Source organism: Burkholderia latens (assembly GCF_902499045.1).
GTDB classification, from domain to species: domain Bacteria; phylum Pseudomonadota; class Gammaproteobacteria; order Burkholderiales; family Burkholderiaceae; genus Burkholderia; species Burkholderia latens.
Genome location: NZ_CABVPL010000002.1, coordinates 57,672 through 113,409, shown reverse-complemented (window position 1 = coordinate 113,409; position 55,738 = coordinate 57,672). Strand labels below are relative to the sequence as shown.

Annotated in this window: 50 protein-coding genes (2 of these 50 only partly in view); 17 read left to right on the top strand and 33 right to left on the bottom strand. The window is 67.5% G+C overall.

What is annotated here, in order from left to right:
* Window positions 1-863 carry the 5' portion of an LLM class flavin-dependent oxidoreductase gene (locus BSE24067_RS01805; RefSeq protein WP_151065286.1) on the bottom strand. The gene continues 538 nt to the left of window position 1, outside the view, so 863 of the gene's 1,401 nt are visible here — the first part of the coding sequence; the start codon lies at window positions 861-863; its stop codon lies off the left edge, out of view.
* A complete protein-coding gene (locus BSE24067_RS01800; RefSeq protein ID WP_151065285.1) occupies window positions 860-2,119 on the bottom strand; it encodes an acyl-CoA dehydrogenase family protein in 1,260 nt (419 codons plus the stop codon). Before BSE24067_RS01800 ends, BSE24067_RS01805 begins: the two co-directional genes overlap by 4 nt.
* Window positions 2,120-2,413: 294 nt before the next feature.
* Here BSE24067_RS01800 and BSE24067_RS01795 point away from each other — a divergent pair, with 294 nt between their 5' ends.
* On the top strand, window positions 2,414-3,652 hold the full coding sequence (locus tag BSE24067_RS01795; protein ID WP_151065284.1) for an SfnB family sulfur acquisition oxidoreductase: 1,239 nt from the start codon (window positions 2,414-2,416) through the stop codon (window positions 3,650-3,652).
* Between the two features lie 118 nt (window positions 3,653-3,770).
* Here BSE24067_RS01795 and BSE24067_RS01790 read toward each other — a convergent pair whose 3' ends face one another.
* Window positions 3,771-4,715: an alpha/beta hydrolase gene (locus BSE24067_RS01790; protein ID WP_151065283.1), complete on the bottom strand. Its 945-nt coding sequence runs from the start codon at window positions 4,713-4,715 to the stop codon at window positions 3,771-3,773.
* Window positions 4,716-4,776: 61 nt separating this feature from the next.
* Window positions 4,777-5,880 (bottom strand): OpgC domain-containing protein, encoded by a 1,104-nt coding sequence (locus tag BSE24067_RS01785; protein ID WP_151065282.1) that lies wholly within the window; start codon window positions 5,878-5,880, stop codon window positions 4,777-4,779.
* A 378-nt stretch (window positions 5,881-6,258) separates the two neighbouring features.
* On the opposite strand from BSE24067_RS01785, the gene BSE24067_RS01780 reads away from it, so the two are divergent.
* A complete protein-coding gene (locus BSE24067_RS01780) occupies window positions 6,259-7,413 on the top strand; it encodes a porin (protein ID WP_151065281.1) in 1,155 nt (384 codons plus the stop codon).
* 50 nt (window positions 7,414-7,463) lie between these two features.
* Here BSE24067_RS01780 and BSE24067_RS01775 read toward each other — a convergent pair whose 3' ends face one another.
* Window positions 7,464-8,375, bottom strand: coding sequence for a LysR family transcriptional regulator (locus BSE24067_RS01775; RefSeq protein WP_151065280.1), 912 nt, complete (start codon window positions 8,373-8,375; stop codon window positions 7,464-7,466).
* Window positions 8,376-8,516: 141 nt separating this feature from the next.
* On the opposite strand from BSE24067_RS01775, the gene BSE24067_RS01770 reads away from it, so the two are divergent.
* Both BSE24067_RS01770 and BSE24067_RS01765 read left to right on the top strand, forming a co-directional pair.
* A complete protein-coding gene (locus BSE24067_RS01770; RefSeq protein ID WP_151065279.1) occupies window positions 8,517-9,533 on the top strand; it encodes an aldo/keto reductase in 1,017 nt (338 codons plus the stop codon).
* 308 nt (window positions 9,534-9,841) lie between these two features.
* Window positions 9,842-10,582: a sulfite exporter TauE/SafE family protein gene (locus tag BSE24067_RS01765; RefSeq protein ID WP_151065278.1), complete on the top strand. Its 741-nt coding sequence runs from the start codon at window positions 9,842-9,844 to the stop codon at window positions 10,580-10,582.
* A gap of 85 nt (window positions 10,583-10,667) precedes the next feature.
* On the opposite strand, the gene BSE24067_RS01760 is transcribed toward BSE24067_RS01765, so the two are convergent.
* From BSE24067_RS01760 to BSE24067_RS01750, 3 genes are all read right to left on the bottom strand, one after another.
* Window positions 10,668-12,830, bottom strand: coding sequence for a hypothetical protein (locus BSE24067_RS01760; RefSeq protein WP_151065277.1), 2,163 nt, complete (start codon window positions 12,828-12,830; stop codon window positions 10,668-10,670).
* A gap of 493 nt (window positions 12,831-13,323) precedes the next feature.
* Complete coding sequence (locus tag BSE24067_RS01755; RefSeq protein WP_151065276.1) at window positions 13,324-13,710, bottom strand: ester cyclase; 387 nt, start codon at window positions 13,708-13,710, stop codon at window positions 13,324-13,326.
* A 54-nt stretch (window positions 13,711-13,764) separates the two neighbouring features.
* Entirely contained in the window at window positions 13,765-14,661 is an 897-nt protein-coding gene (locus BSE24067_RS01750; RefSeq protein WP_151065275.1) for a LysR substrate-binding domain-containing protein, read from the bottom strand.
* 504 nt (window positions 14,662-15,165) lie between these two features.
* Here BSE24067_RS01750 and BSE24067_RS01745 point away from each other — a divergent pair.
* From BSE24067_RS01745 to BSE24067_RS01735, 3 genes are all read left to right on the top strand, one after another.
* Window positions 15,166-16,020 (top strand): peptidoglycan DD-metalloendopeptidase family protein, encoded by an 855-nt coding sequence (locus BSE24067_RS01745; RefSeq protein ID WP_174904679.1) that lies wholly within the window; start codon window positions 15,166-15,168, stop codon window positions 16,018-16,020.
* A 202-nt stretch (window positions 16,021-16,222) separates the two neighbouring features.
* Complete coding sequence (bla, locus tag BSE24067_RS01740) at window positions 16,223-17,122, top strand: class A beta-lactamase (protein WP_151065839.1); 900 nt, start codon at window positions 16,223-16,225, stop codon at window positions 17,120-17,122.
* Between the two features lie 107 nt (window positions 17,123-17,229).
* Complete coding sequence (locus BSE24067_RS01735) at window positions 17,230-18,102, top strand: LysR substrate-binding domain-containing protein (RefSeq protein ID WP_151065838.1); 873 nt, start codon at window positions 17,230-17,232, stop codon at window positions 18,100-18,102.
* A 26-nt stretch (window positions 18,103-18,128) separates the two neighbouring features.
* Here BSE24067_RS01735 and BSE24067_RS01730 read toward each other — a convergent pair whose 3' ends face one another.
* From BSE24067_RS01730 to sapR, 9 genes are all read right to left on the bottom strand, one after another.
* On the bottom strand, window positions 18,129-18,464 hold the full coding sequence (locus tag BSE24067_RS01730; protein ID WP_151065837.1) for a type 1 fimbrial protein: 336 nt from the start codon (window positions 18,462-18,464) through the stop codon (window positions 18,129-18,131).
* A 366-nt stretch (window positions 18,465-18,830) separates the two neighbouring features.
* Window positions 18,831-19,085 (bottom strand): GlsB/YeaQ/YmgE family stress response membrane protein, encoded by a 255-nt coding sequence (locus tag BSE24067_RS01725; RefSeq protein WP_151065836.1) that lies wholly within the window; start codon window positions 19,083-19,085, stop codon window positions 18,831-18,833.
* A 138-nt stretch (window positions 19,086-19,223) separates the two neighbouring features.
* On the bottom strand, window positions 19,224-19,985 hold the full coding sequence (locus BSE24067_RS01720; protein ID WP_151065835.1) for an ABC transporter ATP-binding protein: 762 nt from the start codon (window positions 19,983-19,985) through the stop codon (window positions 19,224-19,226).
* Window positions 19,982-20,896: an ABC transporter ATP-binding protein gene (locus BSE24067_RS01715; RefSeq protein WP_151065834.1), complete on the bottom strand. Its 915-nt coding sequence runs from the start codon at window positions 20,894-20,896 to the stop codon at window positions 19,982-19,984. The genes BSE24067_RS01720 and BSE24067_RS01715 overlap by 4 nt, the downstream gene beginning before the upstream one ends.
* 1 nt (window position 20,897) lies before the next feature.
* A complete protein-coding gene (nikC, locus tag BSE24067_RS01710) occupies window positions 20,898-21,812 on the bottom strand; it encodes a nickel transporter permease (protein ID WP_151065833.1) in 915 nt (304 codons plus the stop codon).
* Between the two features lie 66 nt (window positions 21,813-21,878).
* Entirely contained in the window at window positions 21,879-22,949 is a 1,071-nt protein-coding gene (locus BSE24067_RS01705) for an ABC transporter permease (protein WP_151065832.1), read from the bottom strand.
* A gap of 10 nt (window positions 22,950-22,959) precedes the next feature.
* Window positions 22,960-24,561, bottom strand: coding sequence for an ABC transporter substrate-binding protein (locus tag BSE24067_RS01700; RefSeq protein WP_151065831.1), 1,602 nt, complete (start codon window positions 24,559-24,561; stop codon window positions 22,960-22,962).
* Window positions 24,562-24,627: 66 nt separating this feature from the next.
* The gene (gene ddpX, locus BSE24067_RS01695) at window positions 24,628-25,191 is read right to left on the bottom strand and encodes a D-alanyl-D-alanine dipeptidase (RefSeq protein WP_151065830.1); all 564 of its coding nucleotides are present in this window, start codon (window positions 25,189-25,191) and stop codon (window positions 24,628-24,630) included.
* 16 nt (window positions 25,192-25,207) lie between these two features.
* A complete protein-coding gene (gene sapR, locus BSE24067_RS01690) occupies window positions 25,208-26,095 on the bottom strand; it encodes a sap1 transcriptional regulator SapR (RefSeq protein ID WP_151065829.1) in 888 nt (295 codons plus the stop codon).
* A gap of 385 nt (window positions 26,096-26,480) precedes the next feature.
* Here sapR and BSE24067_RS01685 point away from each other — a divergent pair, with 385 nt between their 5' ends.
* Both BSE24067_RS01685 and BSE24067_RS01680 read left to right on the top strand, forming a co-directional pair.
* A complete protein-coding gene (locus BSE24067_RS01685) occupies window positions 26,481-27,737 on the top strand; it encodes an oxalate decarboxylase family bicupin (protein ID WP_151065828.1) in 1,257 nt (418 codons plus the stop codon).
* 72 nt (window positions 27,738-27,809) lie between these two features.
* On the top strand, window positions 27,810-29,117 hold the full coding sequence (locus tag BSE24067_RS01680; RefSeq protein ID WP_151065827.1) for an Nramp family divalent metal transporter: 1,308 nt from the start codon (window positions 27,810-27,812) through the stop codon (window positions 29,115-29,117).
* A 78-nt stretch (window positions 29,118-29,195) separates the two neighbouring features.
* Here BSE24067_RS01680 and BSE24067_RS01675 read toward each other — a convergent pair whose 3' ends face one another.
* The 3 genes from BSE24067_RS01675 to BSE24067_RS01665 form a co-directional block, all read right to left on the bottom strand.
* The gene (locus BSE24067_RS01675) at window positions 29,196-30,785 is read right to left on the bottom strand and encodes an ABC transporter substrate-binding protein (RefSeq protein WP_151065826.1); all 1,590 of its coding nucleotides are present in this window, start codon (window positions 30,783-30,785) and stop codon (window positions 29,196-29,198) included.
* A 135-nt stretch (window positions 30,786-30,920) separates the two neighbouring features.
* The gene (locus tag BSE24067_RS01670) at window positions 30,921-31,253 is read right to left on the bottom strand and encodes a sugar ABC transporter ATPase (protein ID WP_151065825.1); all 333 of its coding nucleotides are present in this window, start codon (window positions 31,251-31,253) and stop codon (window positions 30,921-30,923) included.
* A 283-nt stretch (window positions 31,254-31,536) separates the two neighbouring features.
* Entirely contained in the window at window positions 31,537-33,849 is a 2,313-nt protein-coding gene (locus BSE24067_RS01665; RefSeq protein WP_151065824.1) for an FdhF/YdeP family oxidoreductase, read from the bottom strand.
* Window positions 33,850-34,008: 159 nt separating this feature from the next.
* Here BSE24067_RS01665 and BSE24067_RS01660 point away from each other — a divergent pair, with 159 nt between their 5' ends.
* Window positions 34,009-35,430, top strand: coding sequence for an aminotransferase-like domain-containing protein (locus BSE24067_RS01660; RefSeq protein ID WP_151065823.1), 1,422 nt, complete (start codon window positions 34,009-34,011; stop codon window positions 35,428-35,430).
* A 36-nt stretch (window positions 35,431-35,466) separates the two neighbouring features.
* Here BSE24067_RS01660 and BSE24067_RS01655 read toward each other — a convergent pair whose 3' ends face one another.
* The 6 genes from BSE24067_RS01655 to BSE24067_RS01630 all read right to left on the bottom strand — a co-directional run bounded on the left by BSE24067_RS01655 (window position 35,467) and on the right by BSE24067_RS01630 (window position 40,051).
* On the bottom strand, window positions 35,467-36,921 hold the full coding sequence (locus BSE24067_RS01655) for a DHA2 family efflux MFS transporter permease subunit (RefSeq protein WP_151065822.1): 1,455 nt from the start codon (window positions 36,919-36,921) through the stop codon (window positions 35,467-35,469).
* Entirely contained in the window at window positions 36,918-37,481 is a 564-nt protein-coding gene (locus tag BSE24067_RS01650; RefSeq protein WP_151065821.1) for a cysteine hydrolase family protein, read from the bottom strand. Before BSE24067_RS01650 ends, BSE24067_RS01655 begins: the two co-directional genes overlap by 4 nt.
* Before the next feature lie 56 nt (window positions 37,482-37,537).
* Window positions 37,538-37,993, bottom strand: a complete 456-nt coding sequence (locus BSE24067_RS01645) for a MarR family winged helix-turn-helix transcriptional regulator (protein ID WP_151065820.1) — start codon at window positions 37,991-37,993, stop codon at window positions 37,538-37,540.
* 144 nt (window positions 37,994-38,137) lie between these two features.
* Window positions 38,138-38,374 carry a DUF7661 family protein gene (locus tag BSE24067_RS01640; RefSeq protein WP_151065819.1) on the bottom strand — a complete coding sequence of 79 codons (237 nt, stop codon included), beginning with the start codon at window positions 38,372-38,374 and terminating at the stop codon, window positions 38,138-38,140.
* A gap of 166 nt (window positions 38,375-38,540) precedes the next feature.
* On the bottom strand, window positions 38,541-39,617 hold the full coding sequence (locus BSE24067_RS01635; RefSeq protein WP_151065818.1) for a serine hydrolase: 1,077 nt from the start codon (window positions 39,615-39,617) through the stop codon (window positions 38,541-38,543).
* A gap of 197 nt (window positions 39,618-39,814) precedes the next feature.
* Entirely contained in the window at window positions 39,815-40,051 is a 237-nt protein-coding gene (locus BSE24067_RS01630; protein WP_244130482.1) for a hypothetical protein, read from the bottom strand.
* A 93-nt stretch (window positions 40,052-40,144) separates the two neighbouring features.
* On the opposite strand from BSE24067_RS01630, the gene BSE24067_RS01625 reads away from it, so the two are divergent.
* Window positions 40,145-41,020, top strand: a complete 876-nt coding sequence (locus BSE24067_RS01625) for a LysR family transcriptional regulator (protein WP_151065816.1) — start codon at window positions 40,145-40,147, stop codon at window positions 41,018-41,020.
* Window positions 41,021-41,090: 70 nt separating this feature from the next.
* A complete protein-coding gene (locus tag BSE24067_RS01620) occupies window positions 41,091-41,375 on the top strand; it encodes a transcriptional regulator (RefSeq protein WP_151065815.1) in 285 nt (94 codons plus the stop codon).
* 85 nt (window positions 41,376-41,460) lie between these two features.
* On the opposite strand, the gene mgtA is transcribed toward BSE24067_RS01620, so the two are convergent.
* A complete protein-coding gene (gene mgtA / locus BSE24067_RS01615) occupies window positions 41,461-44,241 on the bottom strand; it encodes a magnesium-translocating P-type ATPase (RefSeq protein WP_151065814.1) in 2,781 nt (926 codons plus the stop codon).
* A 714-nt stretch (window positions 44,242-44,955) separates the two neighbouring features.
* Window positions 44,956-46,599: a S8 family peptidase gene (locus BSE24067_RS01610; protein WP_151065813.1), complete on the bottom strand. Its 1,644-nt coding sequence runs from the start codon at window positions 46,597-46,599 to the stop codon at window positions 44,956-44,958.
* Window positions 46,600-47,024: 425 nt separating this feature from the next.
* Here BSE24067_RS01610 and BSE24067_RS01605 point away from each other — a divergent pair, with 425 nt between their 5' ends.
* The gene (locus BSE24067_RS01605) at window positions 47,025-47,921 is read left to right on the top strand and encodes a glutamate/aspartate ABC transporter substrate-binding protein (protein ID WP_151065812.1); all 897 of its coding nucleotides are present in this window, start codon (window positions 47,025-47,027) and stop codon (window positions 47,919-47,921) included.
* A gap of 116 nt (window positions 47,922-48,037) precedes the next feature.
* Here the strand turns inward: BSE24067_RS01605 and BSE24067_RS01600 are convergent, their stop codons facing one another.
* The 3 genes from BSE24067_RS01600 to BSE24067_RS01590 all read right to left on the bottom strand — a co-directional run bounded on the left by BSE24067_RS01600 (window position 48,038) and on the right by BSE24067_RS01590 (window position 50,488).
* The gene (locus BSE24067_RS01600) at window positions 48,038-48,712 is read right to left on the bottom strand and encodes a GntR family transcriptional regulator (protein WP_151065811.1); all 675 of its coding nucleotides are present in this window, start codon (window positions 48,710-48,712) and stop codon (window positions 48,038-48,040) included.
* Between the two features lie 85 nt (window positions 48,713-48,797).
* Window positions 48,798-49,658 carry an urea carboxylase-associated family protein gene (locus BSE24067_RS01595; RefSeq protein ID WP_151065810.1) on the bottom strand — a complete coding sequence of 287 codons (861 nt, stop codon included), beginning with the start codon at window positions 49,656-49,658 and terminating at the stop codon, window positions 48,798-48,800.
* Window positions 49,659-49,948: 290 nt separating this feature from the next.
* On the bottom strand, window positions 49,949-50,488 hold the full coding sequence (locus tag BSE24067_RS01590) for a hypothetical protein (RefSeq protein WP_151065809.1): 540 nt from the start codon (window positions 50,486-50,488) through the stop codon (window positions 49,949-49,951).
* 349 nt (window positions 50,489-50,837) lie between these two features.
* Between BSE24067_RS01590 and BSE24067_RS01585 the strand changes: the two genes are divergently transcribed.
* Both BSE24067_RS01585 and BSE24067_RS01580 read left to right on the top strand, forming a co-directional pair.
* On the top strand, window positions 50,838-52,085 hold the full coding sequence (locus BSE24067_RS01585; RefSeq protein WP_151065808.1) for a multidrug effflux MFS transporter: 1,248 nt from the start codon (window positions 50,838-50,840) through the stop codon (window positions 52,083-52,085).
* Window positions 52,086-52,106: 21 nt separating this feature from the next.
* A complete protein-coding gene (locus BSE24067_RS01580; RefSeq protein ID WP_151065807.1) occupies window positions 52,107-52,628 on the top strand; it encodes a GNAT family N-acetyltransferase in 522 nt (173 codons plus the stop codon).
* Window positions 52,629-52,656: 28 nt separating this feature from the next.
* Here BSE24067_RS01580 and BSE24067_RS01575 read toward each other — a convergent pair whose 3' ends face one another.
* Entirely contained in the window at window positions 52,657-53,349 is a 693-nt protein-coding gene (locus BSE24067_RS01575; RefSeq protein WP_151065806.1) for a hypothetical protein, read from the bottom strand.
* Window positions 53,350-53,677: 328 nt separating this feature from the next.
* Between BSE24067_RS01575 and BSE24067_RS01570 the strand changes: the two genes are divergently transcribed.
* Together BSE24067_RS01570 and BSE24067_RS01565 are read left to right on the top strand one after the other, a co-directional pair.
* Entirely contained in the window at window positions 53,678-54,997 is a 1,320-nt protein-coding gene (locus BSE24067_RS01570; RefSeq protein WP_170297503.1) for a TPM domain-containing protein, read from the top strand.
* A gap of 69 nt (window positions 54,998-55,066) precedes the next feature.
* Window positions 55,067-55,687 (top strand): LemA family protein, encoded by a 621-nt coding sequence (locus tag BSE24067_RS01565; RefSeq protein ID WP_151065805.1) that lies wholly within the window; start codon window positions 55,067-55,069, stop codon window positions 55,685-55,687.
* A gap of 17 nt (window positions 55,688-55,704) precedes the next feature.
* Here the strand turns inward: BSE24067_RS01565 and pbpC are convergent, their stop codons facing one another.
* Window positions 55,705-55,738, bottom strand: partial view of a penicillin-binding protein 1C gene (pbpC, locus tag BSE24067_RS01560; protein ID WP_151065804.1) — the 3' end only. It continues 2,219 nt past the right edge of the window; the window shows 34 of its 2,253 coding nt (coding positions 2,220-2,253); its start codon lies beyond the right edge, outside the window; the stop codon is at window positions 55,705-55,707.

The window sequence follows — 55,738 nt, the reverse complement described above, 5'->3', positions numbered from 1 at the left end:
GTCTCGTCGACGATCACCGTGACGAGGTTGTAGATCAGCACGTCGTGCGGGTCGCGGCCCGCGGCGGCCGCCTGCGCGCGCACGTCGGCGACATAGCGTGCGAGTTGCGCTCGCGTCGGCGCGGCGACGAACACGCATTCGGCATGCTGCGCGGCGAACGCCTTGCCGGGCCCGGACGCGCCGGCCTGGAACAGCACCGGCGTGCGCTGCGGCGACGGCTCGCACAGGTGATAGCCGGGCACGTCGAAGAAGCGCCCCTTGTGGCCGATCTCGTGCACTTTCTCCGGATGCGTGAACACGCGGCCCTCGCGATCGCGGACGACCGCGCCGTCTTCCCAACTGCCCTCGAACAGCTTGTACAGCACCTCGACGTATTCGGCCGCGACCGCATAGCGGTCGTCGTGCGTGCGCAAGCCGTGGTCGCCGACGTTCTTCGCGCCGCTTTCCAGATACGACGTGACGATGTTCCATGCGAGCCGGCCCTTCGTATGATGGTCGGCGGTCGACAGCCGGCGCGCGAACGTGTACGGATGCTCGAACGTCGTCGATGCGGTGATGCCGATCCCGAGATGCTCGGTCGCCATCGCGATCGGCGCGGCGAGCTGCAGCGGATCGTTGACGGGGATCTGCGCGGCCTGATGCAGCGCGTGATAGTTGCTGCCTTTGTACACGTCGTAGTAGCCGATCACGTCCGCGATGAAGATCGCGTCGAAGATCCCGCGTTCGAGCACGCGCGCGAGATCGGTCCAGTAGTCGAGATCCTTGTACTGCCACGAACGGTCGCGTGGATGCGCCCACAGGCCGGGCGACTGGTGGCCGACGCAGTTCATCTCGAACGCGTTGAAGCGGATGGTCTTGCTCATTGCGCGGCCTCCGTTGCCGTGCCGGCGGCGGCGCCATTGCCGACGCGCCACACGAACGGCGGCGTGCGCCCGTTGATCACCCAGTCGCCGACGATCCGCGCCTTGTAGACGAGCGGATTGTGCGACGACACCGTGCGCGCGTTGCGCCAGTGACGATCGAGCGCGGTCGTGCTGCGCGTCGCTGACGCGCCGAGCGCATCGAACAGGCGCGTCGCCGCGCGCAGCACGAGTTCCGACACGACGAGCTGGCTCTGCGCGGATTCGATTTCGGCGGCGACGTTCGCCGCATGTTCGGCCGCGTCGTCGTTGCCGAAGCGCGCGAGATACGCCTGCTGCAGCGGCTGCGCGGCACGCAGCGCGAGCGCATCGGCCGCGTACGCCCACGACGCGATCTCGCCGATCACCTGCTGAAGCTGCGCGTCGTCGCCGGCGCGCGCGGCGTTGCCGTGGCTGTACACGCGCGTGCGGTTGCGTACCAGTTCGCCCGCATCACGCACGATCGCATGGCCGATGCCGGCCAGCGTCGCGACGTGGAACAGCTGGTAGAACGCGGTCTGATACTTGAAGCGGCGCGCGAAGTCGATCACGTGATCCGCGTCGACCGCCGCATCTTCGAAGCGCGTCGTGCCGCTGCCGGTCGTGCGCTGCCCGAAGCCGTCCCAGTCGTCTTCGAGTATCACGCCGGGCTGGGTCGTTGCGACCGCGACGATCACGTCGCTGCCGTCGTGCTGGCGCTGCGCGAACACGTCGATCCAGTCCGCGAACAGGCTGCCGGTGCTGTAGAACTTGCGGCCGTTCAGCACGAGCCGTCCGTTTTTCTCCGATACCTGGGTGATGGTCTGGCCGAGCGGGACGTCGCCGGCTTCCGACCACGCATTGCCGACGAGCTGGCCGCTCGCGAAGCGGTCGAGCCACGTGGTGCGCTGCGGTCCGGGCGGTGCGTTGAGCCAGTCCTCGACGAACGCGAAGTGGCCGCGCAATGCCTGCGGCAAATTGGAATCGGCGGTCGCGAGCTCGGTGAGCAACTGGAACAGCTGCGGCAGCGATGCGCCGGCGCCGCCGTCACGCACCGGCAGCCGGACCGCGCCGAAACCCGCGGCCTTCAGCCAGCCGATCGCTTCGTGCGGCAGTTCTCGGCGGCGTTCGCGCTCGGCAGTGCCGGCGGCGATCCGGTCGAATATCGGGCGAAACCGGCTCGCGAGCGCATCGTAGTCGGTGCCGATGGAAAGAGCGGGATCTGCGTGCGACGAAGTCATGCGGGATTCCTCGAAGGGCGGGGCCGTTTGCACCGGGAGGCCAGTATAGGAAGCGCGACGTGTGTGTTCCAATAACGGATTCGCAGATCGATATCGCCACTGCGCATTACGTACACCGGTGAGCGGACGCGGCGACGCTCGTGCATCGATTGCGCTGCGCAAGCGCGGTGCCGAGCGCCGCGCCGTGCAATATCGTTTGCGATCCGAAGGAATATCGTTACGAGAATCGCTCGGTTTGCCGGCCCGCGGCGCGCTGCTAGATTGAATGCTTTCGTCATTCGACAGGAGAGCCTGATGTCAGATACGAGCGCGACGATTCAGGCGCGGCCGGCCGAAGCCAGGCCGCGGGTGGCCCGCGTGATCGCCGACGACGCGCAGGCGATCGCGGCCGCGCATGCGCTCGCGCAGCGGCTCGCGGAAGGCGCGTCCGAGCGCGATCGCGAGCGCCGCCTGCCGCGCGACGAGATCGAGTGGTTCTCGCAGTCGGGACTGTGGGCGATCACGGTGCCGAAGGCGTACGGCGGCGCGGGCGTATCGAACGTGACGCTCACCGAGGTGATCAAGATCGTCGCGGCAGCCGATGCGTCGCTCGGGCAATTGCCGCAGAACCACTTCGGGCTCGTCGACGTGATCGCGCTGGCCGGCACCGACGCGCAAAAGCGCTATTTCTTCGCCGAAATCCTGAGCGGCAAGCGCTTCGGCAACGGTTTCTCGGAGAAGGGCACGAAGCACGTGCTCGACCTGAAGACGCGCGTACGGCGCGATGGCGACGATTACGTCGTCGACGGCACGAAGTTCTATTCGACCGGTGCGCTGTTCGCGCACTATGTGCCGGTGCTCGGCCTCGACGATCAGCAGCAGGCATGGCTCGCATATGTCCCGCAGCCGACGCCGGGGCTTACCGTGATCGACGACTGGTCGGGCTTCGGGCAGCGCACGACCGCCAGCGGCACCGTCGTGCTCGACGGCGTGCGCGTGCCGGCGTCGCACGTATTGCACGCGCAGCGCGTATCGGACGAGCCGACGCTCAACGGTCCGCTGTCGCAGATCATCCAGGCCGCGATCGATGCGGGCATCGCGAAGGCGGCCATCGCCGACACGGAGGCGTTCGTGCGCACCCGGACGCGGCCGTGGGTCGACAGCGGCGTCGCGCGGGCGACCGACGATCCGTTGATCGTCCGCGAAATCGGCCGGCTGCATATCCAGCTGCATGCGGCCGAAGCGCTGCTCGAACGCGCGGCGCGCACGCTCGACGAGATCGGCGCACGCGGTGCGGTGAGCGACGACGATGTCGCGCGCGCATCGGTCGCGGTCGGCGAGGCGAAGGTGCTGACGACCGAGATCGCGCTGCTCGCGGGCGAGAAGCTGTTCGAGCTCGCCGGCACGCAATCGACGCTCGCCGAACACAATCTCGATCGGCACTGGCGCAATGCGCGCACGCATACGCTGCACGATCCGGTGCGGTGGAAGTATCACCTCGTCGGCAACTACTATCTGAACGGCGTGCGCCCGGCGCGCCATGCGTGGAATTGAATCGCGCGCACGGTGCGAGCGCCGCGCGTGCTCGCCGTGCGTCGCGCGTCCCGCATCCCGCCGCGCGTGAAGCGTCAGGCTGCCGGCGCGCAACTGCCGCGCGCGTGACGCAGCGTCGTTACTTCACGCACTCCAGCGCGTACTTCAAGCCGTATCCGAGCAAGCCGCGCCACACGTCCCACGTATGGCCGCCGTCGACGATGCGCAGCTCGGCCGGATTCTGCGCGCGGCGCAGTTGCGTATACAGCAGGCTCGATTCGGCCTGGATCGTCAGGTCGTCGTCGCCGGCCGCGATGAACATCGGCACGCGCCACGTGCGCGCGAAATAGCCGCGCATCAGCGCCGGGTAATTGAGTTCGTGCCACACGCGCGGATCGAACTGCCGTTCGCCGAACACGCCGACATAGCGCGCGGCGGAATTGAGCGGCGGCTCGTTCGCATAGATCGCGGGGCTCAGCAGCATCGCGCCGCAGAACAGGCCCGGCTCGAGCAGCGAGAAGCGCAGCGCGCCGAAGCCGCCCATCGACACGCCGCCGATCGCGCGGCCCGCGCGCTGGTTCGACACCGCGAAGTGCGCTTCGACTTCCGGCAGCAGGTCGTTCAGGAACGCGCTCTGCATCTTCTCCTTGCGGTCGACATACCAGTCGGTACCGCCTTGCGGCATCACGATCACGACGGGCGGGATCTCGTGGCGCTCGATCAGCGTGTCGGCGGTCGCCTGCAGCCGGCCCTGCGTGATCCAGTCGTTCGCGTTGCCGGCGTTGCCGTGCAGCAGGTACAGCACCGGATAGCGCGCGCCTTCCGGGTTGTAGCCGGGCGGCAGGTAGACCGTATAAGACCAGTCGCGCTTCAGCGATGCCGACCGGAACGAACGCAGCACGATGCTGCTGCCCGGATTGACCGGCGGCTCCTGCGCGGCGGGCGCCGCCGTTGCGGGCGCCGCAATCGCAGCCGCGGGCGCGGCGCTCGCCGGCGCGAGCGCGGACCCGCCCGACGTGGCATGAGCGGTGGCGAGAGAGCCGGCGAGCAGGGCGGCGGCGAGCGGAAGGGCGAGTCGGCGCATGGCGAAGCGTTTCAGGGGAGGCGGCCGCTATCGTAGCAGCGGCATATGACCGTGCGGCGCTTCATCGTCGCGCACGGAACGGGAATGGCAGCCGCGACACCAGCGGCGTGTAGAGCTTCGCGACGAGATACAGCAGTCCCATCGCGGCGACGTCGGCGGCCAGGCCGAGCGGCACGTTCAGGTAGCCTTCGGTTGCCTGGTAAAGCAGCGAGTCGACCGCGAGCGAGATGCCGGTGCCGGCGACGAAGCACAGCAGCCCCTGGCGTCCGATCGTGCCGATCCACGGCATCGCATGCGCGACTTTCTTCATCCAGCCGAGGTGCACGAGCTTGGCCGCGAGCCACGCGATCGCGAGGAAGTTCGCGAGCCGCAGCGCGCCGAGGTTCTGCTTGATCGACGGATCGGTCGGAAATGGTTCGACGCGCAGCCGGTAATACGCGCCGGCCGCGACGATCGCGAGCGCCGCGGCCGTCAGCAGCCAGCCTTGCGGTTTCGGCGCGAGCGTCTGGTAGACGGGCTGGCAGCGCGCGATCACGCCGAGCACGAACAGGAACTGCCACGCGAACGGGTTGAAGTCCCACGGCGCGCCTTCGACGGTCGGCAGGAAGCGCGCGGCGTGCGGCGCCGCGTACCACAGCGACGCACTGAACGCGAGCATCAGCCATGGCTGCGTGCGCGCGAGCGGCAGCGCGAGCGGCACGAGGAGCGCGAAGAACGCATACATCGGCAGCACCGACGCGAGATACGGCTGGCGGCGGAACAGCAGGATGTCGCGCAGCGCGGCGAGCGGCTTGTGCAGCAGGCCGTCGAGATCGTTGGTCGGCATGTTCGGGCCGTCGATCGCGAACGCGTTCAGCACGGCGGTGATCAGCAGCATCAGGCCGGCCGTCACGAGGAACGCGCGGTAGATCTCGAACGCGCGCCGGATGAAGCGCTGGCGCGCGGCGGCCTCGTCGTGCCGCTCGGCGAGCGAGTTGTACGCGATGGCGGTCGCGAAGCCGCCGAGGAACACGAACACTTCGGCCGCGTCGCACAGCGCGTATGCGTGCAGCGTGACGCGCGACAGGATGCTGCCGCCGATATGATCGACGACGATCACGAGCAGCACGAGGCCGCGGAAGAAGTCGAGCTCGGCGTAGCGGCCGGCCCGGGCGGCGGCGGTCATCGGGCCGCCTCCCGGCGCGCGCCGCGTGCGCGGCGGGCACGTGCCGCGCGTGAATCGGGGTCAAGCATGACTTCGTGAAGAAATGACGAACGGATGCGCATTGTGCCACCGATGCGCCGCTGCTAGGGTTTACGCGGATGGCGGGCCGGGCCGCCGTATCCGGCAAGGGCGTCCGGACGGCGACGCCGACCGCGCAGTTGGAGCAGCGCAACGCTTTGCCGGCCGCGCCCACGCGCCGATGGACGAGCGATTTGCGACGTGACACCATTTTGTCCTCGCGGCCGCACACCGCGTTGTCCGCCCTGCGGGCCACCCTATAAACAGACCAAACAAGCGCCGGGCGAATGGCCTGCCCGGCCCCGGCTCCGGAGATTCGTCATGAAGCAGCACGTCATTTTTGCCGCCGCGCTGGCCGCCTTCGCCGCGCCGGTGCTCGCACAGGACAGCGTCACGCTGTACGGCTTGATCGACGAAGGCTTCAACTACACGAACAACGTGAACGTGAACGGGGTCGGAAAAACGGATTACCAACTCGCGAGCGGCTATGCCCAAGGCAGCCGCTGGGGGCTGAAAGGCAGCGAGGACCTCGGCGGCGGGCTGAAAGCGGTCTTCACGCTGGAAAACGGCTTCGACGTGAACAACGGCCGGCTCAACCAGGGCGGCCGCATGTTCGGCCGTCAGGCATTCGTCGGGTTGAGCGCGTCGCGCTTCGGCACGCTGACCTTCGGCCGCCAGTACGATTCCGTCGTCGACTATCTCGCGCCGCTGACCGCGAACGGCAACTGGGGCGGCACGCTGTTCTCGCATCCGTTCGACAACGACAACACGGACAACTCGTTCCGGGTCAACAACACGGTCAAGTACGCGAGCCCGGACTGGAACGGGCTGTCGGCCGGCGGCACCTACAGCTTCAGCAACAGCACCGGCTTCTCGGCCAACCGCCAGTACAGCATCGGCGCGCAGTATTCGCTGGCCGGACTGCAGGTCGCGGCCGCGTACCTGCAGGCGAACAGCCCGGGCGTCGGCAGCGCGGGCGCGATCGCGGCCGACGACGCGAACTTCGTCGCCGACCGCCTGCGCATCTTCGGCGGCGGCATCAACTACACGTTCGGCCCGGCGACGGTCGGCTTCGTCTATACGAAGACCGACGTGAAGAACCCGGTATCGACCGTGTACCTGCCGGCGTCGACGTTCTCGGGCCTCGGGCTGACCGCGACCAAGTTCCAGAACTTCGAGATCAACGGCAAGTACCAGCTCACGCCCGATTTCTATCTGGGCGCGCAGTACGTGTATACGGACGGCAAGTTCGACGCCGCGGCCGGTTCGTTCAAGCCGAAGTACCACACGGTCGGGCTGATGGCCGACTACAGCCTGTCCAAGCGCACCGACGTCTACCTGCAGGGCGCGTGGCAGAAGGTCGGTGGCGACAAGACCGGCACCGCGGCTGACGGCGGCTACGTGGTCGGCACGGACGGCCCGTCGTCGTCGGCGAACCAGTTCGCGGTGCGCGCCGCGATTCGGCACAAGTTCTGATGTCTTGACCGGCCGGCGCCGCGCGGCGGACGGCGCGGCTGCTGCTGCCGTCATCCCGCCTGGTGCGGGCCGCCGAGCGTTTCCGCGAGCCAGTCGACGAAAATTCGCACGCGCGGCGCCAGATGCCGGCTGTGCGGAAACACGACCGACACCGGCAGCGGCGGCGCCTGCCATTCCGGCAGCACCTCGACCAGCGAGCCGTCCTCGAGCAGCGGCGCGAGCCCTTCGCGCGGCGCCTGGATCAGCCCGAGGCCCGCGACACAGCACGCGAGATACGCCTGCGAGCTGTTCACCGCGACGACGCTGCGCATCTTCAGCGTTTGCAGCGCGCCAGAATCCATGTCCAGATATTCCCAGTCCAGTTCGCGGCCCGTGCGGCTCGAGAAATAGCCGACCGCGACGTGGTCCGGCAGATCGTCCGGCGAGCGCGGCGTGCCGTGCTGCGCGAGATACGCGGGCGACGCGCAGTTGATCTGCGCGAGCTCGCCGATGCGCCGCGCGACCAGCGACGTGTCGGACAGCACGCCGACCCGCACCGCGCAGTCGACGCCGTCGGCAACGAGATCGACGAAGCGGTCGGTCGTGCCGAGCACGACGTGCAGGTCGGGATAGCGTGCGTGGAAGTCCGGCAGCGCCGGAATCACCTGGTTCACCGCGAAGCGCTCGGGCAGGTCGACGCGAATCGCGCCGCGCGGCGATGCGCCGGCGTCGTCGAACAGCGTCTCGGCATCGTCGAGATCGGCCAGCAGCCGCGTGCAGCGTTCGTAGTAGGTCGCGCCCTCGGCGGTCAGCGCGACGCGCCGGGTGGTCCGCTGCAGCAGGCGCACCTTCAGGTGTTTTTCCAGATACTGGACGGCGTTGCTGACCGTCGGACGCGGCAATTGCAGTTGCTCGGCCGCTTTCGTGAAGCTGCCGAGATGGGCGACGCGCGCAAAGATGCGCATTGCTTGCAGGTGGTCCATGCGGGGGCGGGAGCGGGGCGAATTGGAACAGGCTCCATTGTTAATCAGCGTCGAATGAATTGGTTGGGCGTTTCGCGTTTATCGCGCGCGGCGATGCGTCCAGAATCCGGTTCATTCAGTCACCACCGCGAGGACACGGACATGGACAAGCGTCAACTGGGCCGCACGGGCCCGCAGGTTTCGGCGATCGGGCTCGGCTGCATGGGGATGTCGGATCTTTACGGACCGGCGGATCGCGACGAAAGCATCGCGACGCTGCACGCGGCGCTCGACAACGGGATCACGCTGCTCGATACGGGCGACTTCTACGGGATGGGCGACAACGAGATGCTGATCCGCGACGCGCTGCGCGGCCGCACGCGCGAGCAGGTGCTGATCAGCGTGAAGTTCGGCGCATTGCGCGACCCGGCGGGCGCGTTCGCCGGCTACGACGCGCGGCCGCAGGCGATCCGGAACTTCGTCGCGTATTCGCTGAAGCGGCTCGGCACCGACCATATCGACATCTACCGGCCGGCCCGCGTCGATCCCGCGGTGCCGATCGAGGACACGGTCGGCGCGATCGCCGATCTCGTGAAGGCCGGCTACGTGCGCCATATCGGGCTGTCGGAAGTGGGCGCGGACACGATCCGCCGCGCGGCGGCCGTCGCGCCGATCGCCGATCTGCAGATCGAATACTCGCTGCTGTCGCGCGGGATCGAAGCGGGCATCCTGCCCGCTTGCCGTGAACTCGGGATCGGCGTGACCGCGTATGGCGTGCTGTCGCGCGGGCTGCTCGGCGGCGGCTGGAGCGCGGCACGGCAGGGCGCGCGCGATTTCCGCGCGGCCAGCCCGCGTTTCCAGGGCGAGAACCTCACGCACAATCTCGCGCTGGTCGATGCGCTGCGCGCGATCGCGGACGAAAAGGGCAGCAATCCGGCGCAAATCGCGATCGCGTGGGCGTTGTCGCGCGGCCGCGACATCGTGCCGCTGGTCGGCGCGCGCAAGCGCACGCAACTCCAGGACGCGCTGCTGGCCCCTCGATTGCAACTAACGGTCGATGATCTGTCGCGCATCGAAGCGGCGGTTCCCGCCGGGGCGGCTGCCGGCGAGCGTTATCCGGCCGCGCAGATGGCGCACCTCGATAGCGAGCAAGGGCGTGGGCCGGCGCATCGCGCGTGAGCGATGAGCAGCGTGGGCGTGCGGTTCGCGCACGGAAGGTGGCGGGCGGCGTGCGTACCGGCTGAAGGGCGGCGGGTTTTTGCAGGCGGCAAGTCTGGCGGGTGAACGTGCCGATCGGCGGACGAACTCGCCGGTTTTGCGGACCGAAAGCCGGGCCGACTGACGCACCGATCTGCGGACGGCTCGCAGAACGGCGCACCGGCCGCCCGTCCCCGCGGGCCCGAGGCAGCGTCAGGCAAAACCAGATGGTCGGCGGTGTGATCGTGATTCATCATCGGCGCCGTATTCAACCGGACGGAACGCCTTTCATGGAAATGCACACGCCGACGATCATCGCGCTGGTTTTCCTGCTGGCCGGCGCGGTGAAGGGAATGATCGGGCTCGGCCTGCCGACGATCGCGATGGGGCTGCTGACGCTCGCGATGCCGCCGTCGGCCGCGGCGAGCCTGCTGCTCGTACCGTCGCTCATCACCAATGTGTGGCAGTTGTGGCTCGGCCCGTCGTTCGGCGCGCTGCTGCGCCGGCTATGGCCGCTGCTTGCCGGCCTGACCGTCGGCACGCTGACGGGCGGGTTGCCGGCGCTCGCGGCCGGCAGCACGTGGACGCACGCGGCGCTCGGCTTCGTGCTCGCGATTTACGGGCTGTGGGGGCTGGCGGCTGCGCGGTTGCCCGCGCCGGGACGCCACGAAAAGTGGTTGTCGGCCGCGATCGGCTACCTGACGGGCGTCGTCACTGCCGCAACCGGCGTGTTCGTCGTACCGGCCGTGCCGTATCTGCAGGCACTGCGCTTGTCGAAGGACGACCTGATTCAGGCGCTCGGGCTGTCGTTTACCGCATCGACGATCGTGCTCGGCTTGCAGCTGCGCGTGACGGGCGCACTGCAGACGGCCGATCTCGGCGTGTCGGCGCTCGCGCTCGTGCCCGCGCTGGCGGGCATGGCCGGCGGGCAATATGCGCGGCGCGTGATGAGCGAGAAGACGTTCAAGCGCTGCTTCTTCGTCGGGCTGATCGCGCTCGGCGCGTATATGGCGGGGGCGGGGTGGAGATAAGTGCGGCCGGGCGCCGAATGGATGATCCCGAAGCCGGTTCCGGCAACCGGCTTCGGGAATCGTCACGGGATGGCGATCGTGCCGCTCACGCCGGAACCGCGTACTTCAGCGTCCACCCGACCGTGCGGGTCGCGCCCGCGCCGAGCGCGAACGGCTTCGTCGTGCACGCGAAGTTCGAATGCAGCTGCCCGATCGGCGTCGTCGACAGCGGATTCGTCGCGCCGTTTGCCGTGTCGAAGGCGGACAGCGCGCAGTTGTCGAACCCGGACGCCGCGTAGCCGGTCGCGGCGTCGTTCGCGTACGTCACCGACACACCGTCGCCATTGGCCTGCGTCGACGCGAAATCCGCGAACGACGTGAAGTCCGTCTCCACCGCGAGGTTGCCGGCGAGCGTGTTCGAACTCAGCGTATCGCTGCGCGCGATCGTGCCGTGCGCGAACGTCAGCACCGTATGCACCTGCAGGTCGAGATCCGTCGTGTACGCGGCGTTCTTCGACGCGAGCCGGAACTTCGTCGTATCGAACGACACGATCACCTGGCCGTTGCTCTGCTGCACATTCAGGTTCTTGTAGTACGTGACGGGAAGGTAGGTCTTCGCGTTGTACGCCACCTGCGGCACCAGCAGCGCATAGCCGAGGTCGGTCGTGCCGTAGATCAGCTTGTCGGAGAACGGCACCGGGTAATACGGCGTGTACGCGTTGTAGTCGGGCGCCTGGCTGAGGTTCAGATTGATCACGCGGCGGCCGTCGCGCACGGTGAGCAGCGCGGCGCTGTACGGATGCGCGGCGTCGCCCGGCTGGTTGTACCAGGTGAGCGTGTAGCGCGGCAGCGCGTCGAGCCACGCGGTGTAATCCGAATCGGCCATCGGTGCCTTGCCGCCGAAGCCGAGCTTGTTCCACCACGCGTTCACGTACAGGTACTGGTGCAGCAGGCTGAAGTTCTCGCCCATCACGCGCGGCTTGCCGCGATACGCGTCGGTGCCGCGGCCCTTGACCCACATGTTCACCGACGGCGTCGGCAGCGACGGGTCGTACCAGTACGTATCGAAGCGACGCGCGGCCTGGTAGATGAACGCATACGCAACCTGCTTCTCCCGGTCGGTCAGCACGCCGGCATTGGCCGCGGCCGTCAGCACTTCCATGAACGCGGAATCGCCGTACGGGCCGATCGAGCGGCCATAGTTGAAGCCCTGGCCGTCGGCATTCAGCTGCGGCAGGATCAGGTCGACCGACTTGCGCAGATAGCCCTTCAGCTCCGGCGTGAGATTCGCTTCGTTGCCCATCTCGAACGTGCGCTCGACCACTTCGCCGATCAGCAGCGTGCTGTAGCGGTCGAAGCGCGCCTGGTCGTAGTAGGTCGTGTGCGTGTTCGATGCTTCGTCGGAGAACCCGCCCGACGAGTCGTTGCGGATGTGGTTCGTCAGCGTGTACAGCAGCGCGTCGCGCGCGCTCATCGTCGCGACCGCCGGATCGGTCTTCGACGCGAATGACGGGCTGCTCCAGCCGAGCTTCTGGCGCAGCCCGGCGATTCCGTAGGACACCGCATAGTAGTTCTGCGCGGTGTTGAGCGACGCGACGTCGATCGGCGTGCCGGCGGCCGGGCACGTATTGGTCTTGCCGCTCGCATCGGGGCCGAACATGTCGCAGAAGGTGAGCCGCTGCTGCAGCGTCGCGAGCATCGCGTCGCTGAAGACTTCGTTGAGCATCCCGTGCGCCTTCAGGTTGTTCAACGCGACGAGATAGTAGTACTCGCCCCACGACGTGTTCGCATACGCGTAGCTGGCGCCAGATTGCGCCATCATCGCGGTCGTGATCGTCTGGTAGGTCGCGAGGTAGCTCGCGTATTGCGGGTCGTTCTTCGACTTCATGTCGATCAGGATGTACGACAGGCCGAGCGCAAGCTTGCCGGGCAGGAATTTGTCGCCGGTATTCGTGTCGAGCACGTGAACGGGCGTGCCGTCGCCGAGATCCATCACGACCTGCGTGAAGTCGGGCGATTTCCGGATCAGGTCGAACAGCGCGCGCATCTGGCCCATCATCGTGGCCGGAACGTTCGTGCCGGCCGGCACGCTGGTGTCGGGCGCGCCGTAGACGAGCGCCTGCAGCGAGTTCGGCGCGAGCGTGGGCGTGGCGGATGGCGGAGGCGACGACGGCGTGTCGGTCACGTCGTTGCCGCCGCACGCGCTGACGAACAGGACGGAAAGGGCGCTGAGCGCGGCGCCGAGCGCGAATCTGCTGCGCGGATGCATGGTGTCTCCAGTTTTTGAATAGTGGTGAAGCACGGGCACGTGTGGCCGATGCGGCGCGCGATGCCCGTACCCGGCTTCCGCCCTGCAACCCTGATCCCTGAAGACGGACGGCCTGAATCGCAAATCGCGCGCGCAAGCGTTCCCCTTGCGCGGGCCGGGACAGGCATCGCGCTCGAGCATTGGAAAACGTTTTCTCAATTTAAGCAGCGGTCGGCGCGATGTCAATGAACTTTTACATCGGATGCGACGGTAGAAACCCGAATGGCGACGCGAATGCGCTCAGGAACGGAAGGTGAAACTACATGGAAATATAGGCGGTTTCTTTCTTGATGGTCGGGCCGTCATCGCGCGAGAGAACGGCGTCGAAGCGACGAGCAAGCGCGTGGCGTCGAAGCGAATTTCTGCTCAATCCGGTAAGAAAACGTTAACCTCATGACTCACGCTGCATGCCGCCGGCGGCGACCGCGCGCAACAGCGCGCCGCTTCGACGACGCTACAGCTGTTTCTCGATCGCCGCCTTGTCGATGACCGACCAGACCTGCCGGATTTTGCCGTCGTGGAATTCGTAGAACACGTTCTCGGCGAACGTGACCTTGCGGCCGTCGACGGCCAGCCCCATGAACGTCCCTTTCGGCGCACAGGCGAAGCGCAGCCGGCATGCGACGCGCGGCGGTTCGCACACGAGCAGACGAACGTCGAAACGGAGATCGGGAATGTCGCGGAAGTCCTGCTCCAGCATCGCGCGGTAGCCGGCAAGGCCGAGCGGGCGGTCGTTGTGGATCACGTTGTCCGCGACGTACTCGCCGAGCGTGGCCCAATCCTGCCGGTTCAGGCAGTCGATATACGCGCGGTAGCGGATGGCGAGGTCGGATTCGGTCATGACTGCGGTGCCTCCTCGTGACGAGCCCGGTCGTTCCCGGACGATATGCGGGGTTCAGCGTGGCGGCGCGTCGCCCGACAGGTACGACACGAACGCCTGCGTGTACTTCGGCAGCGCGTCGAACGAGCGCGCGCACAGCGTGAGCCGGCGGTGGCTCCACGCATCGGACAGCTCGACGAGCCGCACGTCCATCGTCTGCATCGCGCGCTCGGCCGCATGGCGCGACACGATGCCGATCCCGACGCCGCTTTCGATCACGCGGCAGATTGCGTCGAAGCTCTTCAGCTGCACACGGTAGCGGATCCGCTTGCCGAGCGCACGCGCCTGATCCGCGAGATGGACTTGCAGCGCGCTGCCGTCGGTGAGTCCGATGAAGTCCGCGTCGGCGATCTCGTCGAACGCGACGTTCTCGCGCGCGGCGAGCGGGTGCGCGGCCGGCACGACCGCGATCAGCCAGTCCTCGCGAAACGGCTTCTGTTCGAGGCCGCCCAGCCCGACCGAATCGGCGACGATGCCGACGTCGGCCGTCTTGTTGCGGATCGCATGCACGATCTCCTGGCTCGAGCGCTCCTCGACGCTGATCGACAGTTTCGGGTGATGCGGCAGATACGCGGCGAGCGCGTCGGGCAGGTATTCGCTCAGCGACGCCGTATTGCACAGCAGCCGGATGTGCCCGCGCAACCCTTGGCCGTACTGCTGCAGTTCGCCGCGCATATGGTCGATCTGCTGCAGCACCGTGCGTGCGTGGTGCTCGAGCGCGCGGCCGGCGTCGGTCGGCTGCGCGCCCGACTTGGTCCGGTGCAGCAGCGGCACGCCGAGCTCGTCCTCCATCCCGCGGATGCGCTCGCTCGCGGCCTGCAGCGTGATGTGGGTGCGCTCGGCGCCGCCCGTGATCGTGCCGGCTTCGCAAATGTTCAGGAAGAGCCGCAGGTCGGTCAGATCGAAGCGCATGGTGGGGGCGCATGAACATGGAAATTGGTATGGCCGATACGTTAGCAGGAACGGCCGCGCCGGTCTCAGGCGCAGCCTGAGACGCCGTTCGCCGGTTCCGCATTTTCGGGGCGCGATCGATGCCGGAAGATGGCCGCATGTCAAGCGGAGGAGACTGTCATGCGCATCGATCCGTCATGGGGCGTGTCGTTCAAGATCGCGTTGCACGTGTTGTTCCTGTGCATCGGCATCGCATGGGCCTGCGCGCAACTCGCCGACTGGCTGCGATGAGCGGAAGCGCGCGCATGCATTGAAAGCCGTTCGAAATAATTGCGCCGCCCGGAATTTTTCCGCGTGGTACACCCAAAACCGTCAAGTTTTTCCGAATTCGACCGTATTACCGGTAGCGAGTATCCGCCGGCCCCCCGTCCGTGATCGTTTGTCATCAATGTTTGCATCCGGTTACACGTCGGCCGTTCTGTTTTTGAGATGCTTGAAAGATTGTCAAACCGGAGTCGATCGTCCATGAAACAGCGCGAGATTTACCGTAACGCGGCCTGGCTGTCCGCCCTGGCCGCCGTGCTCGTCATGGCCGGTTGTGCAAGCACGGAGTCCGTTCCGCCGAGCGACACGCTCGCGGGATCGCCGACGGCCCAGCCTGCCGCCGCGCCGTCGGCCACGCCAGCGGCGCCGCAGCAGGCGCCGATTCTCGTCGCGCAGAAATATGTGGTGAAGCGCGGCGATACGTTGTCGCGCATCGCTTCCGCGAACGGCTGCAGCGTCGCCGATCTGCGCACGTGGAACAAGCTCGGCGCGCGCGGCCGGTTGCGCATGGGTCAGGTGCTGCGTATCGTCCGGCCGCAGCCGCTGCAGGCGGCGGGCGCGAACGGCAACACGCAGGCGGCCGCGCCGGCCGCCGCGAGCAATGCGGCGGCGGGCGGCGCGCAGGCGAGCGCGCCGACGGCGAGCGACCGGCGGGTCGTGCAGGAAACGAAGCGGCACGCGAGCGCGGTATCGCTCACGTGGCCCGCACGCGGCAAGATCGTCGATGCATTCCGGCCGGGGCAGAACCGCGGCATCCAGATCGCCGGCCATCCGGGCGATCTCGTCCGCGCGGCGGCCGACGGGCGCGTAATGTATGCGGGCACCGGCCTGAACGATTACGGCAGCCTGATCATCGTCCAGCACAACGCGGATTTCCTGACCGCGTACGCGCACAACCGCAAGCTGCTCGTGAAGACCGGCGACATCGTGCGGCAGGGCGACGCGATCGCCGAGATGGGCGACCTCGACAACTCGCGCGTCGCGCTGCTGTTCGAAGTGCGGCGCGACGGCAAGCCGGTCAATCCGATGCCGTACCTGCCGTCGTCGCAGGGCTGACGCCGGCCGCGCGGCTGGAACGCGGCCGCGCTCGCTGCTACGCTAGGGCCTGTTGATGCGAATCCCGCCGCGGGCGGGGCCGACGGGCGTCTAGGGGGGACCACGCGGCGCAGGCCGTCGCGAGCCGGCCGTCGGCGTGAACGCGCGCGCATCGTCGATGCGTTGCTTCGTGCCACCGATTCCGACAGAACGCCATTCATCCATGGACCATTCTCCGACACGTCGTTCGCTGTTGCTTGCCGCCGCCGCTGCACCGTTCGTCGCCGCATGCTCGTCGGCGCCCGTCGCCGACCAGGGGCGCGCCCACGTCGCCCAGACCGAACTCGCCGCGCTCGAAAAAGCGTCGAACGGCCGGCTCGGCGTCGCCGCGCTCGATACGTCGACCGGCACCCGCATCGCGCATCGTGCGCGCGAACGCTTTCCGCTGTGCGGCACCTACGCGGTCGTCGCGGCCGCCGCGATCCTCGCGCGCGGCACGCTCGATGCGTCACTGCTGCCGCGCCGCGTCCTGTATCGCCGCTATGAAGTCGTGGCCGGCTCGCCGGTGACGGAAAGCCACGTCGACACCGGGATGACGATCGCACAGCTTTGCGCGGCGATGCTGCAGTCGGGCGACAAGGGCGCGGGCAATCTGCTGATGGGCGTGCTCGGCGGCCCGCAGGCCGTCACGTCGTTCGCGCACGACAGCGGCGACACCACGTTCCGGCTCGATCACTGGGAACCGGAGTTGAACCGCGCTGCGCCCGGCGACGAGCGCGATACGTCGACGCCGGTCGCGATGGCCGACACGCTGCAGCGGCTGCTGCTCGGCGACACGCTGCGCGAGCCGCAGCGCGCGCAGCTCATCGAATGGATGGCCGGCGGCGCACGCGGCGCGGCCGGGATCGCGGCCGGCGTGCCGCCAGGCTGGCGCATCGCGGACAAGGCAGGCACCGGCGGCTACGGCACGACGACCGATGTCGCGGTGCTGTGGCCGCCGTCGCGCGCGCCGATCGTGCTGGCCGTGTCGTTCACGCAGCCGCGTGCCGATGCGGCGGCCCGCGCGGACGTCGTCGCGTCGGCGGCGCGCATCGCGACGGGCGCGCTCACTGCAACCGCCTGACGGTCCGGCGCACCTCGCGCAAAGCCGGCGTTTGGCTTATCGTGTCGATCAGCGCGCGCCGCTGCCGGCGCGCGATCGTCCGCGATTGCCCGTTTACCCGCTCCGTCATGCGCCGACTTCCGCCCCTGCACGCGCTGCAGATCTTCTCGACCGTAGCCCGCCACCGCAGCTTCACGCGCGCGGCCGAGCAGCTGTGCCTCACGCAGGGTGCGGTGAGCCGGCAGATCCAGACGCTCGAAGCGCATTACGGTTTCCCGCTGTTCAAGCGCCATGCGAAGGGCCTCACGCTGACGGCCGAGGGCGAGCAGCTGCTGCCGGTCGTCACCGAAAGCTTCGCGCGGATCGAGGACATCTCGATGAAGCTCACGCGGCAGCGCACCGATCTCGCGCTGAAGGTGCCGACCTGCGTGATGCGCTGGATGCTGCCGCGCATCATGCGCTTCCAGGGCGAACATCCGGATCTCCACGTGCAGATCACGACCGCGTGGCAGCACGTCGTCGATTTTTCGACCGAGCCGTTCGACGCGGCGGTCGTCTACGGCACGTCGCCGGGGCCGGGCGTGTTCGCGCTGCCGCTGTTCGACGAGCGGCTGACGCCCGTGTGCGCGCCCGAACTGCGACAGGCCGCGCCGCTCGACGCCGTCGGCGATCTCGCGCGCCATACGCTGCTGCATCCGACGCGCGACCATCGCGACTGGCGCGCATGGCTCGACCATGCGGGCGAACATGCGGTCGACGCGGAGCGCGGGCCGACCTTCGACACGCTGGATCTCGCGACGAACGCGGCGATGCAAGGCTTCGGCGTCGCGATCGGCGACGTGACGCTCGTCGACGACGACGTCGCCGCGCGCCGGCTCGAACGGCCGTTCGACATCGTGCTCGAAACCGGCGCCCGCTACTTCTTCGTCTATCCCGAAAACGTCGGCAGCCAGCAGAAGATCCGCGCGTTCAGCGACTGGATCGCGTGCCATCGCGACTGATGCGCGACGGCACGCGGCTATGCGGCTTACTGGTAGGTCACGACGGCGATCATCCGCGTGCGCGCGTTGCCCGGCCGGTCAGGTAAAACGATTGCGCGCGAAGCCTGCGTAAAGGTCGCCGTCTTGAGCGTGCGCAGGCTCGCCGCGTCGACGAACGCGACCTGGCCGCTCGCTGGGCGAGGGCAGTCGGGGCGCACGCGCGGAGACGCCGCATCGGCCGTATCGAACGCGAACGAGCACGGCGGCTCGACGATCATGCCGGTGAAGTGGATGACGCCGGACGCGCCGGCGGCAAACGACGAGGACGACGCCAGAAGCGAGGCAGCCAAGGCTACCGAGGCGGCAAACAGGCGATGCTTCATGACAGGCTCCAGAGAGGAAGCGCGTCGCAGCGAGGCCGCTCGAGTGGCAGTCCGTCAACGCTGCGGTGCTGTATGCGTAAACGGCAACTTCATCGAACCTCTTGAGTGAAACATCCGAAATACCGGCGCTCGGCAAATGAAGCCGTATTCCTTCAATCAATTTATCTCAAATTTGCGCGCCCGCAAGTCAGGGTATTGCCGATGACGTAGGCGGTGGCCGACGCGCGTCAGTGGATGCGGCGTTTGCGGGTAAATCGTTGAGGACTCAACGAATCGGCGCGCCGCGTGAAAAAACGGACGCCAAAAGAAAACGGCCGCTCGTGCATGACGAGCGGCCGTGTGGCATGGAAGCGGGCGATGCGGCGATCAGCTTGCGCGCTTGCGCACCGCGCCGACGATCACGAGCAGCACGATCGCGCCGATGATCGACGCGATCCAGCCGGCGCCCTGGCCCGGTGCGTACCAGCCGGCGGCGCGGCCGACGTAGCCCGCGATCAGCGAACCGACGATGCCGAGCACGACGGTCATCACGATGCCCATCTTGTCGTCGCCGGGCTTCAGTGCGCGGGCGAGAAGGCCGACGATGAGCCCGACCACCAGGGTTTCGATGAATTGCAGCATGGATGCCCTCCCTGTTGCTGTTGAGTAGTTGACGAAACGACATGGACCTGCGCGGCGCGCCAGGGTTCCATTGCCCGGCCCCCCGACATGGCGGCGCGCGGCGTGCCGAGTATCGCACGGCCGCGCGTCCCGTACGTGTCAGGCGGCCGGCTCGAGGCGGCGATAGCCTTCGGTCGCGCGCAGCAGCGTGCGCGTGTAGTCGCGCGCGACGTGACCGGCACGCACGTCCTCGACGCGCAGCTGTTCGACGATCTCGCCATGCTGCATCACTGCAACGCGCTGGCACAGGAAGCCGATCACCGCGAGGTTGTGGCTGACGACGATCATCGTCAGGTTGCGTTCGCGGTGCAGGCGGCGCAGCAGGTTCAGGATTTCGGCCTGCACCGACACGTCGAGCGCCGACGTCGGCTCGTCGAGCAGCAACACGCGCGGATCGACGATCAGCGCGCGCGCGATCGCGACGCGCTGACGCTGGCCGCCCGACAGCTGGTGCGGATAACGGAACCGGAATGACGAGCCGAGCCCGACTGCGGACAGCGCGCGAGCGATCCGGGCATCGGCGTCGCCGATCCGGTGAATCGACAGCGGCTCGCGCAGCGTCTGATCGACCGTGAAGCGCGGATGCAGCGACGCGTACGGATCCTGGAACACCATCTGCACGTGGCGGCGGAACGCGCGCTCGGGCGTGCCGCCGACGGGCCGGCCATCGATCGACAGGCTGCCGCCCGCGAGCGGCACGAGGCCGGTCAGCGCGCGCAGCAGCGTCGACTTGCCGGAGCCCGATTCGCCGACGAGCCCGAACACCTCGCCGTCGCGCACCGCGAAGCTCGCGTCGCGCACGGCATCGACATGACCCGTGCGGGTCGGAAAACGGATCGAGACGTGATCGACGTCGATCATCGTGCGGCCTCCTGCGATATGTGGGCGCCCGGCGCCGGCGCGGCCGCGTCGAGCCACGCCGGATCGCGCCGCAGCACCGGCAGTTCGTCGGGCGGGTTCGCGAGCGGCGGATTCGCCGCGAGCAGCCCGCGCGTATACGGATGCGTCGCATCGCGCAGGTCGCGTGCCGCGCAGGTTTCGACCACGCGGCCTGCATACATCACCGCGACGCGATCGCAGAACGACATCACGAGCGGCAGGTCGTGGCTGATGAACATCAGGCCCGTGTCGTGCCGCGCGATCATCGCGTCGAGCACCGCGAGCACCTGCATCGACACCGCGACGTCGAGGGCGGACGTCGGCTCGTCGGCGATCAACAGGCGCGGGCCCGTCGACACCATCATCGCGATCATCACGCGCTGGCCCATGCCGCCCGACAGCTCGTGCGGATACGCGTCGGCGACGCGCGCCGGATCGCGGATCTGCACGGCCGCGAGCGCGTCGACGATCCGTTCGCGCAGCGCCCGGCCGCGCAAGCCCGGCTCGTGCCGCCGGAACGCTTCGCCCATCTGCTTCGCGACGGTCATCACCGGGTTCAGCGAATACTTCGGATCCTGCAGGATCATCCCCATCTGGCTGCCGCACAGGCGCCGGCGCTCGCTCGCGGACATCGCGAGCAGATCCTGCCCGGCGAAGCGCATCGTGCGGGCCGACCAGCGCGCGGCGTCGGGCAGCAGGCCGAGCAGCGCGCGGCCCGTCAGCGACTTGCCCGAGCCCGATTCGCCGACGATGCCGAGCCGTTCGCCGGGCGCGAGCGTCAGCGACAGGTCGCGCACCGCGTCGGTGACGACGCCGTCGTGCCCGCGAAAGCCGATCTTCAGGCCGTCGATCTCGCAGAGCGGCGCGGCGGCGTGGGCGGAATTCAATGACATGTCACGCTCCATGACGAGGATCGAAGACGTCGCGCAGCCCGTCGCCGAGCAGGTTGAACGCGAGGCTCACGAGCAGGATCGCGACGCCGGGCAGCGTCGCGACCCACCATGCGTCGAGCAGCACGTTGCGGCCCGACGCGACCATGAAGCCCCATTCGGGGCTCGGCGGCTGCGCGCCGAGACCGAGGAAGCCGAGGCCCGCGACGGTCAGGATGATGCCGGCCATGTCGAGCGTCGCGCGCACGATCACCGACGACATGCACAGCGGCATGATGTAGCGCAGCAGGATCCGCGGGCCCGATGCGCCTTGCAGGCGCGCCGCGTGGATGTAGTCGGCTTGCGCGATGCGGATCGTCTCCGCGCGCGCGAGCCGCGCATATGCGGGCCACGCGGTGATCGAGATCGCGACGACCGCGTTGATCACGCCGGGCCCGAGCGCGGCCGCGAACGCGAGCGCGAGCACGATCTTCGGGAACGCGAGCGCGATGTCCGTGATGCGCATCAGCACGCTGTCGACGAAGCCGCCGCAATAGCCGGCCGTCGTGCCGATCAGCAGGCCGATCGGCACGACGATCACGACGACGAGCAGCGCGATGCCGAGCGTGAGGCGCGAGCCGCCGATCATCCGCGACAGGATGTCCCGGCCGAGCTGGTCGGTGCCGAGCCAGTGCGACGCGGAGCCGGGCGGCAGCAGGCGATCGGACAGCACCTGGCGCAGCGGATCATGCGGCATGATCAGCGGGCCGACGATCGCGACGACGATCAGGGCCAGCAGGATCGCGAGCCCGAACAGGTTGAGCGGATTGCCGCCGAAACGGCGCCAGCGGCGGTAGGCGAGGCCAAACGCGGCCTGCGAGCGCGACGCGGGCGCATCGGAAAGCAGCCACGCGCGCAGCGTGAGACGTTCGGCATTCATGGTCGGGCGGCCTTCGGCATGGGTGGAACGAGAAGCAGGATGGAAACGGTCATGTCGAAGCGGTCCTCAGCGCGCACGCGGATCGAACACGCGATACAGCGCGTCGGTCAGCAGGTTGACCGTGATGAACATCACGCCGATCACGAGCGTCGCGCCGAGCACCGCATTCATGTCGGCGTTCAGGAGCGCGCCGGTCAGGTACGAGCCGAGCCCCGGCCACGCGAACACGATCTCGGTCAGCACCGAGCCTTCGAGCAGGTTGCTGTACGTGAGCGCGATCACGGTGAGCAGCGGCACCGCGATGTTGCCGAACGCATGCCGCCAGATCACGCGGCGTTCGGACAAGCCCTTCGCGCGCGCAGTGACGATGTACTCCTGGCTCAGCTGGTCGAGCATGAACGAGCGCGTCATCCGGCTCAGGTACGCGACCGAGTAGTAGCCGAGGATCGCGGCCGGCAGCGCGATGTGCGACACCGCGTTGCGGAACACGTCCCATTCGCCGGCGAGCGCCGCGTCGAGCAGCAGGCTGCCCGTGCGCGGATCGACCATGCCGTCGTACACGGGATCGAGCCGGCCCGGGCCGCCGACCCAGTGCAGCCGCGCATAGAACAGCAGCAACCCCATCAGCCCGAGCCAGAACACCGGCACCGAGTTGCCGATCAGGCCGACGAAGCGCGCGATGTGGTCGATCGGCCGGTTGTGCTTCACCGCGGCCGCGACACCGAGCGGCACGCCGATCGCGATGCCGATCAACGTCGCGATCGTCGCGAGTTCGAGCGTGGCGGGGAACACGCGCCGGATGTCGTCGAGCACGGGGTTCGACGTCAGCAGCGACATGCCGAGATTGCCGTGCAGCACGTCGCGCGCGTAGATCAGGAACTGCGTGGCGAGCGGCTTGTCGAGGCCGAGTGCGATGCGTTCGGCCGCGTACGCTTCGGCCGACGCGCGATCGCCGAGGATCGCGAGCACGGGATCGATCGGCACCTTGCGGCCGATCACGAACGTCAGCGCGAGCAGCCCCGCGAACGTGACGGCGAGCGTGAGCGCCCAGCGCAGCACGTGCAGCGCCCAGCGTACGGCCGGGCGCCGCGCGGGCAGCGTGCGCAGCGCTTCGAGAGAGGAGGCGGGAGTGGACATGCGGTGAATCTTATTGCTTCTTCAGGTTACGGTACGACACGAGATCGTTGATCGGGCCGACTTCGAGCCCGCTCACGCCGGGCCGCGTCGCGACCTGCGCGACCTTCTCGAACATGATCACGAACGGCGAGCGCGCGAGCATCTCCTTCTGCATCGCCTGATACCGCTGTGCGCGTTGCGCGGCGGTCGGCTCGGCGAGCGCGGCGTCGGTTTCCTTCGTCAGTTGCGGAATGTCCCAGCTGTTGCGCCAGGCCAGCATCTTGTAGCTCGACTTGTCGGCGTTGTCGGGGTTCCATGCGAAACCCTGCGCGTTGCTGTGCGGGTCGATATAGTCGGCCGACCATTCGCCGATGTAGATGTCGTGCTGACGTGCGCGGTATTTCGCGAGCGTCTGCTTGTTGTCGCCAGGGATCAGCTGCACCTTCACGCCCGCCTGCGCGAAGTTCGCCTGCACGGCCTGCGCGATCTCCGTGTACGGATAGTCGTTGCGCACGTCCATCGTCACCGAGAATCCGTTAGGCACGCCGGCCTTCGCGAGCAGCGCCTTCGCCTTCGCGACGTCGAGTTTGTACGGGTTCGAATTCAGCGCGCCGAGGAAGCCTTCGGGCAGGAAGGTCTGGTGCACCTTGTACGTCGTTTTCACGACGTTGGTCTGGATCCCGGCATAGTCGACGAGCCACTTCAGCGCTTCCTGCACGTCGGGCTTCGCGAGCGTCGCGTTCTTCCTGTTCAGGCCGAGATACAGCAGCGTCGCCTGCGGCGAGGCGGCGACTTTCGCCTTGCCCGATTTCACGACCGACGCGAGATCGTCGGGGCTCAGGTCGCGCGCCGCGTCGACGTCGCCGTTTTCCAGCAGCAGCCGCTGGCTCGCCGCTTCGGGCACGTGGCGTAGCACGATGCGCTTCATCGCGAGCGGCAGCCGGTAGCCGTCGAAACGTTGCAGCACGATGCTGTCGCTGGGCGACCACTTGACGAGCCTGTACGCGCCGGAGCCGGCCTCGTTGGTCTTCAGCCACGCGTTGCCGAAGTCGTTGCCTTGCTGGTGCGACAGCAGCAGCTTCCTGTCGACCACCGACGCGGGCCACGAGCCGAGCACGTTGAGCACGAAGGTCGGCGCGTATTTGTGATCGGTCGTGATCGACACCGTCTGGTCGTCGAGCTTCTTCACGTTCGCCGCGACGTTGGCCTTCGTGAGCCCGATGCCGGTCAGCACCGCGGCCGGACCCTTGTCGAGCAGCACCGCGCGCTGGATCGACCACGCGACGTCGTCGGCCGTCAGCGGGTTGCCCGAGTGGAACTTGAGGCCCGGGCGCAGCTTGAACGTATAGGTGAGCCCGTCGGGGCTCACGGTCCACGACTGCGCGACGTCGCCGTTGAATTTCGATGGATCGCGCAGGTCGACGCGCACGAGCCGGTCGTACGTGTTCGCGACGTATTCCTCCGGCACCAGCTCGTAGATCTCGCCGGGGTCGAGCGTCGTGAATTCGTCGAGCAGCGTGGCCATCACGAACATGTCCTTCGGCGTTTCCGCGCGGGCGGCGGAAAGCGGAACGGCGGCGAGCACGGACGCGGCGGCGAGCGCCGCGATGAGCCGGGAGGTCGGGAATTTCATGGGCGCTTCTCCATCTGTCGTTTGAGTCGTTGAACGTGCATGAAAAGGGGGGGGCGTGCAGCGTCGTCACATCAGGCGCCACGCGCCGCTCGCCGCGTTGTCGATCGGCGGCAGCGCGTGCGAACCGGGCAGTTCGTAGTGCCACCATTCGCTGTCGATGTGCGCGAAGCCGGCCGCATGCATCACGCCGAGCAGCAGCAGACGGTTGCGTTGCACGTGCTCGGGCAACCCTGCGCGAAAGTGACCGGACGCGGCCACCATCTCGTCGAAGCCGGTGCCCATGTCGAGCGGCTCGCCGTTCGCGTCGACGAGCGTCAGGTCCAGCGCGGTGCCGCGGCTGTGATTCGACCCGCGGCCGAGATCGGCGACGAAGTTCGGATCCGGCAGGAAATCCCACAGCACCTGTTGCGCTTGCGGCGGCCGGTACGCATCGTAGATGCGCAACGTGAAGCCGGCTTGCGCGGCGACGTCGATCGCGCGGCGCAGCGCAGCTTCGGCCGGCGCGAGCAGCAGGCAGTGCGCGTTGCGGTAGATCGGCTTGCCGGTCAGGTTGCGCTCGGTCGCGTAGACGAGATCGATCTCGACGCGATGCGTGGCGGGCGTGATTTCGACGAGGCGGTGACGGTTCATCGGCGGTCCGGTTTGCTCAGGATTCGAATTGGTCGAACGTGCGCTGCAGTTCGCGGTTGCGCGCGACGCGCCGGTCGATCGCGGGACCGAGGCGGTCGACCACGGCGGTGATCAGCAGGTTGAACAGGCAGGTGAGCGGCGCGAGCGAATCCCAGAACTGGCCGACGTCGGTCTTCACCTGAAGCAGATCGGCCGGCCACTCGCGCGCCCACGGACAATACAGATCGGTGACGAGCGCGAACGGCTGGCCGCGTTCGGCGGCGGCCTGGCAATAGCGGCGTGCGCTGCGCGAATACGCGCGCGTGTCGGTGACGATGCAGTACGGCCGTTCGAACTCGGAATTCAGCGAATCGACGTACGAGCCCGACTGGCCGTCGGAATAGAACACGCGCGGGCGCAGGTACTCGAGATAGCTGCTGAACGCGTTGCTGATGCCGCGGGTCGACTGGATGCCGAGGATGAATACGGCATCGGCGTGCGCGATACGGTCGGCGACCTGCGCGAACACCGGTTCTTCGGCGAGCCGGTACACGTGACGGATCGCGTCGAGCTCGCGTTCGAGCGACGACGCAAGCGTGCGGCCGCTGCGATGGCTGTCGCGCTCGCCGTCGGCCGTTTGCGGGGCGGCGGCGCGGCGATACTCGTCGAGGCGATCGGTGATCATCCACGGGCGGTCGCTGCCGCCGCGCAGCTCGCGTTTCAGATCGTCGAGATTCCGATAACCGACGCTGCGCAGAAAGCGCCCGACCGAAATGCCGCTGGTGCCGGTCTGCTGCGCGATCTGGTCGGCGGTTTCGAGGCCGAGCCGATCGAGGTTCGCGAGCATGTAGCTCGCGATGCGCTTCGCGGTCGGCGTCAGCTCGGCAAAGCGGGATTCGACGGTATGGGCGAACGCACAGGTCATCGGGATGTTAGATCGTTGTCATTCGATGAATCGTTGTCATCTATCTAACAAAGCCAAAAACATTCGCGCCAGCGGATAAAAACTATGGTTTGGCGAATGCCGATAGCCCGCGGAACACGCACACGCTGCGATCGGCGACGCCGCGCCGACCTGCCGCGCGGGTGAACGGCCGCGTTGCGGCCAGCGGAGCGTGCGCTGCTGCACCGCAATAATTACAGAACGCCGACTCGATCTAATTCACTCATTAATTCAGGTTAATAATTCATTTAAATTTTAAGTCGAATTGTATTTAACTTGCGTCACGGCATGCTGCTTTTCGATAACCGAAAAAGTGATGAATGCCCGGAATGAATATTCGATTATTTGAAATGGTGAAGAGGGAACCATGACGAATCTTTCTCGACGCAGGATGTTGACGAGTACGGCTGGCGCGATCGCCGCCGCGGGCATTGCGGTAACGGCGAAGGCGGCATCGTTCGGCAATCCGGACAGTCCGCCGGAAGGCGCGATCAACGCGCGCAACAAGCAGGGATTGACGGACCCGGGGCCGCAAAATCCTGCATTGGCGAATCAATTCCCGTCTTTTCAGGATCCGCCAGCCACCGATATAAACGGCATGCCGTTATTCTGGGCGTCTTTCAATAACGCGCATAAACGCATTCAAAACGGCGGATGGGCGCGCGAAGTCACGCAGGACGATTTTGCGATTTCGGAAACCATTTCCGGCGTCAACATGCGGCTCACGCGCGGCGGCATTCGCGAGATGCACTGGCACCAGCAGGCCGAGTGGGCCATCATGCTCGACGGCCGCTGCCGGATCACCGTACTCGACGAACTGGGCCGACCGTCGGTGCAGGACGTGAGAGCCGGCGATCTCTGGTATTTCCCGCCCGGCCTGCCGCATTCGCTGCAGGGCATCGGCACCGACGGCGCCGAATTCCTGCTCGCATTCGATAACGGCCGCGCATCCGAATTCAACACGCTGCTGCTGACAGACTGGGTCGCGCATACGCCGCCCGACGTGCTCGCGCTGAACTTCGGCGTGCCGGCCGACGCATTCAGGAACATTCCGCTCGACAACCTGTGGATCTTCCAGGGCGACGAGCCGGGGCCGCTCGCCGACGCGCAGCGCGCCTCGGCGTCGTCGGCCGGTGTGCCGCCGCACCCGTTCGTGTTTTCACTCGGCGGGATGAAGCCGTTCAAGAAGACGCGCGGCGGCGAGGTGCGGATCGCCGACAGCACGAACTTCAACGTATCGCAGACGATCGCGGCGGCACTCGTCACCGTGCATCCCGGCGGCATGCGCGAGCTGCACTGGCACCCGAATGCCGACGAATGGCAGTACTACCTGCAGGGCGAGGCGCGGATGACCGTGTTCGACACGGGGCCGAAGGCGCAAACCGCCGACTTTCGGGCGGGCGACGTCGGTTACGTGAAGAAGAGCCTCGGGCACTACGTGCAGAACACCGGCCACACCGATCTCGTGTTCCTCGAGATCTTCAAGGCCGACCGCTACGCGGAGGTGTCGCTGTCCGACTGGCTCGCGCATACGCCGCCGAAGCTCGTCGAAGCACATCTGAACATTGCACCCGACGTGCTCGCGCGGTTTCCGCGCAACCGTCCGGACGTCGTGCCGGTATAACGCCGCAGCGGCAGGCCGGCCGTCAGCGCTCCGCTCCGCGGCCGGCCTTTCCCATTCCAACGGAACCCGACCATGATTCCCGTCCCGAGCAAATCCGGCAGCGGCTACGCGCTGCCCGACCTTTCCGCCGAGCGCGCCGACGGCGCGGCGCGCGCCGCGCTGGAAGGGCGCCGCACCGGCATCGCCGCGCTGCTGCCGTTCGTCGGCCCGGCCGTGATCGCGTCGATCGGCTATATGGATCCCGGCAACTTCGCGACCAACATCCAGGCCGGCGCCGCGTACGGCTACCGGCTGCTGTGGGTCGTGCTCGCCGCGAACGCGATCGCGATGCTGTTCCAGGCGATGTCGGCGAAGCTCGGCATCGTGACCGGCCGCAACCTCGCGCAGCTGTGCCGCGACCATTTCCCCGCACCGCTGGTGTGGGGCATGTGGATCGCGTCGGAGATCGCCGCGATGGCGACCGATCTCGCCGAATTTCTCGGCGGCGCGCTGGCGTTCGGGCTGCTGTGCCACCTGTCGCTGTTCGCGGGGATGATCGCGACGGCGCTGGCGACCTGCGCGATCCTCGCGCTCGAGACGCACGGCTTCCGGCCGCTGGAAGCCGCGATCGCGGCGCTGGTCGGCGTGATCGGCGCGTGCTATCTCGGCGAACTGACGATCGCGCCGCAAGACTGGCACGCGGCCGCATTCCATCTGGTTGTCCCGCAGATTCCCGATCATGCGGCGCTGACGCTCGCGGTCGGGATCATCGGCGCGACGATCATGCCGCACACGCTGTATCTGCACTCGGGCCTCACGCAGGATCGCATCGCTGCGCGCGACGACACGGAACGGCGCCGGCTCATGCGGTTCTCGAATCGCGAGGTCGTCGTCGCGCTGGGGCTCGCCGGGTTCGTGAACATCGCGATGGTGATGATGGCATCGTCGGCGTTCCATGCGAGCGCGCCGGGCATGACCGATATCGGCGACGCCTATCACACGCTGATCCCCGTGCTCGGGCCGGCGGCCGGCATGCTGTTTCTCGTCGCGCTGCTGACGTCGGGCGTGTCGAGCTCGGTAGTCGGTACGATGGCCGGGCAGGTCGTGATGCAGGGGTTCATCCGGCGCCGCCTGTCGGTCTGGATACGGCGCGCGGTGACGATCGCGCCCGCGTTCGCGGTGGCTGCGTGCGGCTGCGACGTCACGCGCGCGATGATCGCGAGCCAGGTGGTGCTGAGCTTCGTGCTGCCGATGCCGATGATCGCGCTGGTCGTTCTGTCGGCGCGGGCGGACGTGATGGGGCGCTACGCGATCCGGATGCCGCTGCGGATCGTCGCGGGGGCCGCCACGGTCGTGATCGTCGGATTGAACGCGTACCTGGTGTGGGCGGCGTTCAACTGAACGGCGAGCGCGGCGAGGGCGGGGTGGCGGTGCGCCGCGCGGCAGCCCGGAGCGGCCGCGCGGCGCACCGCCGTCAACTTACTTCTTCAGCGTCCGGTACGACACGAGATCGTTGATCGGCCCGATCTCCGGCCCGGTCGTGCCGGGGCGCGTCGCGACCTGCACGACCTTCTCGAACATGATGATGAACGGCGAGTTCGCGAGCACGGCCTTCTGCAGCGCCTCGTAGCGCTGCGCGCGCTTCGCGGGCGACGGCTCGACGAGCGCGGCCTCGGTGTCCTTCGTCAGCTGCGGGATGTCCCAGCTGTTGCGCCACGCGAGCATCTTCGTCTTCGACTGGTCGGAATTGTCGGGATTCCACGCGAAGCCGCGCGCGTTGCTGTTCGGGTCCATGTAGTCCGGCGACCATTCGCCGACGAAGATGTCGTGCTGGCGCGCGCGGTATTTGCCGATCGCCTGCTTCGCATCGCCCGGGATCAGCTTCACGCGGATCCCGCCTTGCGCGAAATTGGCCTGCAGCGCTTGCGCGATCTCGATGTACGGATAGTCGTTCGGCATGTCCATCGTCACGTCGAAGCCGTTCGGCAAACCGGCCTTCGCGAGCAGCGCCTTCGCCTTCGCGACGTTCTGCTTGTACGGATTCGAATTCAGCGTGCCGAGGAAGCCTTCCGGCAGGAACGTCTCGTGCACCTTGTACGTCGTGCTGACGATGTTGCGCTGGATCCCGTCGTAGTCGACGAGCCACTTCATCGCCTGCTGCACGTCGGGCTTCGCGAGATTCGGGTTCTTCGTGTTCAGGCTCAGGTACAGCAGCGCGGACACCGGCCACGACGCGACCTGGATCTTGCCGGCCCTGGTCAGCGCGGCGAGGCTGTCGGGGCTCAGGTTGCGCGCGGCATCGACGTCGCCGTTCTCCAGCAGCAGCCGTTGCGCGGATGCCTCGGGCACGTGGCGCAGCACGACGCGCTTCATCGGATACGGCGCACGGTACTTGTCGAAACGCTGCAGCACGATGCTTTCGTTCGGCGTCCACTTGACGAGCTGGTACGGGCCCGAACCGGCGTCGTTGGTCTTCAGCCAGCCGCTGCCGAAATCGTTGCCCTGCTGGTGCGACGTCAGCAGCTTCTTGTCGAGGACGGATGCCGGGCATGCGCTCAACACGTTGAGCACGAAGCTCGGCGCGTACTTGCGGTCGGTTTCGAGCACGAAGGTCTGCGGGTCGGCCGCACGCACCTTCTGCATCACGTTCGCCTTCGTGAGGCCGAGATCGGCGAGCACGCCGGCCGGGCCCTTGTCGAGCAGAACGGTGCGCTGGAGCGACCACGCGACGTCGTCCGCGGTGACCGCGTTGCCGGAATGGAACGACAGACCGGGGCGCAGCTTGAACGTGTAGGTGACGCCGTCGGCGCCGACCGTCCACGACTGCGCGATCTGCCCGTCGAAGCGCGTCGGATCCTTCAGGTCGACGCGCACGAGCCGTTCGTAGGTGTTCGCGACGTACTCGGACGGCACGAGCTCGTAGATTTCGCTCGGGTCGAGGGTCGTGAATTCGCCGAGCTGCGTGGCGACGACGAAAATGCCGGGCGGCGTCGCGGCCTGCGCCGGCAACGCCGGAACGAGTGCGGCGAGCGCGGCGCTGACGAACAGCCGGGACAGCAGATGCTTCATGCGGGCTCCGTGGAAAGGGAATCGTGGTGCGATTCTCTCATCCACGGCGGCCCGGATGAAAATATTCGGCGGGCGCGCGGCATAGCGCCCGCGTCGATGCTTCGCGCCGGGCAGGGCGCCCGTCACGGCCGGCGATCAGATCACGCAGCGCGCGATCGCGAAGCGCATCGCTTCCTCGGCCGGCTCGCTGCCCGAGCCGCGCACGACCTTGACGACGGAGCCGCTGCCCGACGGCGTGAGCGTGACGAAGTACGAGCGCGAGCCGACGGTGATGTCGGTCACGCCATTGTGCTGCGACTGCTCGGTGCCGGACAGGCGGCTGTCGAGGCAGTTCGCGATCGCGTGGGCCGGGCGCGCCGACGACACGTAGATCATCGGTGCCGAGCCGGACGCGGCCGAGTCGGACGAGGGGGCGGAACCGCAGGCGGCGAGCAGCGCGGCGGGAACAAGCAGCAGGAATCGTTTCATGATCGGAATCGTCGTGTGTGTCGTGTCGAGGCTGGGGCGCAGGATGCGAAACGCGGCGCTTCGCGACGAAACCGCTGGCATCGTGCCGTCTCGTGACGGCCGATACGGGAGGCGGCTGACGTCGGAGTATACCTGCGGCCTCCGGCCCACGCGGCCCGCTGAAACGATTCGATACAACAAGCGCCTGCTGTCGCGGCGCGGCGGCGAGCGTTTCGAGCGATGGCGAATCGACGCTGCCGGCGTGACGGACCGATCTTGTCGCCGACCGTGTTTGCCTGCCCGTTCAGCGCTTGCCGCCCGCGCGGTGCAGCAGCACCGGCACCGACTTCGACGTCGGCGTGTTGCACACGTCGCCGACGCTGTCGAGCGGCACCAGCGGATTCGTTTCCGGGTAATACGCGCCGATGCAGCCGCGCGGAATGTCGTATTCGACGAGCAGGAAGCCGTCCGCGCGCCGCTCGATCCCGTCGTGCCAAACGGTTTCCATGTCGACCCGGTCGCCGGCCTTCAGGCCGAGCATCGCGAGGTCGTCGCGATTGATGAACACCACGCGCCGCTGGCCGTACACGCCGCGATAGCGGTCGTCGAGCCCGTAGACGGTCGTGTTGTACTGGTCGTGCGAGCGCGTCGTCATCAGCGTCATCAGCCGCTCGCCGTGCAGCGCGCGGGCGCGCTGGATCGGCGTGTCGGCCGGCAGCGCATGCGCGATGAAGTTCGCCATGCCCGTCGGGGTCAGCCATTCGCGGTCGCGTGATGCGACGCGCAGGTGGAAGCCGCCGGGTCGCGCGATGCGCGCGTTGTAGTCGTAGAAGCCGTCGATGGTCGCCTCGATCGCGTCGCGGATCTTCGCGTAGTCGTTCTTGTACGCGAGCCAGTCGATCTTGCCGCTGCCGAACAGCGCATGGCCGATGTGCGCGACGATCGCCGGCTCCGACATCAGGTTGGCGGAAGCCGGCTTGTTCATCCCGTACGACACGTGGACCATGCTCATCGAGTCCTCGACCGTCACGCCCTGCGCGACGTTGTCCTGCAGATCGATCTCGGTGCGGCCGAGAGTCGGCAGGATCAGCGCGTCGCGGCCGTGGATCAGATGGCTGCGGTTCAGCTTCGTCGTGATGTGCACCGACAGATCGCAGCGGCGCATGCCTTCCCACGTGCGCGGCGTGTCGGGCGTCGCCATCGCGAAGTTGCCGCCGAGGCCGATCAGCACCTTCACGCGGCCTTCCAGCATGGCTTCGATCGTCTCGACGACGTCGTAGCCGTGGTGCCGCGGCGGCTCGAAGCCGAACACGTGGCCGAGCCGGTCGAGGAACGCCTGCGACGGCTTTTCCTCGATGCCGACCGTGCGGTTGCCCTGCACGTTCGAGTGGCCGCGCACCGGGCACAGGCCCGCGCCGGGGCGGCCGATGTTGCCGCGCATCAGCATCAGGTTGGTCAGCATCTGCACGGTCGCGACTGAATGCTTGTGCTGCGTGATGCCCATTCCCCACGTCGCGATCACGCGCTCGCTGCGCGCATAGAGCCGCGCGAGGCCGTCGATCTGCTCGTACGGCACGCCGCTCTCCGCCGTCAGCGCCGACCAGCTTTCGTTGCGCAGATCGTCGGCGAAGGCGTCGAAGCCGGCCGTGTGCGCGTCGATGAACGCGGTGTCGAGCACGCGCGGGCCGCCCGCGGCGCGCGCGGCATCGTCGAGTTCGAGCACGCGCTTGGCCATCCCCTTGATCAGCGCGAAATCGCCGCCGACCGTCGGCTGGATGAACGTCGATGCGATGTTGGTGCCCGACATCGTCAGCATTTCCAGCGGGCTTTGCGGATCGGCGAAACGCTCGAGCCCGCGCTCCTTCAGCGGGTTGATCGATACGATGGTCGCGCCGCGCTTCGCGCATTCGCGCAGCTCGCCCATCATCCGCGGATGGTTGGTCGCCGGGTTCTGGCCGAAGATCAGCAGCGTGTCCGCGTGCTCGAAGTCGTCGAGCGTGACGGTGCCCTTGCCGACGCCGACCGATGCCGGCAGCCCGCGGCTCGTCGCCTCGTGGCACATGTTCGAGCAGTCGGGGAAGTTGTTCGTGCCGTAGAGGCGCACCAGCAGCTGGTACAGGAACGCCGCCTCGTTGCTCGCGCGGCCGGACGTGTAGAACGCGGCCTGGTTCGGGTCCGGCAGCGCGCGCAAGTGGCGCGCGATCAGCTCGAACGCGTCGTCCCACGCGATCGGCACGTAGCGGTCGGTCCGTGCGTCGTACACCATCGGGTCGGTGAGGCGGCCGTGCTGTTCGAGTTCGAAATCCGTCTGTTCGAGCAGTTCGGTGACGGTGTGCGCGGCGAAGAATGCGGGCGTCACGCGCTTGCTCGTCGCTTCGGCGGCCACGGCCTTCACGCCGTTCTCGCAGAATTCGAACGTCGATGCGTGCTGGCGGTCGGGCCACGCGCAGCCGGGGCAGTCGAAGCCGTCAGGCTGGTTCTGGCGCAGCAACGTGCGGTAGTTGCCGCCCGTGACCTTTTCCTTGATCAGATTGATCGTGACGGCCTTCAGCGCACCCCAGCCGGCGGCCGGGTGGGTGTACGGTTCGATGCGCGCGGCGGCGGATTTCTTTTTCATGATGCTGCGATGCAGGTGTCGGGTCGATGGATGCAGAGTACGCGCGGCACTCCGGCCGCTGTGTGTACACCTTTCGTCTTCAAAAAAGAGTACAGTTTCGGCCAGTCACGCAGTGCGGAGCGCAACTGTGTTGTTGAAGGAAAGTTGAAAGGGAGGCGCGTGAAGCGTTACGAACAACTGGCCGACGATCTGCAGGCGCAGATCGAGCGCGGCGTGTACCGGCCCGGCGAGCGGATTCCGTCGGTGCGGCAGGCGAGCCGGCAGCAGCAGCTCAGCGTGACGACCGTGCTGCGCGCGTATCTGGTGCTGGAAAGCCGCGGGCTGATCGAGAGCCGGCCGCAGTCCGGCTATTTCGTGCGCGCGCGGGCCGCGGCGCCGGTCGAAGCCGAGCTGAACGTGTCGGCGCCGGCCGCGGAGCCGTCGGCGGTGGACGTGAGCCGGCTCGTGCTGTCGACGCTGCGCTCGATCTCGCGCGACGATGCGGTGCCGCTGGGTTCGCCGTATCCGGACGCGTCGCAGTTCCCGGTGCAGCGCCTCTCACGCCATGCGCAGGCGATCGGACGGCGCCGCACGCGCTGGGGCGTGATCGACGATCTGCCGCCCGGCAATCAGGAGCTGATCCGCCAGATCGCGCGGCGCTACGCGGAGCGCGGGATCGCGGTCGAGCCGGCCGAGATCGTGGTCACGATCGGCGCGACCGAGGCGATCAACCTGTGCCTGCAGGCCGTCGCGAAACCCGGCGATACGATCGCCGTCGAATCGCCGACGTTCTACGCGATGCTGCACGCGATCGAGCGGATGGGCATGCGCGCGCTGGAGGTCGCCACGCACCCGGGCGACGGCATCGACATCGACGCGCTCGAACGGATCCTGAAGCGCGAGCGCATCGCCGCGTGCATGGTGATGCCCAATTTCCAGAATCCGCTCGGCTTCCAGATGCCCGATGCGCGCAAGCGCGCGCTCGTCGAACTGCTCGCGAAGCACGGCGTGCCCGTGATCGAGAGCGACGTCTATCACGAGCTGCATTTCGGCGACGCGACGCCGAGCGCGCTGAAGTCGTACGACCGCGACGGGCTCGTGCTGCATTGCGCGTCGTTCACGAAGAGCCTGTCGCCGCGCTACCGGATCGGCTGGGCGATGCCGGGCCGCTACCGCGACCAGGTCGAGAAGCTGAAATTCCTGAACACGCTCGCGACGCCCGCGATCGAGCAGCTCGCGATCGCCGAATACCTGAAGTACGACGGCTACGATTTCCATCTGCGGCGGATGCGCAAGCTGTATGCGCAGCAGGCGAGCCTGATGAGCGCGATGGTGCGGCGCTTCTTCCCGGAAGGCACGCGGCTGTCGCAGCCGCAGGGCGGGTATGTGCTGTGGGTCGAGCTGCCGCCGCAGGTCGATGCGATGAAGCTGTATGCGCTCGCGCTCGCGCAACGGATCACGGTCGGGCCCGGCCACATGTTTTCGGCGACGAACGACTACCGGCATTTCATCCGGCTCAACTACAGCTATCCGTGGTCGCGGCAAATCGAGGACGCGCTGAAGGTGCTCGGGCGGCTCGCGTCCGAATGCGCGGCGCACTGAGCGGCGATGCGCGGCGGCTGGGGGCGGCCGCGACACTCACCGCGAACCGGCCCGCGCGGCTTCGGTCGACCGTCCACCCGCGCCGCTCGACCACCGCGGCAGCCGCAGCGCCGTGGCGAAGCTGGCCGCGTGCAGCGCGCACAGCAGCCCGAACGCCCAGGCATACGCGGCCGCAGGCAGGCCGCTCGCGGATACCGACTCGGCCCGCAGCCGCCACGCGAGAAACAGCGTGCACATCGTCGTGAAAGTCGGGCCGCCGAGGCGCTGGACGATATTGAGCGACGTCGTCGCCATCGGCAGGTTGCGTCGCTCGACCGACGCATACGCGGCCGAAATCGACGGCGCGCCGATCGCGCTCTGGCCCATTCCGCGCAGAAACAGCGCGGGCACGAGCACATACGGATCGTAGCCGCCGAATGCGAGATACACGAACGGCAGCGTCGCGACGAGCGCGAGCAGCGCGCCGGCGCCGGCCAGCCGGCGCACGCCGAATCGGCTCGTCAACGCGCCCATCGACGGATAGGTGACGAGCATGCCGAGCCCGAGCGGCGCCAGCAGCCAGCCCATTTCGCCGGGCGAACGGCCGCATGCCTGGATCAGGAACACCGGAATCAGCATCTGGCCCGCGTAGATCGCGCCGTTCGACAGAAACTGCGTGGCTGCTGCCGCGCCGAACACGCGCGACCGAAACAACGCGACGTCGATCAGTGCATGCTCGCGCTTGCGACGCTCGACGCGCAGGAACGCCGCGAGCAGCAGCGCGGACGCCGCGATCGCCGCGATGCCGGGCGCCGCGGCAATCCGCTCCGTGCCATACAGGAACAGCACGAGCGCCGGCGACAGCAGCGCGAGGCCGAGCCAGTCGAGTTCGCGCCGTTGCGTTTCGTCGCGGTCGCCGGGCAGGAACCACACGGCCAGCGCGAGCGCCAGCGCGCCGACCGGCAGGTTCACGAGAAAGAGCCAGCGCCACGACGTGTGCTGCAGGATCGCGCCGGCGACGACCGGCCCGAGGATCGGTGCGATCAGCACCGGCACCGCCGCATAACCGATCACGCGCGCCATCTGCTGGCCCGCCACGCGCGCGATCATCATCTGCGCCATCGGCGCGAGCAGCCCGCCGCTCGCGCCTTGCAGCACGCGGAACGCGATCAGCGACCGCGCGGACCACGCGAGCCCGCACAGCGCCGACGTCAGCGTGAACGCGGAGAAACACCACAGATACAGCGCCTTCGCGCCGATGCGGTCGACCAGCCAGCCGTTCAGCGGCAGCACGAGCGTGAGCGCGAGCAGATAGCCGCTCGTCACCCACTGGATCGTCGACAGGCTCGCGTGCAGATCGGTCGCGAGGCTCGACAGCGACACGTTGACGATCGTCGCGTCGAGCTGCGACAGCAGCGAGCCGAGCGTCGCAACCGCGCTGACCTTCCAGATCGACGGCGCGAGCCGGGCGCCCGCATGGGCCGGCGCGGACGGGTTGCGTTCGTCGCTCACGCGCCGCGGCGGTCGAGCAGCGCGAGGATGTCTTGCGTCGAACCCGTCTCGCCAAGGCGCGGGAACAGCCGCTCGACGCTGTTCGTGTGCGCGTCCGCGTTGAGATCGGTCATCGCGTCGACGGCGAGCGTCACGTTGTAGCCGAGTTCGTGCGCCTGCCGCGCTGTCGACTCGACGCCGATGCTCGTCGCGACGCCGGTCAGCACGATCTGCGTGACGCCGGCCGACTTCAGGTATGCGTCGAGGCCGGTGCCGGTAAACGCGCCCCAGGTCTTCTTCGTCACGACGTGGTCGCTCGGTTGACGGTTCAATTCGGGCACGAGCTCGGCCCAGTCGGCGGGAAGCGGCGCCGTGCGCGGCGGTTGTTCGGTGCGGCCCGGTGCGCCGCCCGCGACGTTGACCAGCACGACCGGCAGGCCGCGGCTGCGGAATGCGTCGAGCAATTCGCGGGTGCGCGCGATCACCGGTGCGACCGGATGGGCGGTGGGGAGCGACACGATGCCTTTCTGCAGATCGATGACGACGAGCGCCGTGTTCGTGTCGAGACGGGTTGTGCTCATGATGCGGATGCTCCGTAAGTAGGGCGAGGGGACGCGCGCGCGGGCGGCGCCGCGGTTTACTGCTCGCCGATGCGCCGGATCAGCGGAATCGCGGCGGCGAGCGTGCGGATGTCTTCGGGATCGAGCTTCTCGATCGCGGCGCCGAGCCACCTGTGCTTCGCGGTGTCGCGCTTGCGCCGTGCCGCGAGGCCGGCCGCCGTCAGCAGGAACAGGATCTGGCGGCCGTCCGTCGGGTGCGGCTTGCGCTCGACGAGGCCGTCTTCCTCGAGGCTCGCGAGAATCGCCTTCATCGACTGCGGCTTCATCGCCTCGGCGCGGGCGAGATCGGCAGTCGTCATCGGGCCCTGGCGCTCGAGCCGCGCGAGCGCGCTCGTCTGCGACATGCCGAGCCCTTCGGAATCGATCTCGGAACGCAGACGGCGGATCAATTGGCCGACCGCGAGGGTCAGGTCGGCGGCGACGGTGTCGGCGGAAACGCCGGGTGTGCGGGGCGGTGTCATGCCCCGAATCATAGAATATGGAAGCTAAACTTGCAAGTTTAGCTGTCGAAATGGACAGGGATCCGTGGCGCTCGATGCGTCAGCGCGAGCGGGCCGCGCGAGCAGTGAGCAGCGGTGACGGGATGCAGCGGGCGAGGCGCGCGGTCGGCGCAGCCGTTACGCGCGGCGCGGCAGCGGAACCGGCACGACGTCGTTGTACTTCGGCGATGCGTTTTCGTACAGCAGATCGCCGAGATATTGCGCGAGCTCGTGCGCCGCGAGCGCGGACGGAATGTGCGGACCGGCCGGCCGCCGCTTGCGTTCGGTTCCGACGTCGAACACGGTCCAGCTGTCGTTCGAGCGCACGACGGCGAGCAGGCGGCCGAATGCGTTGAAACGGTATTCGGGCTGCATGGTTGCGCTCCGTCGTCGGTAATGGGCCGCACGCTCGCGGTCGTCTGCGTGGCGAATCGCTTCTCGAGCGCGTCGGTCAGCGTCCCCGCCGCTGCGCGATCGCGCAGCGGCACGGCGGATCGCGAGCCGCGGCACCGACGTGCCGGCCCGATGCGCCGCTTCGTGCTTACTGGATCGAGCAGGCGAGCCAGCGATGGATCTTCAGCGCGTCGCTCGACACGCCGGCGCGCGTCGGTGCGCCGAGCAGCACGAGCGTTTCGCGACGCCCCTTCACACGCATGCGCATCACGACGCCGTGCCCCGATTCGTTGATGAAGCCGGTTTTCTGCAGCCGGATCGGCAGGCGGCCGTCGCGCACGAGCGGATCGGAGTTCACGTACAGCAGCTCGCCGTCGCCGGCCTGCACGGTGGTCGACGTGTCGGTCGAGAAATAGCGGATCAGCGGATCCTGCGCGGCCGCGCCGACGAGCCGCGCGAGATCCTCGGCAGTCGAGACGTTGTGCGGCGACAGGCCGGTCGGTTCGCGGAAATGCGTATGGCGCATCCCGAGCCGGCGTGCTTCGCGGTTCATCGCCTTCACGAACGCCGCGCGGCCGCCCGGATAGTCGCGGCTCAACGCGGCCGCCGCGCGGTTTTCCGACGACATCAGCGCGATATGGAACATCTGGCGGCGCGACAGTTCGGCGCCGACCGGCAGCCGTGAACCGGTGAACTTGATCGTGTCGCGATCGTGTGCGGTGACGCGCAGCACGCCGTTCAGCGGGCGGTCCGCGTCGCGCGCGACGACCGCCGTCATCAGCTTCGAGATCGAAGCAATCGGCCGCACGGCGCGTGCGTTGCGGGCGAGCAGCGGCGTGCCGGAGTCGACGTCGAGCACGTATGCCGCACGCGAATGCAGCGAACGCACCGCGCGCGGCGTGTAGCCGCAGCTCGCGAGCAGCCGCGGTTTCGCGGCGGGACGCGCGCGCACCGCGGCCGTACGTTTCGCGCGCCGGTGCGGTGCGGGCGCCGCGTGGCGCTTCACCGCATGATGTTTTACGCGCGGGCGGCGGTGCTTGACGGCCTTCGTCTTGCGGCGGGCGGGCTTCTTCTCGACGACTTTTGCATGCGCTTGCGGCGCGGCCGTGCGATGTGGCTGCGCGGGCTGCGCGTGCGCATTCGTTGCGAACGCGAGTGTCAGGAACGACAGCGCGATGATCAGGGTGGTCCGGGTGCGGGGCAGGCGCGCGATGAGGCCGGTCAAGCGAAAGTCTCCTTTTCACGCGCGTGGTGGCGGCGCGAAATGCGTGGGCAGGCAGCGGGTGCGGGAAATTATACGGTCGATCGCGGCGCGATGACGATGGATGTGCGCGCAATGACGCGTGATACACGCGGATTCGCGCGTTTTTTTTGCGGATGATCGAAGGTGCGCGAGCGATCGCGCACGCGTGATGCAGCGGGTCAGCGCGGCCAGTTCCGCCGCGACACGACTGCGAAGCTGATCGCGATCGAACCGGTGACGGCGCGCGGCGGCGCGTCGTCGAGCGCATCGCCGAAGCGGAAGCGGCGGCTGCGTCCGTCCGCGCGTGCGGCGCGACGTTCGGACGCAGGCGGGGCGGCCTGCGCATCGCCTTTGCCGGCGACGATCGTATCGCACGGGACATCGGCCACGCATTCGGCCTCGAGATCGACGGACATGACGGTGAGTTCCAGGATGGGCATGCCCGTATTGAACGCCACGCCGTTCGATCAGTAAAATGAATGTTTCGATCGATATGATTCCTTTGAAGAATGGAACTGAAACTGCTGCGTACGTTCCTGACCGTCACCGAGCTCAGCCATTTCAGCCGTGCGGCCGACGCGCTGCACATGAGCCAGCCGGCGCTGAGCAAGCAGATCGGCGCGCTGGAGGCGAGTCTCGGCGGCAAGCTGTTCGAGCGCGGCAGGCACGGCGCGGAGCTGACGCCGTTCGGTGAACGGTTCCTGCCCGACGCGCAGGCACTCGTCCGCGATGCCGACGAAATCCTCGCGCGGGCGCGCGAGGCGACGAGCGGGCAGCGCGGGCATCTGCGGCTCGGCATCTGTCTGTCCGTGCTGACGCTCGTGCCGAAGCTCGTCGCCGAGTTCCGCCGCCGCCATCCTGGCATCGCGGTGACGCTGAGCGACCTGTCGTCGTCCGAACAGACGCGCCGGCTGCGTGCCGGCAAGCTCGACGCCGGTTTCCTGCGTCTGCCGTCCGACGAAGGCTTGTCGTCGTTCAAGGTGATCGACGAGGGGCTCGCGCTCGCGGTGCCGCCGCACCTCGGTTTCAAGCGCGTGCCGGCCGATCTCGACGTATTGAACGACATCGGCTTCATTGCGCTGCAGCGCGCGCGGGGCCCCGGCCTCGCCGCGCAGATCGACCGATGGTGCATCGAGCGGCGCTTCGTGCCGCACGTGACGCAGCAGGCGGAAGACGTGCAATCGGTGCTGACGTCGGTCGCGGCCGGCGTCGGCGTCGCGTTCATTCCGTCGCGCGCGCAGTATTTGTTGCGCGATGCGACCGTCCTGCCGCTCGGCGGCCGGGACGCGAAATGGCGCATCGGGCTCGCGTGGCTAGGGGGCCGCGACGATCCCGTGACCACGCGTTTCGTGTCGTTCATGCGCGCGGCGATCGACGGCGCATGACCGCGCGTATAGTGTCCGCGTCCGCATCCTTCATGAACGCCGGCCGCACGCCGGCTCACGACCTCAACCGATGACTTCAGAATCCGACGATTCCCCGCTCGATCCCGCCATCGTGGCGACGCTCGCGACGCTGAACGAAGCCGCGACCGATCCGTCCGGCAAGACATGGTCGCTGCCGAAGATCGCGAAGCGCTCGCAATTGCCGATGAGCACGCTGCGCCGCGTGCTGACGCAGCTCGATGCGGCCGGTTTGAGCGCGACGACGCTGAACGACGACGGCACGGGCAGCGCCGCGCTGACCGAAGAGGGACGCGCGGTGTGCGCGGAGCTGTTCGGCGCGAACGACGGCGGATGAAAAAAGGCCGCCTGAAGGCGGCCCGTGATCGTACGGTCGACAGGCGGCGTCACCACCGCACCGCCATGCCGTCATTAGAAGGGATTCAGAACCACTGCTTGTAGCGACGCACATAGACCGTCTTCACGATCTGCGCGAGCAGGATGTACCCGGCCATCGTCGCCGCGAGCCACAGCCAGTAGGCGCCCGGCAGGTGCATGAAGCCGAGCGAAGCGGCGAACGGCGAGAACGGCAGCCAGCAACCGATCGCGATCGCGGTAAACGTCGACAGCAGCACCGGCAGCGCGGCCGTGCTCTGCAGGAACGGGATCTTCTGCGTGCGCAGCAGATGCACGACGAGCGTTTGCGACACGAGACTCTCGATGAACCAGCCCGAGTTCATCACGATCTGCCCGCCCGAACCGCCGTGCAGGTGATACATCGCACCGGCGCCGAACACGATCCACATCAGCACGTAGGTCGTGATGTCGAACACCGACGACGTCGGCCCGACCCACAGCATGAAGCGGCCGATGTTGCCGGCTTCCCACTTGCGCGGCTTCTTCAGGAACTCGGGGTCCATCCGGTCCCACGGCAGCAGCATCTGCGACGTGTCGTAGATCAGGTTCAACACGAGCAGCTGCGTCGCGAGCATCGGCTCCCACGGCAGGAACGCACTGGCGACGAGCACAGAGAACACGTTGCCGAAGTTCGAGCTGGCCGTCATGTTCAGATACTTCAGGATGTTGCCGAACGTCTCGCGGCCCTTGATCACGCCTTCCTCGAGCACCATCAGGCTCTTTTCGAGCAGGATGATGTCCGCGGTTTCCTTCGCGATGTCGGCGCCGCTGTCGACCGAGATGCCGACGTCGGCGTCGCGCAGCGCGGGCGCATCGTTGATGCCGTCGCCGAGGAAGCCGACCGTATGGCCGTTCGCCTGCAGCGCCTTCACGATGCGCGCCTTCTGCAGTGGCGTGAGCTTCGCGAACACAGTCGTGCGTTCGACGGCCTGCGCGAGCGTCGCGTCGTCGAGCGTCTCGATCTCGGCGCCCAGCATCGGCTTGCCCGGTTCGAGGCCGACCTGCCGGCAGACCTTCATCGTCACCGTCGGATTGTCGCCCGTGAGCACCTTTACCGTGACGCCGTTCTCGCGCAGCGCGGCGAGCGCCGGCGCGGCCGATTCCTTCGGCGGATCGAGGAACGTGAGGAAGCCGCGCACGACGAGGTCGCGTTCGTCGACGGTGCGGTATTGCTCGCGTTCGTCGCCGCGCGGGATCACGCGTGTCGCCAGCACCAGCACGCGAAAACCGTCCTCGTTGTACGCGTTCGCCTGTTCGAGCAGCCGCTTGCGTGCGACGAAGTCGAGCGCACGCACGCCGTCGTCGTCCTGCACGTGGGTCGACACCGCGAGCATTTCCTCGACCGCGCCCTTGCAGATCAGCACGTGCGTGCCGTGCGTATCCTCGACGACCACCGACAGGCGGCGCCGCACGAAGTCGAATGGCAGCTCGTCGATCTTCTTGTAGCCCTGCGGCTTCACGCGATCGCCGATTTCGTCGGCGCGCGCGACCACCGCGATGTCGATCAGGTTCTTCTGGCCGCTCTGATGGAAGCTGTTCAGCCAGCCGAGTCGCAGGATTTCCTCGTTCTTGCTGCCGGACAGGTCGAGATGATGTTCGAGGATGATCTTGTCCTGCGTGAGCGTGCCGGTCTTGTCGGTGCACAGCACGTCCATCGCACCGAAGTTCTGCACGGAATTCAGCCGCTTCACGACGACCTTGCGGCGCGCCATCGCGATCGCGCCGCGCGCCAGGTTCGCGCTGACGATCATCGGCAGCATTTCGGGCGTCAGGCCGACGGCCACCGCGAGCGCGAACGTGAGCGCGCTCAGCCAGTCGCCCTTGGTCAGCCCGTTGATCATGAACACGATCGGCACCATCACGAACATGAACTTGATCAGCAGCCAGCTTACGCTCGCGACGCCGCGGTCGAAGCTCGTCTCGATGCGCTTGTGGCTCACGACGTTGCGCGCGAGCGAACCGAAGTAGGTGTCCTCGCCGGTCGCGACGACGACGGCCGTCGCGGTGCCGCTCACCACGTTGGTCCCCATGAAGCACACGTTCTCGAGATCGAGCAGCGACGTCGACGCATCGTTCGCCGCGCCCCGCGCATTCGTCGCGCTCGCCATGCTCGTGCCGGCCGACTTGCCGGCGACTGCGCCGAGCGTGTCGTACTTCTCGACCGGCAGCGCTTCGCCGGTCAGCACGGCCTGGCTGATGAACAGGTCGCGCGATGCGAGCAGCCGCACGTCGGCGGGGATCATGTCGCCGGCCGACAGGTGCACGATGTCGCCGACCACCACTTCGCGCATCGGCACCTCGCGGCGCGCGGGCTCCGACGTGTCCGTCACCGCGCGCTGCACGGTCGCCGTCGTGCGGACCATCGCCTTCAGCTTCTCGGCCGCGCGCAGCGACCGGAATTCCTGTACGAAGCGCAGCAGCGCGCTGATCGTGACCATCGTCAGCAGGATCGTCATGCCGACGTAGTCGCGATCGTCGGGCGCCGCGAAGTAGACGTCGGTGCAGAAGCTGATCGCGGCCAGCACCAGCAGCACGTAGACGAATGGGTTGTGGAATGCGTGCAGCAGCTGGCGCGTCCAGTGCGGCGGCTTGTCATGCGCGATCTCGTTCGGACCGTGATGCTGCAGGCGCTCGGCCGCCTGTTCGGCGGTGAGGCCGCGCGTGCTGGTGCGCAGCGACTTGAAGGTTTCGTCGAGCGGGCGCGCCGCTTCCTGCGCGGCACGCAGGAAGCGCGGTTCGTTCTGCTGACGGGGGCCGGCGTCGATGAAGCCGCGCTGTTTCTTCTGCGATGTGTTTCGTTGCGTCATGAGTCGCTCCTTGCGCACGATGCGGCGGGCGGGGAGCGACCGTGACGTTATCGACGCACGAGCGCTCCCCGCCGCGTCGCGGCGGGCGCGATCGGCTGTGGATCGGTGATGAGGGGAACGCTCGCCGGCGCGTGGCGGGACGGGACGTCGGCGCGCGGCATCGCACCGGCGAGCGGTAATCGGCTACTGTCGTCTGGGTTCATCTGCACTCCTGTCGGTTGCGGGTAGGCGGCACGGGCGATCGATGCCCGCGCGCGCACGACGGCGCGCGGCCGGACGGCACGCGAACGGAACACGCGCGCAGCTCGCGCTGCGCGCAGCACGAATGCAGGCGCGCGACAGCGTGCTACCGCACGGCGCGGACATTCGGCGATATCGAAAAAATTCGGCGGGGATTCTGGCCGGTCAGGCCGGAAGGGCGCCGCATCCTGCTTCCCGGGATGCGGCAGAAGACGAGGCTCTGCGCGGTTTCCTCAGGCAGCAGTCAAGTTGGTCGAGGACCAACTACAACTCGCATCGGTGTTCACAGAACACTCCATGTAATCAGACGGGGGCGATGGTAATGGGTCGTCGTGCGAAGCGTCAACCCTTTTCCGGCCCTTTCTTCGCGCAACGTTTGCGGAACGTTAACGCGCCGATGCCGGCGCTACGAGCAAAAAAACCGCGCGCACGCCCGGTCGGCATGCGCGCAGTTGCATCGATACGACGTGCCCGTTACTGCGCGGCCGCCGTGACGGCCGCGCCCGCGTCCGCAATGCCGGAGCCGGCCGGCATTGCGGTGCACGACGTACTCGCCGGCAGCATCGCCGCACGTGCACCGCCTTGCAGTTTCTGCCGGATTTGTGCGGGCGTGAGATTGCCGTTCACCGACAGCATCAACCCGACGATGCCCGACACCTGCGGCGTCGCGAGACTCGTGCCGCTCGCGGTGCCGTACGTGTCCGCGCCGGGCGTCGTCGTGCCGCCGTTGGCCGTCGACAGGACGCCGACACCCGGCGCGCTCAGCGCGACGTCTGCGCCGAAGTTGCTGAACGATGCGCGGCGGCCGGTTGCGTCCGTCGCGCCGACGCTGATCACGCCGCGGCAGTTGGCGGGCTGGTCGAGGCCGGTCGACAGCCCGTCGTTGCCGGCCGCGACGACGACGGTCACGCCCTTCGCGTTCACGTCGTCGATCGCCTGCTGGAACGTCGTGCTGCACGCGCCGACGCCGCCCAGGCTCAGATTGATGATCTTCGCGGGATTCGGGTTCGTCGGCACGCCGTTGACCGGAATGCCGGCTGCCCAGCGCATCGCGTCGGCGATGTCGCTCGTCGTGCCGCCGCACTTGCCGAGCACGCGCACAGGCAGGATGCGGCCGAGCCACGACACGCCGGCGACGCCGACGCCGTTGTTCGCGGTCGCGCCGATCACGCCCATCACGCGCGTGCCGTGCCAGCTGCTGTCGCTGGGTTCGCTCGCGCAGTGATAGAACGGCCCGCTCGCGTTGTCGAGCTCCTGCTGCGTGACCCAGTCGCCCGGATCGGTGGCGTCGTTGCCGCGCGTCTGGCCGTTGTTGCTGGTGTTGACGTTCGAGATGAAGCTGTAGCCGGGCAGCAGGTTGCCGACGAGGTCGGGGTGCGGCCGGTAGCCGGTGTCGAGCACGGCCGTGACGACGGTCGGCGAGCCCTTGGTTCGCGTCCACGCAGGCGGCGCGTTGATGCCGACGCTTGCGTCGGACAGGTACCACTGCTGGCTGTACGACGGATCGCTCGGCGTGTCGCGAATCTGCATTGGGTGATCCGGTTCCGCATAGGCGACGTCGGCGTCGGCCGCGAACGTCTGCGCGAGCGCTGCCGCATCGCCGGACGCAATGCGCTGGCCGATCGACAGCACGGCCGCGCCGTCGGACAGCGTCCGCTCGACCTGCACGTTCAGCGGCGCCTGCGACGTCGTCGCAGCCGCATACGCGCGGGCGGCGCCCGTGGCGGTCGGCGCCGTCCAGCGCGTCATCGAGCGCTGGATCACCGCGTCGAGCCGCGTGCCGATGTCGACGGCGGCCATCGCGCGCGTGGCGGTCGGCGTTTTCAGTTTGACGATCAGGTGATCGACCGGCGGCTCGAACGATGCGCTCGCGTCAGCGGCCATTTGCGCGGCGGCCTGCTGCGTCGCGCAGGTATTGCCGCCGTTGGTCGGGGCCGGGGGCGCCGGAGCGGGGGACGGCGCGGGGGCCGGTGCCGCGTTGGACGAGGACGGATTGCTGCCGTCGCCGCCACCGCCGCAGCCCGCGAGGGGAAGCAGCGCGGCGGCGGACAGCATGCCGGCGAGCACGCGCGCATGAGCAGGGCGGGCCAGCGTGAAATTCAAGCGTGTGGCTCTCATGGTGAAACTCGATCCTCGTAGATAACCGTCGTGCCGGCGGTCGCGCCCGGTCCGGCGGACACCGGACCTTGTGGTTTTTGTCTGTCGATCGACGCAAGGTTGCTGCGACGCGCCATGCTCATGGGTAACGGCCGCGGCCGGCGCTTCTTGAGCGTGATTCGACGGAAAAATTCCGGCGGGCGCAAACGATTACGCTGCTGCGTTGCAGCGCAATGGCCGATTCCGGCGCGTCCGCGCCATGGGTAGCGCGCGAAAGAACGTGGGCCGGCGGGCGTCACGCGCTGCGTCCGTGTGTTTGCGCGACACGGAAACTCGCGCGCCGCACGCGGCGGCGCGTCGCCGTTTCACTACGCTTTCCCTGATGCGATGCGAATTTTGTCGGGCGTAGGATCGCGATTCGATCAACGTTTCGTCAGGAGAAAAGCATGAATCACCGCTTCCGTTGGCTGGCCGTTGCACTGACCTGTGCGCTGGCGGGCACCGCGCACGCGCAGGCCCTTACCGGCACGCTGAAGAAGATCAAGGACACGGGCGTCGTGTCGCTGGGTATTCGCGAATCGTCGGTGCCGTTCTCGTACTCGGACAACCAGCAGAAGAACATCGGTTATTCGCGCGACATCGCAGCGCGCATCATCGATCAGCTGAAGACGGAGCTGAAGGCGCCGAACCTGACGGTGAAGGAGATTCCGATCACGTCGCAGAACCGGATTCCGCTGCTGCAGAACGGCACGATCGACTTCGAGTGCGGGTCGACGACCAACACGCTCGAGCGGCAGAAGCAGGCCGCGTTCTCGAACAGCATCTTTTTGTATGGGATTCGCTTCAGCACGCGCAAGGATTCCGGCGTGAAGGACTTTCCGGACCTGGCCGGCAAGACCGTCGCGACGACGGCCGGCACGTCGGACGAGCGCCTGTTGCGCAAGCTGAATGAGGAGAAGGGGATGAACATGACGATCATCAGCGCGAAGGACCACGCCGAAGCGTTCATGAACGTGACGACGGGCCGCGCGGTGGCGTTCGTGATGGACGAGCCGCTGCTGTACGGCGAGATCGCGAAGGACCGCAACCCGGGCGCGTACACGGTGACGGGCACGCCGCTCGTCCATGAAAACTATGCATGCATGATGCGCAAGGACGATCCGGCGTTCAAGCAGGTGGTCGATAGCGTAATCGCGAAGATGCAGACGTCGGGGGCCGCCGAGAAGCTCTACGATCAGTGGTTCATGCAGCCGATTCCGCCGAAGGGCGTGAGCCTCAACTATCCGCTGTCGCCGGAGATGAAGCAGCTGTTCAGGAATCCAACGGATCAGGCGCAGTACTGAGCGTCGCGTCGTAGTCGTATCGCGTCGCAAACGGCAGGCGTGACGCGCATGCTGCCGGGCGCGTTGCGCGTTGCGCGTCGCGTCGTGCGGCACGCGGCGGCTTGCGATGCGTGGCGTCAGGCTGCCTCGCGATGGCTGCGCTTGATCGCTTCGACGAGCATCCGCTCCGAATCGTCGAGATAAGGCGCGAGCGTGGTGACGGCTTCGCTGCGGCGGTTCTGCGTAAGCAGGTCGTAGATCTGGTAATCGCGCTGGATCCAGTCGGGCGTTTGCACGCGCTTCTCGCCCGGATCGGCGGCGAAGACGAGACGCAGCTGCGCGGAGATGGTCTTGAAGAATTCGTCGAGCAGCGCCGACTTCTGAAGCGCGACGATGTGCTGGTGAAACCGCAGACTATGCGTGCCGACGGCCTGCCAGTTTTCCTTGTCGAGTTCGCGCTCGGCCGCGCGAATGGCGGTCTGCATCTTCTCGAGCAGCGCGGGCTGGGCGAGTTCGGCCGTGTTCAGCGCATGCAGTTCAAGCGTGCGGCGCGCGACGTAGAGATCGCGCACGTCCTGGCGATTGAGCGTGCGCACCACGACGCCCTTGTGCCGCACGAACGTGACGAGCCCTTCACGGCCGAGCTGATGCAGGACTTCGCGAAGCGAGTTGCGCGACGTGTCGTACTCGGCGGCGAGGTCCATCTCGATCAGCGGCGTGCCGGGCGGCAGTTTGCCGCTGATGATGTGCTCGCGCAGTTGATGGCTGATCCGGTCGGCGACCGACTGCCCTCTCGCTTTTTCGCTTGCCATTCCGTTCGTTCGCTCCTCTCCTGATCGTGCACCGCCGGCGTGGCCGGCCGGCGGCGTCTCGCCATTCCACGGGCCGCGGCCCGGGTTACGCCGTTTTGCCGTGCTGCCAGTCGGCCTGCGGCGGCTGCATGCCGTGCTGGCCGCGGTACGGCGCGACCGGCGGCGACGACCAGCCTTCGAGCAGGCTCGGGTCGAGCCGGTACACCTCGACGCCGAGCGGCCGGCACACGTCGATCGGATCGCGTGCGTCGGGCCCCCACATCGGCACCGACAGATCGCCGCCGGGGCAGGTCGACATCGCGCACAGCACGTCGATTTCGGCGAAGAATTCGAGGTAGTCGCCCGGCTTCGCTGGACACGCCTTCATGAAGTACTTGTCGTCGTCGTTCAGGCCCGTGCACTGGAACACGTTGAGCACGTCGTGCACGTCGAACTCGGTGAGCCCGTACGGCGCGACCGCGCGCACGAGGTTCGAGTGGCAGTGGAAATGAAAATCCTCGCCGGTCAGCAGCTTGTTCACGTACGGGTCGCATCGCGTGCCGAGCAGGTCGTGCACACGGCCGCCGTCGCCGTCGACGCCGTAGCCCGCGAGCGTGTCGTCGGTGATCGTGACCATCGGGCGCAGGTACGGCAGCGTCGACCAGAGCCGGTCGAACGTCGTCACGTGCGCGGCCTGCAACTGGCGCGTGCGCGACGCCCACATGCGTTCGCGCGGATTGTGCAGGTTCCAGACGTTGAAGTCGGCGACTTGCGGGCCTTCGAGCGTGACGATCCGGAATACGTGGCCGGCCGGCACCGTCCACGCGAAGCCGCTGCGGATCGGCACGACGTGCGACGCGATCCGCTCGCGCGCGTCCTGGCGCTGGGCGATCGCGGAATAAAAGGCTTTGTCGACGTTCAGGACGGAACCCTTGGTGACCTGGTAAGCGGCGGGATAGTTCGACATGACGCGGTACTCTCGGCGAAGGTTGGCAGATGCGGCGATCCGGCTCAAGCGCTTGGTGGTGGCCGGTCAGGCGTCAATTCGCGTGCCGGATTGTTCAACAATTCATTGGCGCTCCGGCGAGTATAGGGGGAAGGCGGGGAAGTGTGTCAATCGGAGGAAAGTACGGAGGATCGGGGAAGCGGTGTGTGCGGCTTGTGCGGCCAAACGCCCGGCGCCGCGAATAAAAAACCGCCGGCGCATGCCGGCGGTTTTGCTTTGCAGCCCGGTCGCTCGTGCGCCGGGATCGCGTGTCAGGCCTTGATTTCCGGGCCGCGCGCGGCCGGCCGGGCCGGTGCCGACGGTGCCGGCGCCACCGCACGCGCGGACGGCTGGGCCGGCACGAGCACGACGACCGGTTCCGGCATCGCCCACAGCGGCATCGCAAACGCGACGGGTTGCGGCATCGGCATCGCGAACGCGTTGGCGAGCGCGACATGCTGCAGCGCCATCATCTGCTGCTGCATCGCGGCCATCTGCGCCTGCGCCGCCTGCATCTGATACTGGGCGGCCTGCAACTGCCGCAGCGCGGCAGCCGGCGGCATGCCGTCCGACGACGACGCCCGCATCTCGAAGCTCGCACCGCCTTGCGGGCTGTGCCAGCTCCACGTGCTGACCTTCATCGGGCCGAGGGCGGTCTGGACGACACGCGTTTCGGCTTTGACTGGCACGGCCTGCCCGTTGACGTTGACGAACATCGGTTGTGCGGCCGGGGCCGCGCCGGCCTGCCCGGCCAGCGCGAGCACGGGCATCAGCGCCAGCGCGCCCGCCGCCATATACGAACGGAATCGCATATTCGTATCTCCATCAAACGAAGACTATCGAATCGACAATGAATGAGACGTGCGGCTCACGGACGGAGCCATCCGCCACTATGCGAGCGTTGGCTTAAAGCAGGATTAAAACCGCGGCATGCGTTGCGGGGAAGAGCCTGCGGCCCGATCCCGAAACCGGCCTGCGGCCGGCGGCGGGCCTTCCGGCATGTTTCCGAAGGTCGAGCAATCGGCATTCAACCGCGCCCGTGCCAGGGGCTTCCTGTCACATGACGCAACAACAGGCACAATACGGCTTCGCCGCGCACCGCTGTTCGCCATTCGAACACGCTGGCGCGTGCCGCCGCTGTCCGAATTCTTCCCGGTTGTCATGAACGCCTCGCTCACTTCCGCGCGCGAATCGAACTCGCCGCGCTTCCTGTTGTTCCTGATCTGCCTGTTCGCGTCCGCCGGCCAGCTCGCGATCGACATCTACGTGCCCGCGCTGCCCGACATGGCGCGTTCGTTCGCGACCACGCCGCAGGCGATCCAGTCGAGCGTGTCCGGCTACATGGCCGCGTACGCGCTCGGCCAGCTGATCTTCGGGCCGGTCGCGGATGCGTACGGGCGCAAGCGCGTGCTCGCGTTCGGGCTCGTCATCTACACGATCGGCTGCCTGCTGTCGCTCGGCGCGCCGAACCTCGAGACGTTCGTGCTGGCCCGCTGCCTGCAGGGCTTCGGGATCGCGACGACGAACCTGCTCGCGAAGGCGATCATCACCGACTCGTTCTCGGGCCAGGCGCTGATGCATGCGTTTACCTATATGTCGATCGCGTGGGGGCTCGCGCCGATCATCGCGCCGGTGATCGGCGCGCACCTGCAGGAATGGTTCGGCTGGCGCGCGTGCCTCGTGTTTCTGCTGGTGTATTCGCTGGTGATGTGGGCGCTGCTGTGGCACTACCGCGAGACCTTGCCGAAACCGGTGCATCTCGAGCCGCGCACGCTGATGGCGAACGCCGGCAAGGTGCTCGCGAGCCCGGTGTTCCAGAGCTGCTTCCTCGCACAGGGGCTGTGCTACAGCATCCTGCTCGTGTTCAACATCGTCGGGCCGTTCATGGTGCAGACGACGCTGCACAAGCCGCCGACCTTCTTCGGTTATCTCGCGCTCGGGATCGGACTGATGTATTTCCTCGGCGGATTGTCGAACCGGATCCACGGACGCGGGCTGCCGAGCGCCGAGCAGCGGCTGCGCATCGGCGCGCGCGTGATGGCGAGCGCGGCGGTCGTGATGCTGGTGCTGGCGCTGACCATCGGCCTGCGCGTGTGGACGCTCGCGACGCCCGTTCTCGTGATGGGTTTCTGCGCCGGCGCGATGTATCCGACGCTGATGGCCAAGGGCAATTCGCTGTTTCCCCATATCGCGGGGCTGACGAGCGCGATCCTCGGGTGTGCGCTGCTGCTCGTGTCGTCCGCGATGATGGGGCTTGCCGGCTTCGTGTCGATTCACGTGCTGACGCCGCTGGCGGTGTTCTTCGTCGCGCTGTCGTTCATCGTCGTATGGATGGTGACCAAGCTGCTGAGATATCTGTCGCAGCAGCAGGCGGCGAGCGTCGCGTGCGGGAGCGGGGAGGCGGCGTAAGTGCCGGCTGCCGACCGATTCATGAACCGGATCCTGCTGAATCGCGTCGCCAGGTCCGACGCCGCCGACCTGATCGCCGCCAACCGCGCGAGCCGGAGTCATCATCTGCCGTGGGTCGATTCGTTCATCGACCAGGCCGGGTTCGATCAATGGTTCGTCCGCTGCCTGACGGGGCCGAACGTTGGATTCGTCGCGCGCGAGCGGGCGTCAGGCGCGGTGGTCGGGGTGGTGAATCTCAACGAGATCGTCGGCGGGGTGTTTCAGAGCGCTTATCTCGGCTACTACGGGATGATCGACGTCAGCCGCAAGGGGCTGATGACGGAGGCGTTGCGCGCGACGATCGACGTCGCGTTCGGCGAACTCGGGCTGCACCGGCTGGAAGCGAATATCCAGCCCGGCAACCATGCGTCGATCGCACTGGTGCGACGGCTCGGATTCCGGCAAGAGGGGTTTTCGCCGCGCTATCTGCGCATCGGCGGCGAATGGCGCGACCACGAGCGTTGGGCGTTGCTGGCCGACGACGCGCGCGACGCGGGCGCCTGACGGTCGATTCTTTCGCGCGTCGCGGCGCTTACAGCGGATGCGCGGCCCCGGCCTGCTGCAACAGCGACACGGCAACCGGATCCGGCAGTCCGTTCGGATCGATCGCGCCGGCCTTTGCGAGCGCGTCGAGATCGCCGCTCACGCCCGGTTGCCCGACGACGAACGGCGTGGTGAGGAACGCGGGCGTCGACAGCGTCACCGAATAGCGCTGCTGCAGATTCGCGACCACCGCCGATTGCGCGGCCTGTACCGTATTCGGGCTCCCCATTGCCTGCTGGAAGCGCGCATTGCCCTGGAAATTGCCGATCAACCCGCCGGTGTTCGTGCCGAGCTGCGCGGCGAGGTAGACGAGCATCAGCTCGGTTTCGGGCGTCGTGTTGAATGTACCGCCTCCGTATGCAAGCGAATGCAGGCTCGTGCCGCCCGATGCGACGGTGATCACGCAAGGAAGCACGGCATTGACCGTCACCCGGTAGTTGCCGCCGCCGTCGGTCAGTGTGGTTGCCGAGCCTTGCGCGCAACTGACCGTGACTGACACGCTCGCGAGCGCGCCACCCGCGGCGGCCGTGCCGGACAGCGCGACCGGCTGCGTGTTGTTGTCGTTGAAGCAGACATCGACGCCGAAGCAGGCGTCGCCGTTGCAGCCGGCAAGCGACGCAAGCGCGGCGATGCAGAGGGTGCGCAGCGCGGGGTCGATAAAACGCGAAGGGCGAGTGTTCATGATCGCGAGGAATCGGAAGTGGGGGCAACCGCCGTGCGCCGAAGGCGTGGCACCGCTCATATTCTAGGTCCCGAATCGGCGCGGCGCTCGTCCGTTTTCCTGGCGGAGCTCGCGTGCGTGTCGTTTGCTTGTACGAGCGGCGTGCCACGCTGGCGTGACGGGCTCCGAATCTTCCGATTCGCGTCGCGATTGGTTATGCTGCGGGACGATCAAAAAAACGATGAGAGAACGCGCCGTTCGACGGAACGGGCGCGACGTTTCCGACATGAACCTGAATCGATTGACGGGGCGGCCATGCCCGCCGGATTGCGAGGGCGATCCGGCATCGATGGCATGTACGACGTGCAAACCCCTGCGGGCTGCACGCAGGCGCAGCCACGCAGGCATCGGCGGCTTCGGCCGCGCTGCTGCTGGCGTGCTGCTGGCCGGCGCAATGTTCGTCGGCGGCACGGCTTCCGCCGTGTCGCCCGATGTCGACGCCAGCGAGCACGCGATTCCGTCGGCAGCCGGTGCGCCGTCCGTCTGCACGGACATCGCCGTCGCAGCATCCTATCCTGTCGCCGACAATCCGGAAACGGCGCCGCCGCTGAAAGGCCGCGTGACCGATCTGACGGGCGTACTGAGCGCCGCCTGCGCTTCCGAACTGATCGACCGCCTCGCCGATCTCGAGCGCCGGCTCGGCGTCCAGATGGCGATCCTGCTGGTCGGTTCGACCGGGCAGTCGACCATCGAGCAGTTCGCGACCACGGTGTTCGAAAAGTGGCGTCTCGGCCGGAGCAAGGTCGACAACGGTCTGCTGCTCGTTGCCGCACTCAACGATCGCACGGTCCGAATCGAGGTCGGATACGGGCTCGAAGGTGCGATTCCGGATATCGTCGCGGGCAGGATCGTCCGCGAGCGGATCGTGCCGGCGTTTCGCCAGCAGCGTATCGAAGCCGGCGTGAGCGATGCGGTGGATGCGCTGGTGCGCGAGATGACGCCGCCGGAAATGGCAGCGCCCGATGGCGCGTTGCCGGGCGAGGACGCACGGCAGGCGACGTCCCGTGACACGAAGCAACAGTCGAACGGCTTGCCGGACGAAGCGCCGGCCGACGTCGGGAGCTTCCTGTTCTGGTCGCTGCTCGGGGTGGCTGGCGTCGTGCTCGGCGTCGTCACCGAATGGCGCAAGCTGCGCTGGCAGGTGATGTTGCCGATGAGCTTTCTGGTCGCGACGATCGTGCCGGTTGCGATGCTGCCGGTTCGCGCGATCTTCAAAGGGGATGCCGAACTGATCCTCGCGGCGCTGGCAATCGTCCCGACAAGCGTGGGTGTCGGTGCGTGGCTGCTCGGCATCGGCATCGTTCGTTCCGGACGCGTTCGCAAGTACACGGCGATCATCGTCGGGGCGCTGCTGGTACTGATCTGGATCGGACATCTGATGGGATATTCGCCCGGCGAGGTGCTGGTGACGATTTTTATCGCGCTGACGGCGATCCTGGCGATCATCGACAAGCTGACGGGCGGAAGATCGTCGTCATCATCCTCGTCGTCGTCCTTCGAATGGCCATCGTCCGACTCGGGTTCATCGAGCTCGAGCTCCAGTTCGTCCGACTCGTTCAGCGGCGACGGCGGCTCGAGCGGTGGCGGTGGCGCGTCGGGCCGCTGGTAGCGCGCACGTGCGCAACGTTTCTTTTCGACCTGCCGCTCCGAGCGGAGCGCCCAACCGGAAGTCACACACATGAAATGGTTTCGAATCCTGTTCGTATGCTGCGTGCTCGCACCGCTGGCCGGTTGCGGCTACAACGCGATCCAGGCGTCCGACGAAGACGTCAACGCGGCATGGTCCGAAGTGCTGAACCAGTATCAGCGGCGCACGGATCTCGTACCGAATCTTGTCGCGGCGGTAAAGGGCTACGCGTCGCACGAGGAGCGTGTGCTGACCGAGGTCGCGTCGGCCCGCTCGCGCGCGGGCAGCGTGCAGATGACGCCGGAGATGGCCAAGGATCCGGCCGCGTTGGCGGCGTTCGATCAGCGGCAAGGCGCGCTGTCGGGTGCGCTGAGCCGGCTGATGGTGGTGTCCGAGCGCTACCCGGAACTGAAGGCGAACGACGCGTTTCGCGATCTGCAGACGCAGCTCGAAGGCACCGAAAACCGTATCGCGGTCGCGCGCGGCCGCTACATCAAGACCGTGCAGCATTACAACGTGCAGATTCGGCAGTTCCCGGGTGTCGTGATCGCGCGGATCTTCGGCTACCAGCCGCGCCCGAGCTTCAGCGTCGCGAACGAGTCGTCAATCTCGACCGCGCCCGTCGTCGACTTCTCCGCTCAACCGCCGAAGGCGAACGCAGCGGGCCAGTAAGCTGCTGCTCCAGGCGTTCACGGCTTGCGCGCCGCGGGCTTCGCAAACGCG

Excerpts from the sequence above, each read along its gene's own strand:
- BSE24067_RS01800 (WP_151065285.1), bottom strand. The coding sequence starts at position 2,119 with ATGACTTCGTCGCACGCAGATCCCGCTCTTTCCATCGGCACCGACTAC.
- BSE24067_RS01795 (WP_151065284.1), top strand. The coding sequence starts at position 2,414 with ATGTCAGATACGAGCGCGACGATTCAGGCGCGGCCGGCCGAAGCCAGG.
- BSE24067_RS01790 (WP_151065283.1), bottom strand. The coding sequence starts at position 4,715 with ATGCGCCGACTCGCCCTTCCGCTCGCCGCCGCCCTGCTCGCCGGCTCT.
- BSE24067_RS01785 (WP_151065282.1), bottom strand. The coding sequence starts at position 5,880 with ATGACCGCCGCCGCCCGGGCCGGCCGCTACGCCGAGCTCGACTTCTTC.
- BSE24067_RS01780 (WP_151065281.1), top strand. The coding sequence starts at position 6,259 with ATGAAGCAGCACGTCATTTTTGCCGCCGCGCTGGCCGCCTTCGCCGCG.
- BSE24067_RS01775 (WP_151065280.1), bottom strand. The coding sequence starts at position 8,375 with ATGGACCACCTGCAAGCAATGCGCATCTTTGCGCGCGTCGCCCATCTC.
- BSE24067_RS01770 (WP_151065279.1), top strand. The coding sequence starts at position 8,517 with ATGGACAAGCGTCAACTGGGCCGCACGGGCCCGCAGGTTTCGGCGATC.
- BSE24067_RS01765 (WP_151065278.1), top strand. The coding sequence starts at position 9,842 with ATGGAAATGCACACGCCGACGATCATCGCGCTGGTTTTCCTGCTGGCC.
- BSE24067_RS01760 (WP_151065277.1), bottom strand. The coding sequence starts at position 12,830 with ATGCATCCGCGCAGCAGATTCGCGCTCGGCGCCGCGCTCAGCGCCCTT.
- BSE24067_RS01755 (WP_151065276.1), bottom strand. The coding sequence starts at position 13,710 with ATGACCGAATCCGACCTCGCCATCCGCTACCGCGCGTATATCGACTGC.
- BSE24067_RS01750 (WP_151065275.1), bottom strand. The coding sequence starts at position 14,661 with ATGCGCTTCGATCTGACCGACCTGCGGCTCTTCCTGAACATTTGCGAA.
- BSE24067_RS01745 (WP_174904679.1), top strand. The coding sequence starts at position 15,166 with ATGAAACAGCGCGAGATTTACCGTAACGCGGCCTGGCTGTCCGCCCTG.
- bla (WP_151065839.1), top strand. The coding sequence starts at position 16,223 with ATGGACCATTCTCCGACACGTCGTTCGCTGTTGCTTGCCGCCGCCGCT.
- BSE24067_RS01735 (WP_151065838.1), top strand. The coding sequence starts at position 17,230 with ATGCGCCGACTTCCGCCCCTGCACGCGCTGCAGATCTTCTCGACCGTA.
- BSE24067_RS01730 (WP_151065837.1), bottom strand. The coding sequence starts at position 18,464 with ATGAAGCATCGCCTGTTTGCCGCCTCGGTAGCCTTGGCTGCCTCGCTT.
- BSE24067_RS01725 (WP_151065836.1), bottom strand. The coding sequence starts at position 19,085 with ATGCTGCAATTCATCGAAACCCTGGTGGTCGGGCTCATCGTCGGCCTT.
- BSE24067_RS01720 (WP_151065835.1), bottom strand. The coding sequence starts at position 19,985 with ATGATCGACGTCGATCACGTCTCGATCCGTTTTCCGACCCGCACGGGT.
- BSE24067_RS01715 (WP_151065834.1), bottom strand. The coding sequence starts at position 20,896 with ATGTCATTGAATTCCGCCCACGCCGCCGCGCCGCTCTGCGAGATCGAC.
- nikC (WP_151065833.1), bottom strand. The coding sequence starts at position 21,812 with ATGAATGCCGAACGTCTCACGCTGCGCGCGTGGCTGCTTTCCGATGCG.
- BSE24067_RS01705 (WP_151065832.1), bottom strand. The coding sequence starts at position 22,949 with ATGTCCACTCCCGCCTCCTCTCTCGAAGCGCTGCGCACGCTGCCCGCG.
- BSE24067_RS01700 (WP_151065831.1), bottom strand. The coding sequence starts at position 24,561 with ATGAAATTCCCGACCTCCCGGCTCATCGCGGCGCTCGCCGCCGCGTCC.
- ddpX (WP_151065830.1), bottom strand. The coding sequence starts at position 25,191 with ATGAACCGTCACCGCCTCGTCGAAATCACGCCCGCCACGCATCGCGTC.
- sapR (WP_151065829.1), bottom strand. The coding sequence starts at position 26,095 with ATGACCTGTGCGTTCGCCCATACCGTCGAATCCCGCTTTGCCGAGCTG.
- BSE24067_RS01685 (WP_151065828.1), top strand. The coding sequence starts at position 26,481 with ATGACGAATCTTTCTCGACGCAGGATGTTGACGAGTACGGCTGGCGCG.
- BSE24067_RS01680 (WP_151065827.1), top strand. The coding sequence starts at position 27,810 with ATGATTCCCGTCCCGAGCAAATCCGGCAGCGGCTACGCGCTGCCCGAC.
- BSE24067_RS01675 (WP_151065826.1), bottom strand. The coding sequence starts at position 30,785 with ATGAAGCATCTGCTGTCCCGGCTGTTCGTCAGCGCCGCGCTCGCCGCA.
- BSE24067_RS01670 (WP_151065825.1), bottom strand. The coding sequence starts at position 31,253 with ATGAAACGATTCCTGCTGCTTGTTCCCGCCGCGCTGCTCGCCGCCTGC.
- BSE24067_RS01665 (WP_151065824.1), bottom strand. The coding sequence starts at position 33,849 with ATGAAAAAGAAATCCGCCGCCGCGCGCATCGAACCGTACACCCACCCG.
- BSE24067_RS01650 (WP_151065821.1), bottom strand. The coding sequence starts at position 37,481 with ATGAGCACAACCCGTCTCGACACGAACACGGCGCTCGTCGTCATCGAT.
- BSE24067_RS01645 (WP_151065820.1), bottom strand. The coding sequence starts at position 37,993 with ATGATTCGGGGCATGACACCGCCCCGCACACCCGGCGTTTCCGCCGAC.
- BSE24067_RS01640 (WP_151065819.1), bottom strand. The coding sequence starts at position 38,374 with ATGCAGCCCGAATACCGTTTCAACGCATTCGGCCGCCTGCTCGCCGTC.
- BSE24067_RS01630 (WP_244130482.1), bottom strand. The coding sequence starts at position 40,051 with ATGTCCGTCGATCTCGAGGCCGAATGCGTGGCCGATGTCCCGTGCGAT.
- BSE24067_RS01625 (WP_151065816.1), top strand. The coding sequence starts at position 40,145 with ATGGAACTGAAACTGCTGCGTACGTTCCTGACCGTCACCGAGCTCAGC.
- BSE24067_RS01620 (WP_151065815.1), top strand. The coding sequence starts at position 41,091 with ATGACTTCAGAATCCGACGATTCCCCGCTCGATCCCGCCATCGTGGCG.
- mgtA (WP_151065814.1), bottom strand. The coding sequence starts at position 44,241 with ATGACGCAACGAAACACATCGCAGAAGAAACAGCGCGGCTTCATCGAC.
- BSE24067_RS01610 (WP_151065813.1), bottom strand. The coding sequence starts at position 46,599 with ATGAGAGCCACACGCTTGAATTTCACGCTGGCCCGCCCTGCTCATGCG.
- BSE24067_RS01605 (WP_151065812.1), top strand. The coding sequence starts at position 47,025 with ATGAATCACCGCTTCCGTTGGCTGGCCGTTGCACTGACCTGTGCGCTG.
- BSE24067_RS01600 (WP_151065811.1), bottom strand. The coding sequence starts at position 48,712 with ATGGCAAGCGAAAAAGCGAGAGGGCAGTCGGTCGCCGACCGGATCAGC.
- BSE24067_RS01595 (WP_151065810.1), bottom strand. The coding sequence starts at position 49,658 with ATGTCGAACTATCCCGCCGCTTACCAGGTCACCAAGGGTTCCGTCCTG.
- BSE24067_RS01590 (WP_151065809.1), bottom strand. The coding sequence starts at position 50,488 with ATGCGATTCCGTTCGTATATGGCGGCGGGCGCGCTGGCGCTGATGCCC.
- BSE24067_RS01585 (WP_151065808.1), top strand. The coding sequence starts at position 50,838 with ATGAACGCCTCGCTCACTTCCGCGCGCGAATCGAACTCGCCGCGCTTC.
- BSE24067_RS01580 (WP_151065807.1), top strand. The coding sequence starts at position 52,107 with ATGAACCGGATCCTGCTGAATCGCGTCGCCAGGTCCGACGCCGCCGAC.
- BSE24067_RS01575 (WP_151065806.1), bottom strand. The coding sequence starts at position 53,349 with ATGAACACTCGCCCTTCGCGTTTTATCGACCCCGCGCTGCGCACCCTC.
- BSE24067_RS01570 (WP_170297503.1), top strand. The coding sequence starts at position 53,678 with ATGGCATGTACGACGTGCAAACCCCTGCGGGCTGCACGCAGGCGCAGC.
- BSE24067_RS01565 (WP_151065805.1), top strand. The coding sequence starts at position 55,067 with ATGAAATGGTTTCGAATCCTGTTCGTATGCTGCGTGCTCGCACCGCTG.